The sequence below is a fragment of the Roseibium sp. genome (assembly GCF_965233565.1).
GTDB lineage: Bacteria > Pseudomonadota > Alphaproteobacteria > Rhizobiales > Stappiaceae > Roseibium.
Genome location: NZ_OZ247494.1, coordinates 1,877,975 through 1,935,246 on the forward strand (window position 1 = coordinate 1,877,975; position 57,272 = coordinate 1,935,246).

Consider the following 57,272-nt stretch of genomic DNA (forward strand, 5'->3'; position numbering starts at 1 on the left):
TTATTCGTTGAAATTCATGGAGCAGTTCGCTTCGCTACCGGACCAGGAACCTGTGTCTACTCCAGTCATCCTGGGTGAGGACAACATTCCAGAGGGGTTTACGCCGCCGGACCTCTTGTAGCGGTTTGGTGCAAGCTCAGTTGGCGACGAACTTTGAATAGTAGTCGGCTTCGTCCGCGTTGTAGTCGGTGACTCTGACCGCAACGAAAATCAGTTTCTCACCCATTCGATACTCTAGCCAAATCTTGCCGCATCAACACTTCCGGCCCTGAGCTGACACCTATGCTCAGCGCAAAGAACGTTAGCAGAGCTCATTTGCAAGCAACCAAACAAGGGGGGAGAGGGTTCGCAAGAAACATTTGCTTTGATCCAATAGTATCCAATGGCGATCACAAACATTATTCGTTTGCGCTCATGCCTGACTGACAAGCTCTTTCCTATCGGCTACCGTGACCGACAGTCGGACAACAATCCAAAGGTCTCGTTATGAAAGCACGCATCTTGCGTTTGGTGTTGGTTGCCGCCTTGTCAGCAGCGGGCAGTGCGGCCGCCGGACAAACCTTTAACGACACCGGCGACATCCTGGCACGTTCCGCTGAGATCGAGGATATCGAATTCAAGATCATGGTTCAGCGGGCCACTCAGGCTGCGATTTGGGGCATGCCCGCAGCCGGAATGGTCGATTTCCTGAAAGGCATTCGCCGGGATCTGGGCGGCGATTACAACGATATCGTCTATCTAAACAAGCCGTTCGATTCAAAGCACGGCTTTCTGACAGCCAACGATGTGACCGCTTACGCGTGGTCTTCAATGACGTCTGAGCCCGGACCGCTTGTGATCGAAGTTCCGGCCGCCACCGATAAAGTCAGCTATTTCGGCACCATCGTAAACGCTTGGGATGTGCCGATTGTTGATGTCGGACCGGATGGGCACGACAAGGGCAAGGGCGGAAAATATCTGATGCTCCCGCCCGGCTACGACGGCGAAATGACAGCCGAAGACCTGGCAGACGCGGGCTACATGCCCTTCAAAACAGATACTTATGAATACGGTTTTTCTTTCCGCCCCCGGCTATACAAGGACGCAACGGATGCTGATGCTGCGGCCTATGCCCAAACAATCAAGGTCTATTACCTTTCAGAGGCAGATAACCCTCCGCCCAACACCTATCACGAAGCATCAGAAGTTCCCTACGACTCGCTGCCCTACTACAACCATACCTACTTTCAAGATCTGAACGACTATGTTCAGAACAACCCGATCCGTCCTCAGGACAAGATCATGGTCAATTTTCTGAAGGATCTCGGAATAGAAAAAGGGCAGCCGTTTGAGCCCGACGAGCGTCAGGTTAAGGCGATGAACGAGGGCTTGGTCCTGGCCTATGCTGCCATGCAACGCTATTTCGTAGAGCCGGGGCTGGCGACCGTGCCGCTTTGGGTCGACGACAGCGGCAAAATGAAAACGCAGTGGCTTGTATGGGATTTCGCCGAGGGGCAGCCAGAAGCCGGATTTCCTTATGAAACTGAAACAGAAGTCCTGATCGATGACCGAGCGGGAGGTAGCTATTTCTGGATCACTTATCTGCCGAAACTTCTGGGCGGTGGAACCTTCTATCTGACCGGCCTTCGCGACAGCGATGGTGACATGTATGACCACAATCAGACCTACAAGCTGAATGTACCAGCTGATACACCGGCAAAGGATTTCTGGTCAGTCATCGTCTATTCGATGGAAACCAAGAGCTTTATCCGCAATGTGGAGCGGGTCGGCCTTTCATCCCGCGATGCCGGGGCAATGAAAGCCAACGAAGACGGTTCCTATGACATCTATTTCGGACCAAGGGCTCCCGATGGGCTGGAGAGCAACTGGATCCCGACTACGGAAAGCTATTTTCTGCTGTTCCGGCTTTATGGCCCGAATGATGGCTGGCTGAAAAGCGGCTGGGTACTGGGTGATCTTGAGAAACTTGATTAACTGAGGATAGCCATGATGGTGTGGAAATCGATCTGGGCCAGCACTTTTCTGTTCCTTTCCCTTCCTACCGCAGCGCAGGAGTTTGCCGCTGATGTCCCCGAGAGCGTAACCACGCCGGATGTGGTTGAGACCTATTCGCTCGGGACGCTGGAATTCTTTGACGGCATGCCCAGTCCGGAAACGGTCCAGAAAGCTTACGACAACCTCGACCTCATTCGTGCCACGACCGTCTTTCTCGACGGAATTCCAATAGCGGCCATGGAGGGGATGTTTCGCGGACTTCTGTCAACAGGGGTCAATACGAACGAGATCCTTGTTACAGAGGATCTTTTCGATGCCCGCGGCATCTGGCTGACGCCAAATACCACGACCATCTACGTTACCAGCGTGGTTGACACGACGGCGGGACCCATTGTGCTCGAAATCCCACCGGGATTCCTGGCACTGATGGACAACGCTGCCTTTCTCTATGTCACCGATTTTGGTGCATTGGGCCCGGACAAAGGCGAAGGCGGTAAGTACCTCTTGCTGCCGCCGGAATATGACGGCGAGGTTCCAGAGGGATACTTCGTGGTAAAATCCCCTACCTACTACAACTGGTTTCTCGGGCGCCTGACACCCGACCCAGCCGAAGGCCCCGCGCCGGTGGTCGCTGCACTGAAGGAGAAGATGAATATCTATCCCCTTAGCGAAGCTGGCAATCCTCCGGCCGAGACGTTCTTCAATCTGAGCGGGGTGAAGCACAACACCGTCCATGCAAACAACATCGAGTTTTACAACGAGATGAACGGAGCGGTGCAGCGGGAACCTGAAGGTGTTTTTGGACCCGAGATGACCGGTGCCTTGGCTGCGATCGGCATCAAAAAAGGCGCCCCCTTCGCGCCCGGCGAACGCATGACGCGGATCCTTACCGAGGCAGCGGCCATCGCGAACGCAACAGCCCGCTCGATCACTTATGCCGGGCGGGATCCGGGTATTTACTTTTATGAGGACCGCCAATGGAACTCGCCCTTCCAGAGGCAAAGTCATGTGTTTCTCGAAGACGGTGCACGAGTGCTGGATGACCGGACCTATTTCCACTACATGGCGACCGGCATCACACCGGCAATGACGGCGCCGCCGGTTGGGTCGGGGTCGGTCTATGCGATGACCGCACGGGACATCAACGGCGATTACCTCGACGGTTCGAAGACCTATAGCGTAACGCTGCCAGGCCCCGTTCCAGCGGCGAACTTCTGGTCCTTCATGATGTACAGCGGCCAGACCCGTTCGATCTTGGAGACAGACATGAGATCCGGCGGCATCGATTCCAACCGCGAGGGAATCAAGGCGAATGATGACGGTGGCTATACGATCTATGTTGGCCCCGAAGCGCCGAAAGGGCTTGAGAGCAACTGGGTCCAGACCATACCTGGTAAGAGCTTCAACATGATGCTCCGTCTTTACGGCCCCCTCGACCCATGGTTCGATAAATCCTGGAAGCCTGGCGATTTCGTACTTGTTGAATGAGTGGATGTTGGTCCGGGAGACACGCAAACTGCATTCACGGACGCAGATTGGGGGGATCAATGAAAAATGTGAGCGTGGCTGCGTAAATTTCAAAACACGCCCCAAATCCGGACGTTCGTTCAAACCGCAGCGAACGACCGTTTCACGCCCCTTTTTGAATTTTCGTTCGCCGTGCAACGAACGGCGGCCTCAGAACAAGGTAGAGCGCCTTCGAACGCCCAATTTGCGGACGCAAAGTACAAGATTTCCGTTCATTCCACCGCAAAGCCGGGGAAGTCGCAGTTTCATGGTTGGTTCAGTTTTCTGAATCATGTCCGAACCCTGAAAGGTCCCTTGAAGGGGAGCGTCACAACCCAAGTGATCGAGGCGCTCGGCGTCATCAAGGCCGTTGGACTGCGCATCAGGGCCTGGCTGGGTCTCGCTTCAGGCATCGGCCTCGCCGGCTCCACCCATGGATCAAACTCAGCGAACGAGAAAAAAGCGCCCGGGATCCCCGGGCGTTTTTTTGTTTACAGAGAATATCGGCCCGTCATTCCGGAGGGTCTGCAGCGTCGTTGCAGTTGTCCGGAAAGACGCGAAGAGAGCGATCGAAAAGCAGCCCATCCCAAACCTTCCGGTTGCTGCTACAGCTGTCGTGCCGCGCTAACGATCTCAAAGTTTTATTCATCAAATTCAACAGCTTCGCCTCTTCCCACCGGCGCACCCTCATAAAAGTCCTCCTTTGGCCAGAACTCAAAAACACATGGCCAGCTGTCAAAAGATCGGCGCTCCGTTTGCGCCCATATTCGCCCTGTCAACAACGACGGGCTGCCCTTTTGGGGGGCGGCAATCACACCAAAGGAGCCGTGAAATGAAAGCCAAAGCACTCACCCTGGCCGCCGTGGCCTTTTCCATCGCCTATGTCGGCGACGTCGACATGTCCGCTTTTCAGGCAGGTGGCTCGAGCCCCTTCCAGATCAGCTCGGCCGAAGCCCAGACCGCCTCTCAGAACGCGGCTAGGCGCACATCCCGCCGGACCTCGCGCCGTGTGAACCGACGCCATGAAGCGGCGGAAAACGCATACGAGAACAGCTCGGACACCCAGTAAGCAGCCCTCTCAAAATCAACCAACACTGAAACAACCGGCCGCCGGATGATCTTGCAAGACGCGGCCACATTTTGAACGGAGAAACCTCATGACCCTCAAAGCCCTCACCCTCGCAGCCGCCGCCTTCTCCATTGGCTATGTCGGCGACATCAACCCGCAGGCCCTGCAGTCCGGCAGCCCGCTTTCTTTCAAGGTCAGTGACGCCAGTGCACAGACGGCTTCCCAGAACGCCGCGCGCCGCACGGCCCGCCGGACGTCGCGCCGCGTCAACCGCCGTCACAACATCTCGGGCTGCACCCCCTACAACGCCTATTACAATTGCGGCGGCGTCTACTATCAGGCGGTCACGGAAAACGGCACGACGGTCTATGTTGTCGTCAATCCCTAAAGGCGAAACATTCAAATCCCAACTGATCTGCAGGAACCGCAAGGCGTAGTTCCTGCAGCAGTTCGTTTAAGGCCTCGATCAATTCCGGGAAACCGTAACCGTTTCAAACAAATGCCTCGCCGCCGCCCGCACCGCCGGCACCGTGCCCTTGAGAATTGAAATCCTGTCAAAGACGTCCGGTCTTTCCGCCAGGTCCTGCCGCAACGCCTTGCCGAAGGTCTGGCGCAGCTCGGTGCCGAAGTTGAACTTGCAGATACGCGTTTCCGTGGCCAGCCGAATACGGTCGGCCTCCGGGATCCCGCTGCCGCCATGAAGCACCAGCGGTTTCCTCGTCACCGTCTCGATGGCGCTGAGCGCCTCAAAGTCGATCCCGTCTGTCGGTTCGGTCTGCAGGTGCACGTTGCCGACGGAGATCGCAATGGCATCGGCCCCGCTCTCCCGGTCAAACAGGGCAACCTCTTCCGGATCGGTGAAGCGCGACGCGGCCCCGGCGGCATAGCCGACATAGCCAACCTCCCCTTCAACCGAAACGCCTGCCGGATGGGCAACCTCGACAAGGCCCGATGTCAGGGCGACATTTTCAGAAATCGGCAGTTTGGAGCCATCGAACATCAGCGAGGTAAAGCCGTGATCGATCCCTTCCAGGCATTCCTCGACGGTGTATCCGTGATCGAGATGAACGACGACCGGCACCGAAGCCTGGTCGGCCAGATGCCGCAGCATCCTGCCGATCACAGGAACCGGCGTATGGGCCCTGCAGCCCGGGCCCGCCTGGAGAATGACCGGGCAGCCGACCTCTTCGGCAGCCTCCACATAGGCCAAGGCGTCTTCCCAGCCGAGCACGACAAGCCCGGCCAGCGCGTGCCCTTCCTCGGACGCTGTCCTGAGCAGCTCCGTCAGATTGACCGCTGTCATTTGAACTTGGCGATCATGTCTTTGATGCCAGGAATGGTCTCGATCTGCCAGGCGTGATCAGGCTGGAAATACTGGACCAGCGATCGCTGCGACAGGCCGCCCAGGATCGTGAAATAATACATTTCATAGCCCGGAGCGACGACACAGGGGTGATAGCCCTTGTCCAGGACGATCGTCGACCCGTCGACAATGTGGTAGGCGTCGCCCACCTTGCCGTCTTCCCGCTGCACGAGCTGCATACCGAACCCCTTGTTGGGGCGGAAGCGGAAATTGTAGGTCTCGTCGTGGCGGGATTCTTCGGGGATCCGGTCGGTGTCGTGCTTGTGCGGCGGGAACCCGGACCAGCCGCCCTGCCCCACCGTGAACAGTTCCGACACCAGGAGCCGGCCGACCTTGTCGTGATATTTCGTCCCGAGAATGTGCTTGATCTTGCGATGGGTCTTGGTGTCGTCGGAGCCATATTGCACGAGATCGATCGCTTCCGCGCGCACATCGAAGGGCTCCAGAACCTTGTCGTATTTCGCACCGGCAATGAAGACTTCGGCCGCATCGCTCACGCAGACAAGCTGTGCCTTTGCCCCGGACGGCACATAGGCACCCTCCGGCTCCCCATCCCAGACATCGACACCGCGCAAGCCGAGCGCCGGAAATTCAACGCCTTCGACGGAAACGTCAACGCTGCCGGTGGCCGGCACGATGGCGGTCTCGTAACCGGGAACGGCATATTCGAAGGCCTGTCCCCTGGTCAGCTTGACGATGTTGAAATAGTTCAGCGGAACGCGCGCATCCTCCACATCGATGATGGCCTTGTTCGCATTTTCAAACGGTGGAATATGCATGGCGGTCTCCTCAAGATTGCGGGGCGCTGTGAGCGTTCAAAAAGGTTTCAAGATCTGATGGCGTCGGCATGGCCGGTGCGCAGCCGAAGGTCGACACCACCATCGCGGCAGCCGCCGACCCGCGCCGCACCGCTTCGCGCATGGAATGTCCCGCCGCGAGCGATGCAAGCAGCAACGCCATGAAAGCGTCGCCCGCCCCCATCGGCTTGATCGCAGTCACCGGAAAAATGCCCGTCTCGAAGGTTTCCGTCTCGGAAAACACCACCGAGCCCTTCTCGCCCATCTTGTAAACGATGGTCATGTCCTCACGGCCGAGCTGTTCCGCCAGAACGCGGCCCGCCTCATGGGTGCCATCGGCAACCACGGCAAATTCGTCGTCATTGCCGACAACGAGATCAGCGGCTTCGATGGCGGCCCGATAGGTTTCGGCGGCCTCGAGACTGCTGGGCCAGGAATAGGGCCGGTAATCAAGATCAAGGACAACATAGCCGCCGGCCGCCCGGGCATGCTCCATCGCTCTCAGCGTTGCCTGACGAGACGGATGAGCGGCGAGCGCCGTTCCGGTAACGACCAGCGCGTCGAAATCTTCGAAGTCGACTTCGGCGACCTGTGCCTCATCCATCAGAAGGTCGGACGCGTTGTTCCGGTAAAGCGTGTTCTGCGTGTCCTCAATGCGGGTCTCCGTAATTGCCAGAGACGTGCGCGACCCGTCGACAAGTAACTTCACGTGACTTGTATCAACGCCATAGGCCTCCAGCTCACGCCGCACGAAACGGCCGACGCTGTCGTCCGAGACACAGGTCAGCATGCTGACGGCAAGGCCCTGCCGCGCAAGCCCGGCGGCAATGTTGCCCGAAGAGCCGCCAAGTGCCGTTGCGAAGTGGCTCGCGGTTTCCGCGGTCGCACCGGGTGGATGCGCATAAAGATCCATCCCGGCACGTCCGAGAACCAGAAAGCGGGACCGCGATGTCAGGCCGGCCGGCATGTCAGACGCCTTTTCGCTGGGCAGAACGCCCGGCTTCCCAGTCCTCATGCGCCTGCTTGACGCGTGGACTGTTGGAGACCTCCGGCGTGCCGACTTCCCACCAGGAATGACCCTCCTGTGTCCAGCCTTCGAAGGCATCGACCTTCATCGAAATCACATAGGTCCGGTCCGACTGTTTTGCCCGGCCAAACGCCTCTTTCAGGCCCTCGATCGAATAGACAGTCTCCGCATTGGCTCCCATGGACCGGGCGTGCGCCTCGAAGTCCACGGCAAATGGCTCGACCGCCAGGCGGCAATCGGCAATCAGGTTGTTGTAGGACTCGTTGCCCGTGTTGTTCTGCAGCTTGTTGATGACGGCAAAACCGCCATTGTCGCAGACCACGATGATCATCTTCGCGCCTGACAGGACCGAAGAATAGATGTCGGAGTTCATCAGGAGATAGGATCCGTCGCCGACAAAGACGATCGTGTCCTTGTCCGCGTGATCTTCCTGGTGGCCAAGCCGTGCGCCCCAGCCCCCCGAGATCTCATACCCCATGCAGGAAAAGCCGAATTCAACGTCCACCGAGCCAAGCGACTTTGTCCGCCAGTTCGCCGTGACCTCCGCAGGCAGGCCGCCGGCCGCCGCAACCACTCTGTCGTCCGGATCGCAGACCTCGTTCACGGCCCCGATCACCTGGGCATAGGACATCGGCCTGTTGCTGCCGTCGCCTGCTGTCGGCGAAATATTGTCATCGACATAGGCATTCCAGGCAGCGCGTTCCGAGGCGGCTTTCTCGCGCCAGGACGCGGTGGCCGTCAGACCATCAAGCGCATCGGAAAGGAGCGGCAGGGACAGTTTGGCGTCTCCCACCACCGGCTGCGCCATGTGCTTGCCCGCGTCATGGCGACCGACATTCAGCGCAACGATGCGGGCTTCGGGTGCAAAGACGGTCCAGGATCCGGTGGTAAAGTCCTGAAGCCGTGTACCGACCGCCAGAACGACATCTGCTTCGCCCGCCAGGGCATTGGCCGAATTGGAGCCGGTCACGCCAATCGGACCGCAATTGAGCTCATCGGAAAAAACCAGATTGGCCCGTCCGGCGATGGTTTCCACGACCGGGATCTGGTGTTTGTGGGCAAAGGCGTTCAGCTCCTCGGTCGCCAGCGAGTATTGCACCCCGCCGCCGGCAATGATCAGCGGCCGCTCCGCCCCTTTCAGCATTTGAGCGGCTGCGGCCAGTTCCCGTTCGTCCGGTGTTTGGCGGCGCAGGTGATGGACCTTCGGTTCGAAGAAGGCTTCCGGATAGTCATACGCCCAACCCTGAACGTCCTGCGGCAGGCCAAGGAAAACAGGCCCGCAATCGGCCGGGTCGATCAGCGTGCTGATCGCTGCCGGTAGAGACTGCAGCAGCTGCGCCGGATGCGTGATCCGGTCCCAGTAGCGCGAAACGCTCTTGAAGGCGTCATTTACGGAGAGTCCCGGATTGCCCGGGTGCTCCACCTGTTGCAACACCGGATCCGGCAGACGGGTGACAAAGGCATCACCGGCCAGCATCAGGAGCGGCAAACGGTTGGTATGAGCAATGCCGGCCGAAGTCAGCATGTTGGTCGTTCCAGGCCCGGCAGACGAGGTTGCGAACATGAAGCGGCGACGCAACTGCTGCTTGGCGTAGCCGACGGCGGCCATCGCCATGGACTGCTCGTTCTGACCGCGCCAGAGCGGCAGAGCGTCGCGGTTTTCGTAAAGTGCCTCGCCGAGACAGGTCACGTTGCCATGACCGAAGATGCCGAACCCACCGGCGCACAAGCGCACCCGTTCGCCCTTCACGTCGACATATTGTGCAGCCAGATAGCGGACAAGCGCCTGAGCCATCGTCAGGCGAAGCGTCTTTGCGGCCATGAGCCTCTATTCCTCCCGGAAAACAAATTTATATGGCTTCTGGAGCCCTTGACTGGGCAAGCTAATGGGTGTTTATGCTTTTTGCAAGCGGTTGCAAAAAATGGATCAAAACGGGATGGAAACACGCAAACTTGGCGTCGGCATTGTCGGCGGTGGCTACATGGGCAAGGCCCATGCTGTCGCCATGCAGGCTGTCGGCGCGGTCTTCGATACGAAGCTGCGCCCCTCCCTGGAGATGGTCTGCACGACCACGCCGGAAGGCGCCATTCGAAAGGCCGCGGAACTGGGCTTCAAGTCCTCCACGGCCAACTGGCGGGACCTCGTTCGCAATCCGGATGTGGAAGCCATTGTGATTGCCTCACCGCAAAAGACGCATCTGGACATTGCCACCGCCGCCTTTGAGCTCGGCAAGCCGGTCTTTTGCGAAAAACCGCTTGGCCGCGACCTCACCGACAGCCGGGCCATGACCCGTGCCGCAGAGGCTGCGGGCTGCATCAACATGGTCGGTTTCAACTACATCCGGACACCGGCCTCACAGCTCGCCCGGGAGATCATCGAGGCCGGTGAGATCGGCGAGATCAGCTATATTCGCGGCGAACACACGGAAGATTTCTTTGCAGATCCGTTGATTCCCGCGACCTGGCGCACACAGGGCCGCGCCAACGGCACGATGGGGGATCTCTCACCGCATATCATCAATGCCTCCCAGGCTCTGGCCGGCCCGATGGAGCGGGTGCTTGCGGAAATTGAAACGGTGGTGAAAGAACGCCCGGATGCCAACGGACAGATGCAGACCGTCACCAATGACGATCACGCCCAGATCATGTGCCGCTTCCAGTCCGGCGCGCTCGGCTCGTTCTATGTCAGCCGCACCGCGTTTGGCCGCAAGATGGGCTATGCCTACGAGATATTCGGCACCAAGGGCGCCATCCGCTTCGACCAGGAAGACCAGAACGCGCTCTGGCTCTACGAAGGCGGACAACCCGTGGCGCGCGAGGGGTTCAAGAAAATCCTGACCGGCCCGCACCATCCGGACTACGTCAATTTCTGCCTCGGACCTGGCCATGGCACCGGCTACCAGGACCAGATCATCATCGAAGCCAAAGATTTCCTGACGGCGATCGAGACGGGCGAAAATCTCTGGCCGACCTTTGCGGACGGCCTTTATGTCAACCAGGTCGTCGAAGCGGCCTGGCAATCCAACGACAGCAAGAGCTGGATCGACCTGCAAAACGTCTAGACGGCCCACCGTCCGGACCTTCTCTGGAAAACGAACATGACCATCAAGATTGGCAACGCGCCCTGCTCCTGGGGCGTCGAATTTGCGGACGACCCGCGCAACCCCGCCTGGCAGACCGTGCTCGACCAATGCCGGGACGCAGGCTATCGCGGCATCGAACTGGGCCCGGTCGGCTTCATGCCGGAAGACCCTTCTGAGCTAGGCGATGCCCTGGCTGCACGCAGCCTGGAACTGATCGGCGGCGTTGTCTTCCGCCCGTTTCACGATCCGGCCAAGTGGGACGACGTCAAGGACGGTGCCGTGCGCACCTGCGCCGCGCTCAAGGCCCATGGCGCGGAACACCTGGTGCTGATCGATTCCATCTCGCCGAGGCGCGCCCCCACCGCCGGACGTCCGGAGGAAGCGGAAAAGATGAGCGAGGCGGAATGGACCGTCTTCCGGGACCGGATCCGCGACATTGCGAAGATGGCACGGGACGACTATGGCCTGAAAGCTGCCATCCATCCTCATGCCGCCGGTTTCATGGATTTTGAGGACGAGGTCGAGCGGTTGCTGGCCGAGGTCGACGAGAGCATCCTCAAGATCTGCCTCGACACCGGCCACAGCCTTTACGCGGGTTTTGACCCGGTCGCCTTCATGGACCGGCATATGGAGCGGATTTCCTACATGCATTTCAAGGATATCGACCCGCAAGTCCGCGCCAGTGTCGTTGCCAACCGCACCGATTTCTACGAGGCCTGCGGCGACGGCATCTTCTGCAATCTCGGCAGGGGCGCCGTGGATTTTCCGGCCGTGAAAGCCCGGCTTGAGACCGCAGGTTTTTCCGGCTGGTGTACGGTGGAACAGGATTGCGATCCGGAAATGGCGCAGTCCCCGCTCGACGACGCCAGGGAAAACCGTTCCTATCTGCACTCCATCGGCTTTGAGGCATCAGCATGAGCAAATTGAACTGGGGCATGATCGGTGGCGGGCGCGGCTCGCAGATCGGCCCGACCCATCGCATCAGCGCCGGCCTGGACGGCCACTTCCGCCTTGCCGCCGGTGCTCTCGACGCCGACGCGGAACGGGGCAAGGACTATGCGATCGAACTGGGCATTGCCCCGGATCGCGCCTATGGCAACTGGCAGGACATGCTGGCAGGTGAACGTGATCGCGACGACAGGCTGGATCTGGTGACAGTCGCGACCCCCAACGCCACGCATTATGAAATCACCCGTGCTTTTCTGGAGGCCGGCTTTGACGTCCTGTGTGAAAAACCGCTGACCATGACGGCCGCCGAGGCGGAAGAGATCGTTGTGATCATGCGCGATACCGGCAAGGTCTGTGCAGTCAATTACGGCTACAGCGGCTACCCGCTGGTCCGCCAGATGCGCGCCATGATCACCGGCGGCGAGCTTGGCAAGATCAGGCTGATCAAGGCGGAGTTCGCCCACGGGTTTCATGCCGATGCCGAAGAAGCCGACAACCCGCGCGTTCGCTGGCGCTACGACCCGGCACAGGCCGGTGCGTCAGCGGTGTTCGCAGATGCCGGCATCCATGCCTTCCACATGGCCTGTTTTGTGTCCGGGCAGGCACCTGCAGCGCTGTCCGCGCATTTCGCCTCTCTCGTGGGTGACCGGCAGCTGGAAGACGATGCGATGATCAACATCCGCCTGTCGGACGGCGCCCTGTGCCGTCTGTGGACAAGCGCGATTGCCGTTGGACGCATGCACGGCCTGACCTTGCAGGTCTTTGGCGAGAAGGGCGGCCTCTCCTGGCAGCAGCAGCATCCGGAGCAGCTGCTCTGGACACCGCTGAACGGCCGCACGCAGACGCTGGAACGCGGCGACGGCGACCTGTCGCCCGCCGCGGCCCGCGCCTCCCGCATACCGATCGGTCACGCCGAAGGCATGCCGGTGGCCTTTGCCAATATCTATCATGATCTTGCCGATGTTCTGAGGGCGCGCAAGGCGGGCACGGCTCCGGATCCTCTCGCACTCGACTTCCCGACTGCGGAAGATGGTCTCTGGTCGATGCGTGCAATTGAGGCAGCGGCCAGTTCGGCCAAATCGGACGGTCGCTGGACCACCCTCTAGCACCCAATACTCAAGTCAAAATTCTTCAATCGGTGGCCGGGCGCAAGGATCCGCGCTCGACCACCGAACAGGGAAACAGCCGGATTTCAGGGCTGCGGGACGGGTTCTCCACCATGCCCACCACCAGCTCGACCGCGCTCATGATGATGTCCCGGATCGGCTGCCTTATGGTCGTCAGGGCATAGGCGTCCCATCCCGCCATCGCGATATCGTTGAAGCCGAGAAAGCCGATATCCTCCGGGATGCGTTTACCGTCGGCACGTGCGGCATCCATTGCCCCCATGCAGATCAGATCATCGCCGCAGAAGATTGCCTCGACATCGTCCTCTGCCAGTACGGTTGCCATGGCCTCCCGTCCGGCCCGGTAGGTGTAATTCTCTGCGTAGCGAATGGACGTGACATCAAGACCGAGTTGGGACGACCGGCGCTCAAATCCGGTGACCCTGTCCTGGGTCGATGTCGCGGTTTCCGGACCGCCCAGCAGTGCCACCTTGCGGTATCCGCGCCCATAAAAGGTCTCGGCGGCCATGGCGCCGCAATTCTCGTTGTCGATCCCGACCACGTGCACCTGCGCATTGGCCTGATACTTGCCGAACGTATGGATCACGGGGATACCTGCTGTCTGGAAGGCGCCGGCAAAGCTGGTCGGCAAGGTCGAAGTCGCTACAATCACGCCATCGACATTGTACTGCCGCAGCAATTCGACAAATTCCTTGGGCGACGTCTCGTCCGACAGGTTGACCAGAAGCGGCCGCAGCCCCCGCTCCTGCAGCTCACTGGTGAAGAGATCGAACACATCCAGAAAGGCCGGGTTCTGGAAATTGTTGGCGACTAGTCCGATCAGCTTGGTGCGATTGGTGGCCAGGCTGCGGGCGATCAGCGACGGCCGGTATCCAAGCGCCTTGGCAGCCTTCTCCACCTTCTCCCGGGTGCGCGCGGAGACGCTTGCCCCATCTGTGAAGGTTCTCGACACGGCCGACCGGGACACACCCGCAAGCTCCGCAACTTCCTTTAATGTGACAGCCAAGTTTTCTTTCCAGCCACTGACATCCTTTCGCCCGAAACTACACGAACGTCTTTTGACGTCAAATTTTTTGCAACCGGTTGCAATTAACGCGACGTTGTGTTTGTCTGGAGGAAGGCACGGCTCACCGGCAGGATACGCCGGAACAGGTGCCAGGTTATTTGGGAGGAATTCATGAAGAAGACACTTATCGCGATGGCGGCAGCAGCCGTTGCGTTCACCGGCCTGACGGCTCCTGCGCTTGCGGACGGCGAGCGTTTCGTCCTTGTCAGCCACGCGCCCGACAGCGACAGCTGGTGGAACACAATCAAGAACGGACTGGCGCTTGCCGGCGAACAGGTTGGCGCCGAAGTCGAGTATCGCAACCCGCCGACAGGCGACATTGCCGACATGGCCCGCATCATCGAGCAGACCGCCGCCTCCAATCCGGACGGCATCATCACCACACTGGCCGATCCGGACGTCCTCTCCGGCCCGATCCAGAACGCGGTTGCCAAGGGCATTCCTGTGATCATCATCAATTCCGGCACCCCGGAACAGGCCGCCGATGTCGGCGCGCTGATGTATGTGGGTCAGCCGGAATATGACGCAGGTCTTGCCGCCGGTCAGCGCGCCAAGCGCGACGGCGTCGGCTCCTTCCTGTGTGTGAACCACGTCGTCTCCAACCCTGTGGTTGGCGAGCGCTGCCGCGGATTTGCCGACGGTCTCGGCGTTGAACTCGGCGACAGCATGATCGACAGCGGCCAGGATCCGGCCGAAATCAAGAACAAGGTGAAAGCCTATCTGGCCGCCAATCCGGACACCGAAGCCGTCCTGACACTCGGCCCGACTTCCGCAGACCCGACCATCGGCGCACTGCAGGAAATCGGCAAGGCCGGCGACATCTATTTCGGCACCTTTGACCTCGGAACCGAGATCGTGAAAGGCATCAAGGACGGCACCATCCAGTGGGGCATCGACCAGCAGCCGTTCCTGCAGGCCTACCTGCCGGTGATCGTTCTGGCCAACTACCAGCGCTTCGGTGTGCTGCCGGGCAACAACATCAACTCCGGACCGGGCTTCATCACCAAGGACGCCCTGGCCAAGGTTGAGGAATACGCGGGCGAATACCGCTAATCCCGAACCAATCGGTCTTATCTCCCCTCGAACCTTGGAGAGGCGGCTCGCTGCCTCTCCTTTTTTGAAACGACCCGCGCTCCTTTGGGCAGATGCCCGCGGTCGAGCGCCCCTATCCGGAACACACCAAGCGGCCGGGCCGCAGCAGTCAAGGCGGCCGGCTGACCGGACCGCAGGAGGAACCTCATGTCTGAGACACAGACGCCATCAGCGCCAGATCCGGCCGCGCCCGAAAAGGACGAACGCGTCCGCGAGATGTCGGCGCTCCGCAAGGCGTTGATCCGACCCGAACTCGGTGCCATCTGCGGCACCATCCTGGTCTTCATGTTCTTCGTCGCCATTGCCCGCGACAGCGGCATGTTCGCCCCCGAAGGCATCATCAACTGGGGCACCGTCGCCGCCCAGTTCGCCATCATCGCCGTCGGCGCCTGTCTCCTCATGATAGCCGGCGAGTTCGACCTCTCCGTCGGTTCCATGATCGGCTTTTCCGGCATCGTCATTGCCCTCATCTCCGTGCAATGGGGATACCCCGTCTGGTTCGCCATCGTCGTCGCCTTCCTCCTGGCGCTCACCATCGGCGCCCTCAACGGCTATCTCGTCATCAAGACCGGCCTGCCCTCCTTCATCGTCACCCTCGCCTTTCTCTACATCCTGCGCGGCCTGACCATCTTCACCGCCATCGCCACCACCCGCAAAACCATCATCGGCGGCGTCAAGGATGCTGCCGAGGGCGATCCCATCGCCTGGCTCTTCGGCGGCAAGGTCTTCAACGGCCTCTTTGTCTGGCTCGCCGATCTGGGCGTCGTCGGCAAGTTCGTGGCCGGTCCCAAGGCCGGTCAGCCCGTGGTCGAGGGCATTCCCATGCTCATGATCTGGGCCATCATCCTGATCGTCTTCGGCCACTTCCTCCTGACCCGCACCCGCTTCGGCAACTGGATCTTCGCCTCCGGCGGCGATGCCCAGGCCGCCCGCTATGTCGGCGTTCCGGTCAACCGGGTGAAGGTTCTGATGTTCATGTTCTCTGCCTTCTGCGCCACCGTCTTCGCCACCTGCCAGGTGATGGAATTCGGATCGGCGGCTGCCGACCGCGGTCTTCTGAAGGAGTTTGAGGCGATCATCTCCGTGGTCATTGGCGGGGCGCTTCTGACCGGAGGCTACGGCTCGGTCATCGGGGCCGCCCTCGGCGCTCTCGTCTTCGGCGTCGTCCAGCAGGGCCTGTTCTTTGCCGGGGTGGAAAGCTCGCTCTTCCGCGTCTTCCTCGGTGTGATCCTGCTGCTCGCCGTGATCCTCAACACCTACATTCGCCGCATGATCACGGGAGAACGCTGAGATGCCTGATACCAACACTCCTGCATTGATCGAACTCGTCGATATCGAGAAGCACTTCGGTCCGGTGATCGCGCTCAACGGCGTCACCGTGTCCGTCAAGCCGGGCGAATGCCACTGCCTTCTGGGCGACAACGGCGCCGGCAAGTCCACCTTCATCAAGACCATGTCCGGCGTTCACAAGCCGACGAAAGGCAAGATCCTGATCGAGGGCAAGGAGGTCAACTTCTCCAGCCCGCGCGATGCCATGAATGCCGGCATTGCCACCGTCTATCAGGATCTGGCCATGATCCCGCTGATGTCGGTGACGCGGAACTTCTGGATGGGGCGCGAGCCGCAGAAGAGCTTCGGCCCGTTCAAGTTCTTCGACTTTGCCAGGGCCAACGAGGTCACCATGAGCGAGATGGCCAGGATGGGCATTCATCTGCGCTCGCCCGACCAGGCGGTCGGCACGCTGTCGGGCGGCGAGCGCCAGACGGTGGCCATCTCCCGCGCGGTCTATTTCGGGGCCAAGGTGCTGATCCTCGACGAGCCGACCTCTGCCCTTGGCGTCCGCCAGACCTCAAACGTCCTGGCGACCGTCGACAAGGTGCGCAAGAAGGGCATCGGCGTGGTCTTCATCACCCACAATGTCCGCCATGCCATGGCTGTCGGCGACCGTTTCACCGTGCTAAACCGCGGCAAGACCCTCGGCACCGCCACCCGCGGCGAGATCAAGGCAGAGGAACTCCAGGACCTCATGGCCGGCGGACAGGAACTCGCAGAACTCGAAGGCTCCCTCGGCGGGACAATCTGACGGGACAGTCTGATCCGGGCCCAAAGGCCCCGCGCTGGTCAAGAGATCAAGCGCGGGGCAATCAGCGCATTCACGTCAATCACGTCCATTCCCGCACGCCCGGCTGCTTCCAGTCCCTGGCGGCTGTCCTCGAAAACGAGACAGGTCCCTGCGGGTGTCTTCAGACGGGCCGCGGCCTCCAGAAACAGATCCGGCGCGGGTTTGGCGTGGGCTACATCCTCGATCGTCACCACACAGTCAAACAGAGGCAACAGGCCCGCCGCTTCCAGCGAGGGCACAACGATTGCCTTCGGACCACCTGAGGCAACAGCCATCGGTTTCTGCCCGGCATGCGCCCGTGCAACGGCGGCAACGTCGACAATTTCCTGCACCTCTTCGATCTGCGCTAGAACGGCCTGCCGCATGGCCCGAACAACAGCGGCCCGATCCAGCCTGACGTCGAACTCCGCTTCGAATTCATCCAGCAGAACATGTTCCGACATGCCGGCGCGGTGGTGATACCAGTCCGGGTCCATCTCCTGACCGACTGTGCGAAACGCCATCTGCCATCCCGCCGCATAGAGCTCGGGGGTGCGCAGCAGAGTTCCATCGCAGTCAAAGATGAGGGCGCGGGCAGCGCCAACGCGGGTGTCCAGGTCGTGCACGTGGCAGTCTTTCAGTTGGATGGCGGCAAATGCGCGCGATTGCGAAAAGGCCTCAAGATTTTTTGCTCAGGGATCCAGTCCGAGGCTCGTCTGACGCCTGATGAGCTCGACCTCGTAGCGTTTCGTGTCCGGCGGCCGCTTGCCGTCGACTATCCAGGCCAGCATCGCCTCCGCCGCATGGGTGCCGAAACGTTTGGAATCGCACCGGACAGAACTCAGACGCGGATAGACGAGAGAACTTTCCTCAATGTCATCAAAGCCGACGATCCTGATATCCTCGCCAACCCGCACGCCGGCCTCCGCCAGACCGGACATCAGACCGAGCGCCACAAGGTCGCTGAAGCAGACGACGGCTTCGAGATCCGGATGCTCCTGTTTTATCCGGAAAGCAATATCCCGGCCGAAGGCGCGCGACGGGCGGCCATGAAAGATCTGGACCGGCCGGGTATTCGCCGCCATCACCGCCCGGTAGCCCGACATGCGCTCGTTGGTGATGGCACGATCCTGGAGGCCACCGACAAAGGCGATCTTGCGGCAGCCCTGGTCAAGCAGGTGTTTGGTCGCCAGCTCTCCGCCCGATGCATAGTTGTGAGAGGCAAACGGGAAGAGGTCGGTCCGGTCATCCAGCTGCCGCAGGACCTGCATCGTTGGAATGCCTGCACGCGCGATCCGGTCGAAGGCCCCGGCATCCTCTCCATAAGCCGGTGAAATCACGAAAGCCGAGACCCCGTGTTCGATCATGGAGTCGATCACCTGGGACTGGATCTCCGGGTCTTCATCGGTGTTGGCAATGACCGTGGAATAGCCCTTGCGCGCAAATTCCATCTGGGCGCTGGCGGCAAACTCGGTGAAGAACGGGTTGCGCAGATCGTTGATGATGAGCCCGATCAGGCCGGAGGCCGCCCCGCGCAGGCCTGCCGCGGAGCGGTTATAGACATAGTCGAGCGCTTCCATCGCTTCGGTGACCTGGTCACGGGTCTGCTGCTTGACCAGCGAGGAATTCTGCAGGACCAGCGACACGGTGGATTTCGACACCCCCGCCTTTTTGGCCACATCCAGTATGGTCGGTCGTTTGCCCATTCCCTCTTCCCGCAGTGCCTAGTCCACTCCGTGGAGCTTCAGCAGCAGCTTCATCCGTTCAACCGCGATCTCCGGCTTTGACAACACCCGGGCCTGATCCGCAAGCCGAAAAACCTCCGCATAATGCGTGATCTCGCGCGCCGACTGGAACCCGGCCGGCATGATGAAGTGGCTTTGCGCGCCGTTCAGCCAGGCCAGGAAGGCAATGCCTGCCTTGTAGAACTGTGTCGGTGCCTTGAAGATCTCGCGGCTGAGCGGAACCGTCGGTGCGAACAGGCCATGGTAGGTCTCAAGGTCGTCTTTTGCCAGGGCTTCAAGGGCCTGGCTGGCGGCAGGGGCAATCGCCGCAAAGGCGCCCAGCAGCGCATGGGAATAGTGTTCGCCGTCGCCTGCAATCAGGTCGGCATAGTTGAAATCGTCGCCGGTATAGAGCCGGACACCCTCCGGCAGCCGGGCCCGGAATTGCTCCTCGTAGGACTGGTTGAGCAGCGAGATCTTGATGCCGTCGACCTTGTCCTTGTGGGCCATGATGATGTCGAGCACCGCGTCGGACGCCGTCGCGAAATCCGGCGCGCCCCAATAGCCTGTCAGTGCCGGATCGAACATGTCGCCCAGCCAGTGCAGCACCACCGGAGCCGCGGCCTGTTCCAGGAGCTCGCCATAGACGAAGGCGTAGTCATCAACGCCCGCGCTGATCGCCGGAAAGGCACGCGATGCCATCAGGATCACCTGCCCGCCGGCCGCCTCGACCGCTTCCATCTGTTCGGTATAGGCCGCAAGAATGTCGGCCGTTGTCTTCAGCTCGGACAGCGGCTTCTGATCGGTTCCCGCTCCGCAGGCAACCCGGGGCTTGAGCGGGTGGGCCCTGGCGTCCCGCATGGTCCGCTCGATAAGCTCCTTTGCCGTCGGCCAGTCGACCCCCATGCCCCGCTGTGCGGTGTCCATGGCTTCGGCAAGACCCAGACCCTGATCGAAGAGCCAGTTGCGGAATTTCAGCGTGTTGTCCCAGTCGACGGCCGGCGAACCGATCCACGGGTCGCGTTCGGCCAGCGGATCGGAGACCACATGCGCCGCCGCAAAGGCCGTGCGTGTCAAAGGCACTTTCGGTGCACGCGGGATCAATGGCTCGCCGGTCAGCTGATAGGGCACCAGCTTTTTGTCATAGGTCGGAAGGGTCAGCATCGGATGCTCCAGAATTGACGATCGGCCCTGTCAGGCAGCCTGGCCAGGAAGGCTGGTCAGGCAACAACGGGGATATCGAGGACAAGAATGCCGTCGAGACCACCGATGGCGTTGTCGACGAGCTTGCCGCCAAGCGCCTTGTGGTCCGGATGGGTCTGGTAACGCTCCAGGGCGTCCCAGTCTTCGAAGTCGACGACGAAGCCGTGCATGTAGCCGCGTTCGATCTTTTCCGGGCTTTCGCTTCGCCCGGAGGTAATGTCCCGGATCCCGGAGACCTGCTTTTCGATATCCCGCAGCTCTGCAAAGAGACCCGAGATTGTGTCCTCGGACACGTCCGGCTTGAATTTGATGAGAACGATGTGACGGATCATGGTCAGGCCTTCAGGTCTTCGCGGATCATGTCGGAGGCTTTTTCGCCGATCATGATTGCCGCGGCATTGGTGTTGGAGGAAATCACGTTCGGCATGATGGACGCGTCGACGACACGCAGGTTGTCGATGCCGTTGAACTTCAGACGCGGATCGACGACGGCACCGTCATCGACCCCCATGCGGCACGTGCCGGCCGGATGGTGAGAGGTCTTGGAGTGTTCGCAGATGAAGTTGAAATAGTCCTCATCTGTCTTCAGGTCCGGGCCCGGCAGGCGCTCGGCCTTGATGAAGGGTTTCAGCGGCGCCTGCGCCATGATCTCCTGCGTCAGCTTGAGCCCCCGGATCGACATCTCCCGGTCCCTCGGATCTTCAAGGTAGTTCGGATTGATCAGAGGTTCGGCCGACGGATCGCTGCTCCGGAGCCGCACCGTGCCGCGCGAGCGCGGACGCAGGTAGCAGGAATTGAGGGTCACGCCGCCATCGGGCATCGCGGCAACACCGGACTCAATCCCGGTTCCAAGCCCCAGATGAAACTGAAGATCCGGCGAGCGGGCTTCGGGATCCGCATACCAGAAGCCACCGGTCTCAAAGAGACTGGAAGAAACCGGTCCCCGGCGCGTGAAGAGATACTGAAGACCGGCCACCACCGACATGTGCGGCTTGGCATAACGGTCATAGGTGTGAGGGCCGCTGACCTCGCAGATGCAGTAGAGATCAAGGTGATCCTGCAGGTTCGCACCGACATTCGGCTGGTCGAGCACAATGTCGATGCCGAGCGCGCTCAAGTCGTCTGCCGGGCCGATGCCCGAGAGCTGCAGCAGTCTTGGCGACCCGATCGCGCCGGAAGACAGGATCACTTCCGATGTTGCCGTCAGCTTCTGACCGTCAACCAGCTCCACCCCGGTCGCCTTGCCATTCTCGACCAGGATCCGGCGCACGTTTGCACCCGTCTGGACCGTCAGGTTCGGGCGGTTCCGGTTCGGCGCCAGGTAAGCCATGGCCGCGGACGAACGGCGGGCATTGCGCTGGGTCAGCTGGTAATAGGCGACACCATCCTGTTTCTCGCCGGTCACGTCCTCATTTTTGGGAATCCCGAGCGCGGCCGCCGCCTCGAAATAGGCGTCGCAGATCGGCAGCGGCGCACAGGGTTTGGAAACGCCAAGCGGACCGCCCTGACCGTGATAGCGGTTGTCGTAGGTGTCGTTGTCCTCGGCCTTGCGATAATAGGGCAGCACGTCCTCGTAGCCCCAGCCCTCGCAGCCGAGTTGACGCCATTCGTCATAGTCGAGCGCGTTGCCACGGGTATAGATCTGGGCATTGATCGCCGACCCGCCGCCAATCACCTTGGCCTGGGTATAGCGGAAGACCCTGTCCTTCATGTGCTTTTGCGGCACCGTGTGCCAGCCCCAGGAACCGATGCCCTTGGTCATTTTCGCAAAGCCGGCCGGCAGGTGATAAAACGGATGCCAGTCTCGTCCGCCCGCTTCCAGCAGAAGCACGCTGATGTCCGGGTTCTCGGTCAGCCGCGCCGCCACGACGGAGCCTGCACTGCCGCCACCGATGATGATGAAGTCAAAACCAGTATCCATAGTCTTCTCTCAAAGGCGTGGGATCGAAAGCCCGCCATCGACCTTGATGGTCGTGCCCGTGGCAAAGGCCATTTGCCCGTCGGCAAGCGGAACCACCGCGCGGCCGATATCTTCCGGCTGCCCCCAACGGGCCGCCGGCACCAGGCCGTCTTCAATGCGCGCGGTGTACTTGTCTTTCACACCCGAGGTCATCGGCGTTTCGATGATGCCCGGACGGATCTCGAACACCCCGATGCCGTGAGGCGCCAGCCGCACGGCAAAAAGCTCCGCCATCATCGCGGCCCCGGCCTTGGACAGGCAGTATTCCGCGCGTTCGACCGATACCATGGTGGCGCTGACAGAGGTGATGAAGATCAGCGAGCGGTAGCTGTCTGCTTCACGGCCGGTCATGCGCCGGGCAACGTCCTGCGCCAGGAAAAAGGCTCCACGCAGATTGATGCCCATGACAAAATCGAAACTGTCCGCCTGGAGATCAAGGAGGTCGCCCCGGATCTTGGCCGGCACGCCCGCATTCGAAACAAGGGTCGAGATGGGCCCCAGCTCCTGCTCGACCCGGTCCAGAACGGCGCCGTGTCCTTCAATGTCCTGAAGGTCATGCCGGTAATACGCCGCCCCGCCACCAAGCCGTTCCAGGGCCGCGATGACATCCGGATCATCTTCGGCGACCTGCGCCATCAGCGCGATCTTGTAGCCGGCTGCCAGAAGCGCTTCGCAAATGCCGAGACCGATACCTCTTTGACCGCCCGTGACGAGCGCGACCTTCGTCATGCTGCCAGATCCTTCTTGATCGTTTCCGCAGTGCGCAGCGCCAGCGCCGCAACCGTCAGCGCCGGATTGACTGCGGCCGAGGTCGGCAGGGCGCCGGCGTCGCAGACAAACAGGTTCGGATTGTCCCAGGACCGGCAATCGGGCCCGAGAACAGACGTTGCCGGGTCGTTTCCAAGCCGTACGGTTCCGCACTGATGCGACGGCACACGCCCATCGAAAAGCCGCGACAGCACCACCGGGAAGCCAGCGTCCTTCAGCGTTTCCCTGGTCTTTTCAACCAGTTTCCGGTGTGCGGTCATGTTGGAGCGTTGCCAGATCAACTGGATCTTGCCGTCCTTCAAGACGACCCGGCTTTCGGGGTCGGGAAGGTCCTCGGAAATCAGATAAAGATCCAGCGCGTGACCGGAAATCCAGCGGGCGGCGAATTTCGGCAGATGCGGCACCTGGATCTTCAGGATGTCCGGCGTAACCCTCCCCAGAAGCTGGACATTGCCAAGCGGTTTGCCGTCTTCGCCATCGTCCAGATACCAGTCATTCAGGCCGAAGGTCTTCTGGTAGACGGCGGTGTTCCTGAACCGCGGGTCGATGGCAATCATCGCCGTCGCGTTGTGGTTCATGAAACAGCGGCCGACATACCCGGAGAGGTTGGCCACACCGGAGCGCAGCAACAGCGCCGCCGATTGCACCGCGCCGGCACAAAGCGCGACCACGCCGGGTGTCAGGCAATGGTCTTCGCCGTCCTTCCTGTAGTGAACCTCATGGATGCGGCTGGACTTGTAGCCGGTACGCAGCTCTGTCACCTCCGCCCCGGTGATCAGACTGACATTGTCGTGGGCCAGTGCCGTTCTCAAAGGGCAGGTTTCTGCGTCCATCTTGCCGCAGCGGGTGTCCGGATAGCCGTCCCAGCCAGTCTGTCCTGCATCGAGCCAGCGGTCGATGTCGACACCGAGCGGCAGGCTGAAGGGCTTCGTGCCCACCCGCTCCAGGCGCCGTCTGGCAACCCGGATCGCTTCTTCATCGGGCACCGGCGGAAACGGATAGGGCTGCCCATGCGGTGGCTCGGTGGCATCGGACTGCGCATCGCCGCGCACCTGGAACAGCTGCTCGGCCGCATCATACCAGGGCGACAACTCCTCATAGGGAAACGGCCAGGCGGGTGACATCCCGTCAAAATGCTCCAGCTCGCTGAAATCCTCGGCCCGATAGCGCAGCAGGACGGCGCCGTAGAGTTTCGAATTGCCGCCGACATTATAGTAGTTGCCGGGTTCGAAGGCCTCGCCGTCTTCATCCAGCCAGGTCTCGTTGGAGCGGAAGGCGCTGTTGGTGTAGATGCGCCAGGGATCGCGCGCCGGGGCATCGTCCGGGATCTGGTGACCCCGTTCCAGGATGACGATGCGGGCACCGGACGAGGCCAGCCCCGCTGCCAGCGACGCGCCGCCCATACCGCTCCCGATGATCACGATGTCCGGCGCGTCGTTCATGATGTCAGGCGACCCGGTTTTCCGTTTCCGGATCGAAGGCAACGGCCTTTTCCATGTTGAACGCGAACGGGAAGACATCCCCCGCACTCACGGCGACATCCGCACGGAACCGCCCGGTGACATCCTTGCCACCGATCTGGGTAACGACAAACGTGTCGGACCCTGCCGGCTCCGTCACTTCGACCGGCGCCTCAACCATATGGACGGCCTTGGAATTGCGGTCCGCGCCATCCTTGTCGGTGATCGCTTCCGGGCGAATGCCCAGAATGATGTCCCGGCCAATGCTGGACCCGAGCGTGTCATTGGCAAAGGGCACTGCTGCCTTGTTGCCATTGGCAAGGTTGATTTCCGCGGCCGGCTTGCCGTCGACCGCTGTGACCTTCGCCGGGAAGAGGTTCATGGACGGCGAACCCATGAAACCGGCGACGAACATGTTCGCCGGATTGTCGTAGATTTCCTTCGGCGTGCCGAGCTGCTGCACATAGCCGCCGAACATCACTGCAATGCGGGTCGACAGGGTCAGCGCCTCGATCTGGTCGTGGGTCACGTAGACGATGGTCGTGCCGAGCTTCTGGTGGAGCTTCTTGATTTCCGTGCGCATGTCGACGCGCAGCTTGGCATCCAGGTTGGAAAGCGGTTCGTCGAACAGGAAGACATCCGGCTCGCGCACCAGTGCGCGGCCCATGGCAACACGTTGCCGCTGGCCGCCCGACAGCTGGCCCGGTTTGCGGTCGAGCAGATGGCTGATCTGCAGAAGATCGGACACTTGCGCGATGCGCTTTTCGCGCTCCGGCTTGGCAATGCCGTGCATTTCCATGCCGAAGGAGATGTTCCCGGCGACCGTCATGTTGGGGTAGAGCGCGTAGGACTGGAACACCATCGCGATGTTCCTGTCGGCCGGCTTGACCCCGTTCATGCTGCGGTCGCGGATCGCGATCTCGCCGGAGGTGATGTCCTCCAGACCGGCGATCATGTTCAAGAGCGTGGACTTGCCGCAGCCGGACGGACCGACCAGAACGAGGAACTCGCCTTCTTCGATGGAGATGTTGGTCTCGTGCAGGACCTGAAGGGACCCATAGGACTTGGTCGCCTGTTTGATGTCGAGAAAGCCCATGGTCTTATCCTTTAACTGAGCCGGCCATCAGGCCACGGACGAAGTATCGGCCCGCCACGATATAGACGAGCAAGGTGGGCAGCGCGGCCATGATCGCGCCGGCAAAATGGACGTTGTATTCCTTCACGCCGGTGGAGGACTGCACCAGGTTGTTGAGCGCAACGGTCATCGGCTGACTGTTGAAGTCCGAGAAGGACGCACCGAACAGGAAGTCGTTCCAGATGTTGGTGAACTGCCAGATGATGCAGACCACGGCAATCGGACCGGAAGACGGCAGCAGGATGCGATAGAAGATGCGGAAGAAACCGGCACCATCGATCTGAGCCGCCCGCACCAGTTCCGTCGGGAACGCTGCATAGTAGTTGCGGAAATAGAGCGTCGAGAAGCCGATCCCGTAGACGAAGTGAACGAAGATCAGCCCCGGCACCGACCCGGCCAGCCCCATCAGGCCGAGCATGCGCGCCATCGGGATCAGAACCATCTGGAACGGAATGAAACAGCCGAACAGCAGGAGACCGAACAGGACGGTCGATCCGCGGAAGGCCCACTTGGTCAGGACATAGCCGTTCAGCGCACCGACCAGGGTCGACAGGGCCACGGCAGGCACCACCATGAGGATCGAGTTGAGGAAATAGGGGCGCAGACCCGTTGCCTCGACGCCGACCTGGGCCGTCGACCAGGCGCTCAGCCAGGGTGCGAGTGTCCAGTCCCGCGGCAGTGCCATCATGCCCCCGGCCGTGATCTCCGAAAGGGGTTTCAGGGAGTTCACCACCATGACGTAGAGCGGCAGCAGGTAATAGATGCAGAACAGGGCCAGGAGCGTATAGAGAATGACGCGGCCTGCGCTGAAGGAGCGGGTGTTGGAGGATGCGGTCGCCATCACTTTTTCTCCCTCAGCTCTGACCAGAGATAGGGCACGATGATCGCGGCGATCGTCATCAGCATGATCACGGCGGAAGAGGCACCGATGCCCATCTGGTTCCGGGTGAAGGTGTAGGAATACATGAAGGTCGCGGGCAGTTCGGTGGCCGTACCCGGGCCACCGCCGGTCAGGGCGATCACAAGGTCATAGGACTTGATCGCCATGTGGGCGAGCACCACGAAGGCCGACATGAAGGCGGGTCGCAGCTGCGGAATGACGATCCGGCGGTAGAGCGCGAAGGTCGAGGCGCCGTCAATCTGGGCGGCCTTCATCATCTCGCTGTCAATCCCGCGCAGGCCTGCCAGGAACATGGCCATCACGAAACCGGAGGTTTGCCAGACCGCGGCGATCACGATCGTGTAGATCGCCATTTCGCGATCCTTGATCCAGTTGAATTCGAAACTGGTCCAGCCCCAGCCCTGGACCACCGCCTCAATGCCGATGCCCGGATCGAGGAACCATTTCCAGGCAACCCCGGTCACGATGAAGCTGAGCGCCATCGGATAGAGATAGATCGTCCGGATGAAGCCCTCGGCGCGGATCCGCTGGTCGAGCAGGATGGCGAGCAGCAGCCCGAGCACGCAGCAGATCACGATATAAAGGACACCGAAGACGATCAGGTTTGAAACGGCGGTATCCCACGCCCTGATCTTGAACAGGTTCTCGTAGTTTTGCCAGCCGACCCATCCGAAGCTGGGCAGAATGCGGCTGTCGGTGAAAGACAGGTAAAGCGTGAAGAAGATGAAGCCGTAGACGAAGATCGCAACGATCGCGACGGTCGGGCTCAGCACCAGTTTGGGCAATGCGTCACGCAGTCTGTCAACAGCGGAACCACGAGGGTTTGCCGTTTCAGAAATAGACATGGTCAGTCCCCACCCCCAGGGTGAGAGCGGTGACGGATCACCGCTCTCGTTGGGAGGTTCTTACTTGTTGATCTGGACGGCGGTCACCAGCTCGTCGACAGCGGTCGCGCTGTCATACTCACCGTTGAAGTGAGCGGTGATGACGTCGTACATGGCGTTCTTCACGGCCGCCGGGTTGGCGTGACCATGTGCCATGGAGCCGTAGAGGTTGCCGCTGTCGGCAGCCTTTTTCAGATCAGCCATGCCCTTCTTGCCGCAGGCATCGAACGCTTCGTCGGAAACGTCCGTCCGTGCCGGCACCGAACCCTTGACCACGTTGAACGCGGACTGGAAGCTCGGCGACAGGATTGCGGTTGCCAGAGCAGCCTGCTCCTTGCCGACTTCAGAGCCTTGCGCAAACATCGCGAACTGGTCGGCGTTGAAGGTCACCTGGTCCTGCGTGCCCGGGAAACGGAAGCACAGGAAGTCCTGATCCGGAACCTTGTCGGCATTCAGGAATTCACCCTTTGCCCAGTCACCCATCATCTGGAAGGCAGCGTCGCCGTTGATCACCATGGCGGTCGCCAGGTTCCAGTCGCGGCCGGAGAAGTTGTCATCCACATAGGAGCGGATCACGGCCATCCGGTCAAAGGCTTCCTTCATGGTATCGGAACCAAGAGCTTCCTCATCGAGATCAATGAAGGCCTTCTTGTAGAATTCCGGACCACCGGTCGACATGGCCACAGCGTCGAACACGGTCGCGTCCTGCCAAGCCTGACCACCATGGGCGATTGCAGTCTTGCCGGACGCTTTCACTTTTTCCAGGGCTGCAACGAACTCGTCCCAAGTGGTCGGAACCGCAATGCCGAGTTCGTCGAGTACAGCCTTGTTGGCCCAGACCCAGTTGGTGGAGTGCACGTTCACCGGAGCGGACACCCACTTGCCGTCATGCTTTGCGAATTGCTGAAGGGCAGCCGGCACGACGTCGTCCCAGCCTTCCAGGCCAGCCTGGATGTTCAGATCGGCGAGAGCGCCTTCACCGGCCCAGTCGAGAATGTCGAAACCAAGCATCTGCACGGCGGTGGGCGGGTTGCCCGAGGTGACGCGTGCGCGCAGCACGGTCATGGCCTGGGTGCCGCCGCCACCGGCAACCGGCATATCCTGCCAGCCGATGCCCTGGCTCTGCAGGTCATCCTTCAGAACGTTCAGTGCGGCAGCTTCACCGCCGGACGTCCACCAGTGCAGAACCTCAACGTCTTCTGCCTGTACGCTGGTGCTCGCCGCCAACAGGGCAGCTGCAGCCGTCATCATCGATAGTTTACGCATGGTCTTCCTCCCTTAGCGCATTTCAAGATGTCACGGGTGCCGGACACTGGCATCCCGATCTTAACGCAACGTCTATTGTAACGTTGCAAACTGGATCAGTGTCAATGAAATTCAGCATGGGTTTCGGAAAAAGTTTTGTTGTTCTTTTACATATGATTATGGGATCAGCTCCAATTTTGCAGCGCAGCACGTTTTCAAGTTGTAACGTTTTAAATTCCCGGATTAGACTTGAATCGCAATCTGGGCTAAAAAGCTGTTGTTGAAGTGAACGGGCATGACGCGAAAAACCTTGGATTCCGAAGACACTATCGCCGCCGAACCGGCATCGCGTCCCACCTTGCGCACGGTTGCAGCCGAAGCCGGTGTTGCGGTCACCACGGTCTCGCGCGCCCTTGCCGACGATCCCAGAATTGCCGAAGCCACCCGCAAACGCATTGCCGCCGTTGCCGACAGATTGGGCTATGTTCCCAACCGCGCCGCCCAGCGCCTGCGCACCGGCCGCACCAAGGTGATCAGCCTGCTGCTCAACACCCGCCACGAATTCCTGAGTTTCACCTCCGAATTTCTCGGCGGCATGAGCGAAGGCCTTGCCGGCACCGGCTATGCCATCAATATCACCGCCGACCGGCTCTCCTCCGATCGGCTGGAGGTCATTCGCAACATCCGCCGGCACTCTCTGGCCGATGCCATCGTCTTCACCCGGACCGAGTGTTTCGACGAACGTGTCCGCTATCTCCTGGAGCACGACTTTCCGTTCGCCACCCATGGCCGGACGGATTTCACCACGCCGCACCCCTTCGTCGATTTCGACAATGAGGCCTTCGTGCGCATGGCCATCGAACGGCTCGCCCAGAAGGGCCGGCGCCACATCTGCATCGTCATGCCCAACGAGCGGTACACCTTCGGCCAGCACCTGCGCTTCGGCGCCCGTCAGGCCGCGATCACGCACGGTGTCCAGCTCACGGTCCCCGATGACATCGATCTCGATACCGAACCCGACGAGATCGCCGCCAAGCTGCGTGCCCTCCATGCGTCGGCCAACGCGCCCGACGGCTATGTCTGCGTCGGCGAGGTCATGGCGCTGATCACGCTGGCCTATCTCGGCGACATGGGCCTGACGCCCGGCAACGAGGTCGACGTGGTCGCCAAGCGCGCCTCGCCGATCTCCAATCATTTCCGCCCGAGAATCGAGACCATCGACGAGGATCTTCGCGCCACCGGACGGGCGATCGCAAAGGTCCTTCTCGACAGGATCGACGGTGCCCCGATGGAGAAGATGCAGGTTCTTCTCCAGCCCGAGGGTCCGTTCTCGATTTCGGGTTAGGGTTCTCATTACGACACCCAGGGCTGCCGCGTCCGGCCAATCCGCATGGTCACGGTCTTGGCTTCCAGGAACTCGTCGAGACCGTATTTGCCGAGCTCTCGGCCCTGCCCGCTTTCCTTCACGCCGCCGAAAGGCAGCTCGGCAAAGCCGTCCATCCAGGTATTGGTCCAGACCGTTCCCGCCTGCGCCTTGCGCGCGAACTCCAGGCAGGTATGGACATTTTCGCTCCAGACACCTGCCGACAGGCCATAATCGGCATCGTTGACCAGCGCGATGGCCTCCTCGAGCGTCTTGAAGGTCAACACCGACAGGACCGGCCCGAAGACCTCTTCTCGGGCGATCGGCATGTGGCTCTCGACATTGGCGATCACGGTCGGCTGGTAGAACTGTCCGGTCAGGCCGGGAACCGACAACGGCTCCCCGCCCAACCGGACACTGGCTCCGGTCTTGCTCGCGTCCCGAACATATGTATCGATCTTGTTTTGATGTTCAGGTGTGATGATCGCGCCGACTTTGGTCGATGGGTCCAGCGGATCGCCGAAGGGCACCTTCCTGGACAGGTCAACCGTCCGTTTCAGAAACTCTTCGGCGATGTCCTCGTGCACGATGATCCGGGAGCCGGAATTGCAGCATTCGCCAGCATTGAAATAGACGCCGAACGCGACAGCATCGACGGCGCTTTCGAGATCCGCATCCGGGAAGATGACCTGCGGGTTCTTGCCGCCAAGTTCCAGCGACACTTTCTTCAGCGTATCCCCGGCGGCCTTGACGATGGCCTTGCCGACGGCTGTCGAGCCGGTGAACGTCACCATGTCGACCCGCTTGTCGGTGGTCATCGCGGCCCCGACCGGGTCGCCATAACCCAGAACAATATTGGCAACGCCTGCCGGCAGGCCGGCCTCCAGCAGCAATTCGCCGAGGATCACCGTGGTTGCCGGCGTCATCTCCGAGGGCTTGATGACCGCCGTGCAGCCAGCGGCAAGCGCGAAGGGCAGTTTCTGGGAGACGATCAGGAACGGGAAGTTCCACGGCGTGATGATCGAAACAACACCGATCGGCTCTTTCAACACCAGGCCGAGAAAGTCGCTGCCAAGCGAATTGTGGCTCTCACCATGCATGGTGCGGGCCAGCGAGGCAGCGTATCGCCAGATATCCGCAGCCCCTTCGATTTCGGCCAGCGCCTGGCTGATCGGCTTGCCGGATTCCAGCGTTTCAAGAAGAGCGATGCGTTCCCGGTCGCGGTCGATCAGATCGGCCACCTTCAAAAGCAGCGTCGCCCGGTCCTTGCCGCTGGTCTGCGACCAGTTCCCCTTGTCGAAGGCGCGGCGTGCGGCGGAGACAGCGGCATCGACATCGCCGGCGCCGCCCCTGGCAGCGACCGTGACGAGGCTGCCATGGGACGGAGACACACGTTCAAAGGCGGCCCCATCCGCACTCTGGCACCAGTCGCCGTCAATCAGGTGACGGGCGACAAAAGGCTCGGCCGGGAGCTTGGCTTCGCTGATGGATACGACGTTCAATTCACTCATGACTGGGTTCCGGAGAAATTCGGTTTGCGCTTGTCCTTGAAGGCGGAAACGCCTTCGTTGCGATCATCTGTCGGGCTGATCATGCCGGAGCCCAGCGCCTCGATCATGGCGCTGCGGTCCTCGTCGACGGCCGCATGGATCATGTATTTGGCGACCTCGACGGCGCGGCCGGACTTGGTGGTCAGCTTCTCCGCCATCTCGAAGGCAGTAGCTTTCGGGTCGTCGGCGATGTCCGCGAGAAAGCCGGCGGCCTGCGCTCGCTCGGCCGAAATCCGGCGCCCGAACAGGGCCATTTCCTTGACCATCGGCTCACCGATCAGGCGGATGAGGCGCTGCGTGCCGGACCAGCCCGGAACGATGCCGACCGAGGCTTCCGGCAGGGCAAGCGTCGCGCCTGGCGCCAAGACCCGGATATCGGCCGTCGCCGCAAATTCAAGACCACCGCCAAAGGCATGTGCGCCGATGGCCGCCACGGTCGGCTTGGACAGACGCGCCAGGCGGTCGAACACGCGGTGGCCTTCCCGCACCCAGTGACGGGCAAAGTCAAACGGGCCGAGTTCCGCCCATTCCAGAATATCAGCCCCCGCACAGAACGCCTTGCTTTCGGCTGCCGTGATCACCACCGCGCAGATCGACGCGTCGCGCTCCAGTTCGTCGCAATGGGCCTCGAGCGCTCTCAGCATGTCCAGCGTGAACGCATTGAGCTTGGCCGGGTTGTCCAGCTTCAGCTCGGCAATTTCGCCATGGCGATAAAGATGCAGCGCACTCAAAGGCTCAGCTCCATCCTGCCGCTGGTCAACAGCGACTTCGGCATTTCCGTCAGCGTGTTGGCGAGATGGACCCGTCCTTTGGAGGCATCAACGATGTCGCGGGCGGGATCGATGCCCGGCATGATTTCGGTGGCGACCAAACCGGAGTCGGTCAGCTGGATGACACAGCGCTCGGTGACATAAAGGACGTCCTGGCCGAGTTCCCGCGCCCGGCGGCCGGAGAAGGTCACATGCTCGACCTCGTCGACCATCTTGGTGAACTTGCCCGGTTTCTTGACCGTCAGAGCCTCGTCGGTCAGCTCGAGCTCGGCACCGGCTTCAAAGAGACCCGAAAAGACGATCTTGCGCGCATTGGCCGTGATATCGACGAATCCGCCGCAACCGGCCGTCAGATAGGGTTTCTTGCCCAGCTTGGAAACATTGACGTTGCCGTCGAGATCGATCTCCAGGAAGGACAGGAAGGAGACATCAAAGCCGCCGCCCTGAAAATAGGTGAATTGCTGCGGTGACGGCATATAGGCGTCGGCATTGGAGGCACAGCCGAAGGCAAATCCGGTAAGCGGCATGCCGCCCGTCGCGCCTTGCTCGATCGCCCAGGTCACGGCCTGTTCCTGACCGGCTTCCAACAGCACACGCGGCACCATCGCGGAAATGCCGAAGCCGAGATTGGCGGTTTGACCGGCACTCAGCTCCATGGCTGCACGACGTGCAACAATCTTCTCCACGCCGTGCTCGGCCAGGGAGAAGCTGGACCATGGCCGCATGATCTCGCCGGAGATCGCCGGATCGTAGTCGGTCTCGGTTGTCTGGCGCTGGTCCGGATCAACGACAATCAGATCCACCAGGTGGCAGGGCACACGCACATCATGGGGCCGCAGCGAACCTGCTGCCGTCACCCGCTTGACCTGTGCGATGACAAGGCCGCCGTGATTGCGCACAGCGATCGCCTGCTCCAACCCGCCCAGATAGGCACCTTCATGCTCGTAGGTCAGGTTGCCGTTCTCATCGGCGGTCGTCGCCCGGATGATGGCAACATCCGGAACGATGTTCGGAAAGTGCAGCCAGGTCTCGCCGCCAAGCTCAAGCCGGTTGACGATGGGCCGCCCGGCGGCAACGTCGTTCATCGCGCAGCCCTGGCGGATCGGATCGACAAACGTGTCGAGACCGACCTTTGTCATGACACCTGGACGGCGCGCTGCCACATCCCGGTGCATGTCGAAAAGAATGCCGGAGGGAACGTTATAGGCGGCAACCCGGTTCTCTACGAGCATCTGCCAGATACCCGGCATCGGCAGGGAAGACGGACCGGACGGATAAGACCCGGCGATGATCGTCGACAAGAGGCCGTCCTTGGCAATGTGGTCGATGCCCTTGATGCCGTACATGTCGCCGGCCGCAATCGGGTGCAGCGTGGTAAGGTTCCTCGGATGCCCTTCCCTGTCGAACCTCTCGCCGATGGCCTGAAGGATCCGGTCGGGGCACCCGAGGCCGGAGGAAGAGGAAACGGTAACCGTCGCGCCGTCCTGAATGCGGACGGCAGCGTCGTCCATGGAAACGATTTTGGACGCCATGGCTCAAAACCCTCCGTAGTCGACGTCGACGGCCTTGCCTGAGCGGGCGGCTTCGCGCACGGCAAGCGCAACGGCCAGCGACTTTACGCCGTCCGCTCCGTCGGCAGACGGACGGCCGCTGCCGGCGACGGCGCCCGCAAAAAGACCAAGTGCGCGGTGATAGAGATTGTGGCTGTCGTAAGCGACGTCGGTCTCGCCATTGGTATCCACCAGCTTGACCGTCCCGACCGGCTCCTGCGTCATGACGTTGCGCGCGAAGATCGAGCCATCGGTTCCATGAAATTCGATCCCGGTCCCCGCAAAGCCGTGCGTGAAGCTTTCATGGGTCTGCACCATCGCACCGGACGGCATCGACCAGACCGACATCACACTGTCCTCGACACCTTCGCCCATGCCGGACGTCCCGGCCTTGGCGACCACGTCAATCGGGTCTTCGGCGAGGTGAAAACGGATCGTGTCGGCATCGTGAACGGTGATATCCGGAATGACGCCGCCGCCTGCCGACGCGTCGTTGATGCGCCAGCCACGCAGGTGTTCGGGCAAATTGACCGCGTGAAAGACCCGCGCGCTCATCACCTTGCCGATGCGGCCGGAGCCGATCAGCTCGCGAATGGCGAGATGCGATCCGGCATTGCGCAGGTGGTGATTGGTCGCGAAAACGACGCCTTTGTCCTCCGCGGCCCGCACCATCTCGACCGCCTCGGCCAGCGTCATGCCCAGAGGTTTTTCGCAGAGCACATGCTTGCCGGCGGCAATCGCCGCCAGGGCCTGAGGATGGTGTTTTTCGTTGGTCGTGGAGATATAGACCGCGCCGATGCTGTCATCGGCGAGCAATGCGTCCAGATCCGTGTAGCTGTCGGGAATGTTGTTATCCCGCGCAAAGGCTTCGCCGCGGGCCGCATCCGAACTCAGGACGGACTGGATCTCCAGACCCGGCTGCACGCGGATTGCGTCGATCACATAGCTGGATGCAATCCGGCTCGCGCCAATCAGTCCCCAACGCATTCAATCCTCCCGAGAGATCAATTTTTTTGGAACGTTCCAATTTTCAGGCATATTTATTGGAACGTTCCAAAATGTCAAGATGGATCGGGTCAAAAAACGACGTGACGTTTTTCTAGAAAAATAGCCTTGAAAGCGCCGAGGCGACAAAACCGAGACCAGCCAACAGGATAACCACTTCAATAACCAGGCTGTGGCGCGATGGCCCAAGACGCGCAACCAGCAGACTGGCCAGCCAGGACGCTGGCAATGTCACGAGCCCCATCAAGAGCCCCGCCACGATCATCGGCAGATCGAGCAGGCCCAGGAACCAGAATGTCACTACCCGTGACAGCGCGTTGATGATCCCGATCGCCGCATCCGTGCCCATCAGATAGACACCATGCAGACCGAATGTATTGAGCGCGGCAATCACGAACATGCCCGATCCGACGGCGGTGCCGCTGATGGCCCCGAAGACGAAGCCGATGACGGCGATGGTCTGCCAGGTCGGCTTGAAATCCAGACGCTTCAGCAGCCGCCGCAAGGGGATCGCGGCAAGCAGGACCAGGCCGAAAATGGCCAGAAGAACAGTTTCCGGAACCCATTTCAGGAAGGCCGCCCCGACCGCCAGGCCAGGCAGGGAGGCGAGAATAAACTGCGCGACCAGCCGCCAGCGGATTGCTCTGCGATAGAAGTAGAGCCTGCCAATATTGGCACACAGTGCGTAGACCGCGATCAGCGGCACCACCGCTTTCGGCCCGACGATTGGCGTCAGCACGATTGCCAAGAGAAAGGACCCGCCAAATCCGGCGACACCGCTCACAAAGGCGGAGGCAAAGGCGGCTCCCACGATCAACGCCAGATCCGCCGGATCCACCAGCGCCGCCAGACCGGCCGCCATTTCCATCACGGCTCAGATCTCACGCGCCAGGTCCTTCAACGTTGTCGCCGCCGACCGTTTCAGGACCTGTCGACAGGTCTTGCGCAGCGCTTCCCCGGCCGGCGACAGGCTGCGCCCCCGATAGGTGACGATACCAAGACTGCGGCTGACATCCGGGTTGCCGATCGGTTTGGCGACGAGGTTCAGGTCGGTGCGCTTGAGGCGCACCAGCGTCGGCACGGCAGAGACCCCCAGATTCTGGCCGACAAAGGCGAGCAACGCGTTGAAATGCCCGACTTCGATGTCTCCCGAGAGGTAGCGGATATTGTCACCGAGCGAGCGCTCCAGGAGATTGGTGGTACCGCTGCCCGCCCGCATCCGGATGAAGTTATGGGGGCCTAGATCCTCCCAGGTCAGATCCGATTGCCGTGCCAGCGGATGGTCGCGGTGACAGATCAGGACGAACCTGTCCTCAAAGAGCGGCTCAAAGGCAAGCTCCGGATGCCCTTCCCCGAATTGCGCCAGGGCCAGCTCGGACTTGCGTTGCAAAACCCGTTCAAGAGCGGCCGGGCTGGAGCTTTCCGTCAGGCGCACACGCACTCGCGGGTTCTCCGCCTTGAACTCGGCAATGATCTTCGGCAGCAGTGTGTCGGCCACGGTCATGTTGCTCGACATGGCAACCGTGCCGGTGCGGATCTGAACCAGATCCCGGATGTCGGTCAGCGACTGCTTGAACTCGTCGACAATCCGGATTGCCTCGGGAAGAAATTCTTCCCCGACCAGCGACACCGAGACACGGCGGGTGGTTCTGTCGAGCAGGCGTGCGCCCAGATCCTCTTCCAGCTTCTTGATCCGGCGTGACAGCGCCGACTGCGTGATGTTGAGCTCTTCGGCCGCCCGCGCAAAGCTGCCGAACTCGGCCACGGCGATAAAGGCCTGGATGTCGTCAAGCTTTGTTCGCATGCCAAAACGATATTTGCATGAAACTCATTAATCAATGACTTCTTTGAGTTTGCCTCAGTTATCGATTGGTGTCAGCCTTAGCCATGGAGGAAATTCCGCCAGGGCAGAAGAGGATTGGAACCCGGCGGTCGCTTTAGGAGGAAAAGCAACATGAAGACGTTCACCAAACGCGTGGTTCTGGGCATGATGGCCGCCACGATGCTGACCCCGGCAGTCGCTCTGGCCGATGATTTCAGCCTGGAAGGCAAGACGGTCACCTGGATCGTGGGCTTCAAGGAAGGCGGCGGCACCGACCGCCTGACACGACTGCTGCAATCGAAACTCAGCGAACATCTGCCGGGCAACCCGGACGTGATCGTTCTGAACAAGCCGGGCGGCGGCTCCGTCACAGCCGCCAACGATTTCCAAGCCAATGCACCGGCCGACGGCACCACGCTGATCATGGCCTCCACCTCAACCTTCCTGCCGGTTCTGCTGGGGGCATCCGTTGCCAAATATGATCCGAATGAATGGGAGGCTGTCGCCGGGTTTGCGCGCGGCGCCACCATGTTCGGCATTGCCGACCAGATCGGTGCGAAGGGCAACGGATCTGACGCCAGGACCGACTACGAAGGCATGGAAAAGGCCAGCATACGCTTCGGCCTGGAAACGCCGATTTCTGCCGAAATGCTCGATCTCGTCGCCATGAACCTGCTCGGCATCGACGCCCGCGTGATCTTCGGCCTGAGCTCCAAGGATGCAGAAGCCGCCTTCCAGCGCGGCGAAATGAACATGAACACCGACAACACCCGGTCCTATCTCAAGGATTTTGGTGACGATCCCAAAGTCGTGCCGGTCTGGACCTATGGCGTAATCGATGAAAGCGGCAAGCTGCTCCGTGACCCGGATCTGCCGGACGTTCCAACTTTCCCGGAATTCTATGAAGCGGCCAAGGGCGACGCCCCGAGCGGCCTTGGCTATACGCTGCAGCAGAACCTGATGAACGCGAAGGTGATGATATCCAAGGCGGTCATGCTGCCGAAGGGCACGCCGGACAATGTGCAGCAGATCTATATCGACGCCCTGAAAGCCGTTGTGGCTGACCCGGCCGTGGCAGAAAAGCTGCCGCGTGAAATCGGATCCATGCCGGTCAATTTCGGTGAGGCTACACAGCGGGCAATCGAGCTGGGTACAGCTATGGACCCGGCCGTTCGGGACTGGGCGAACGAGTTCCTGCAGGCCAACTACGACGCTTCGCTCGACTGATAGCGCAGAAAACTGTGCCGGCGCTGCCTTGGCGCCGGCGCTCCTTGTGGTCCTGGTTCACCCGATGCCATTCCAGAAAACAAAGAAAACCTCGTCCGCAGTCACGGATCAACGTCTGGTGCTCCCATGTTAGATGCCGCCGTCTCAGCCCTTGCCCAACTGACATCGCCTGAAACTTTTCTGGCGTTGATCGCCGGCGTAGTTATCGGTCTTGTCGTTGGCGTTCTACCGGGCCTTGGCGGCACAGCGGGTCTCGCACTGCTGCTGCCCTTTGTCTTCGGAATGGAGCCCAACACTGCACTCGCGATGATGATTGGCCTAACCGCGGTGACAACAACCTCAGACACGTTTCCCTCTGTCCTGATGGGCATTCCAGGGACGTCGGGATCACAAGCCACCGTGCTCGACGGCTTTCCGATGTCCAAGCGCGGCGAAGGCACACGCGCCCTTTCCGCTGCATTCGTCTCATCCATGTTCGGCGGCATCTTCGGCGCCTTTGTACTCTCCTTCGCTGTCTTCTTTGCCAAACCGATCATATTGAAAATCGGCTTCGGCGAGCAATTCATGCTGGTCGTTCTGGCCTTGTCCATGGTTGGCATCCTGACCGGCTCGAACATCTGGAAAGGGCTTGCCGCCTGTTCAATCGGCCTGATGCTGGGCGCACTTGGCGCAGCGCCCCTGTCAGGCGTCCAGCGCGCCACGCTCGGCACCGACTATCTGCTCGACCCGCTGCCGCTTGTCGTTGTCGGTCTTGCGATGTTCGCGACCCCGGAGATCATCGATCTCCTGCGGCGCCAGTCGACGATTTCCGAAAGCGGCAAACTCGGCACGGGCTGGCTTCAAGGGTTCCGCGACTGGCTCAGCAACTGGTGGCTGTCGCTGCGCTGCGCGGTGATCGGCTGCATCATCGGTGCGCTCCCCGGTCTCGGTGGCAGCGTCGTTGACTGGATCGCCTATGGTCATGCCTTGCAGACAACCAAGAACCGCGAGAATTACGGCAAGGGCGATGTACGTGGTGTGATCGCACCGGAATCGGCCAACAATGCCAAGGAAGGCGGCGCCCTGATGCCGACGATCCTGCTCGGCATTCCCGGGTCGGGCAGCATGGCCATCCTGCTCGGTGGCCTTGTGCTGATCGGTGTCGAACCCGGCACCGAACTCATCACCGACCAGATGGACCTGGTCTACCTGATCATCTGGTCGATCGCGGCCGCAAACATCGTCGGAGCCGGCATCTGTTTCCTGCTGTCGCCGCAGATCGCTCGGCTGACCACCATCCGCTATGCCCTGCTGGCGCCCTTCATGTTCGGCATCATCTTCTTTGCCGCCTTCCAGGCAACACGGAGCTGGGGGGATCTCGTTGCGCTGTTTCTGCTGAGCGTGCTCGCCGTCTACATGAAACGCTTCGGCTGGTCCCGCCCTGCCCTTCTGATCGGCTTCGTGCTGTCCGTGCGCGTCGAAACCTCGGTCTACCAGACGGTTGCACTCTACGGCATTTCCTTCCTGGAACGCCCCATCGTCATTGTCCTGCTGGTTCTGACCATCCTGTCGGTCGTCGCCGCCGTCTTCTTCAAACAGGCACCTTCAGGACCGCTGACCCAGGACGGTCCTTTCACCAACAAGAAAACCGGTCCGCAATGGCTGTTCCTGGCTTTCCTCACCGGTGCCGCCATCTTCATTCTCCAGGACGGCATGGGCTTCAACCAGCTCACCGGGCTGTTCCCGATGGTCGCCTCCGTCAGTGCGCTGGTTTTCATTGCTCCCCTCGCGGTCTCCATGCTGCTGAAACGTGCACCGTCGACGCTCTTCTTCGATGCCGAACGTGGCGCCGACAAGGACAGACCCTCTGCCGAATTCTTCATTGGGCTGCTCGCCGCCATGCTCGTCTTCGCAGCCCTTGTCGGGTTCGTGCTTGGCATCGCCACCTTCATCTTCCTGTTCCTGTGGAAGCGTGCGGAGATTGCCTGGTGGAAAGCGCTCGGCGGCGCCCTCGGCTTCGTGATCTTCCTCGGCATCCTGTCCGACCAGCTGACGCTCCGCTACCCGACCGGGCTGCTGCAGACGTGGATCACCCTGCCCTGGCCGTTGCAGTAAGAGGACACAATCATGCTTGCCATCGACAACGGCCCCATTGAAAAACAGCTGGCCGCCTATATCGCGGACGCAGCAGACGCAGAGGTTCCTGAAGAGGTCCTGATCCGCGCGCGCTGCCATCTCCTGGATACGCTCGCGGCCATCCTCTCCGGACGCTACCTGCCTGCCGGCTCCTTTGGCTACCGCTACGCTGAAGCGTCCGGTCAATCGGGAAACGCCTCCCTGCTTGGCTCAGGGAAATCTGCCGGACCGGAGCTGGCGGCCTTTGCCAATGCGATGGCAGCCCATGCGGACGAGACCGACGACAGCCACATCAAGGGACGTTTTCACCCCGGGTGTGCAGTCCTTCCGGCCGCGCTTGCCGCAGCTGAGCATGCCCAAACATCCGGCGCTGCACTCCTGAAGGCCATTGCACTCGGTTATGACATCGGCGCGCGCTCCACCATGGCGCTCGGCTTCAGGAGCCCGAAAACCACCGTCTTTTCAACACACTCCTTCGGGGCGCTGTTTGGGGCGTCAGCGGCTGCAGGGAGCCTTCTCGGCCTCAACGGAAAGGAAGCAGAAGCGCTTCTGTCGCTGACGGTTCAGCAAGCCTCGGGTCTCTCTTACTGGAACCGCGATCCGGACCATGTCGAAAAGTCTTTCGACTTCGGTGCCAAAGCAGCCCGCAACGGTGTCTTCGCCGCGCTTCTCGCAAAAGCCGGCATGACTGTGCCGGACCGGGCGCTGACCGGTCTCAATGGGTATCTTGAGGCCTACGCGGAACAGGCTGATGCAAGCCTTCTCTCGGAGGGCCTGGGAGAAAGGTTCGAAATCCTGCAGGCCACCATCAAGAAGTGGTCGGTCGGATCTCCGATCCAGTCTGTTCTCGACGCCATCGAAGCCCTTTTCCAGGGCAAACCCGCAGATCCCCGCAGCATTCAAAAAATAGTCGTGCAGCTCCCGTCGAACCGCATCCATGTCGTAGACGATCGTCACATGCCTGCGATCTGCGCCCAGCATCTTGTCGCGATCGCACTCCTGGACGGGCGGGTCACCTTCGCCAGTTCCCACGACGACGCCCGTATGCGGGACACCGCCATACAATTGCTGCGCAAAAAAATCGAATTGCTTTCCAACGACGCACTGACCGAAGCCCGGCCAGAGCGACAGGCCATCGTCACCGTCGAAATGCAAAATGGTGAAAAACGACGGCACCACACCAAGGTCGTTCGCGGCACGCCGGACGATCCCATGTCCCCTGCAGAAGTTGCCGCAAAGGCAACCGACATTCTTGCGCCATTGCTTCCCGATCAAGGCAGTCGGCTGATCTCACTCTGCCTTGAGCAGGACTTTGAGATCAGCGACCTGGTCGCAGCCTGTCGTCTCAAGGAATTCGCGTGATGAATGCCCCCCATAGACCATCCCACGGGAGCTTCCCATGAACGTTCAGAACACAACCGGCGTCACACGGCAGATTGCCCGTTTCGTGACAACAACCGGCTATGAGGATCTCCCACCGGACGCCATCGAAATTGCCAAGCGCTGCTTTGTCGACGGCACTGCCGTGATGCTGGCGGGATCGAGCGAGCCCTGCGCTGAAATCATCCGCACCTACGTGCAGCAGGTCATCGGAGCCACGGACGCCCGAACCATTGGCAAAGGATCAATGCGCGCGCCGGCCCACCTCGCGGCCCTCGCAAACGGGGTCGCCGGACATGCTCTGGATTGGGACGACACTGCACTTTCCCTTGAAAAGGACCGGTCCGTCCTGATCCATCCAACCATGCAACCCCTGTGCGCCAGCTATGCCCTAGCTGATCTGCTCGGCCGAAGCGGCAAGGACGTCCTGACAGCTTTTGTGCTCGGGTTTGAGGTTCAGGTGAAAATTGCAGAGGCCATTCATCCGGACCATTTCGCCGGCGGGCGCGGCTTCCATTCAAGCGGCACGATCGGCGTTTTTGGATCAACTGTTGCAGCCACCAAGTTGCTCAGGCTGACAGAACAGCAGACCATTCACGCGCTAGCTATTGCCGCAACTATGGCGGCGGGACTCGGGGTCAATCACGGCACGATGTCCAAACCGCTCAACATGGGCCGCGCGTCGGAAACCGGGGTGACGGCGGCACGGCTTGCCGAGCTGGGTTTCGACGGACCAGGCCACTCCCTGGAAGGTGGCCGTGGGTTTTTCGAAGCCTTTGGCGGTGGATTTGCTGCCGAACGCCTAACTGGAAGGCTTGGCGCCCCGCTCTCAATCCTGTCGCCTGGGACCTGTATCAAACCCTACCCGTCAGGCGTCGTCGGGCATCCGGGCATGGATGCCCTGAGAAAACTCGTTACCGAACAGGATATTCAAGGCGACGAAATCGACAGCATTCTGGTTAAAACCGGGCCGAACGTCATTGCACCCGGCCCCTTGCGTATTCTGCACGCAACAACGGCGCTTGAAGCAAAATTCTGTGTGCCGTTCCAGATGGCGGCCATCGCTCTCCGGCGAAAAGCTGGCCTGGAGGAGTTCGCCGATGACTTTGTTCAGTCCGAAGCTTGTCAGGTGCTGCAACGCCGGGTGACTGCAGAAATCGATCCGGACATTGCTGCACTTGGCAAGGACAAGGTTGTTTTCGAGGTCGAGGTTCGAACCAGGGACGGCCGCACATTTGCGCAAAAATCAGAAGAACACTATCGGGGCGGTCCCCGAAATCCGCTTTCCTGGGACGAGCTGAGCGCCAAATTTCATGACTGTGCGGCAGCGCTCGTCAGTGAAGAGGATCAGTCCAGTTTTCTGAATTCCGTCAGAAATCTGCAGAACCTGTCCGACGCTTCAGTGTTGCTGGACACGGTGACAGGTTGAAAAAGCCGGTCTTAACCTGCCTGCCAGACCTCGGGATTGATCATGTGGATCGGCGCGCCGTCCGCATAGGCATTCACCTGGTCGAAAATGTCCGAAAACTGAAGGTCGAACTCGTCTTCGGTGACATAACCGACATGGGGCGTCGGCAGGACGTTGGGATGGGTCAGAAGCGGATTGGCGGTGTCGGTCAAGGGCTCGGTATCGAAGACATCAACGGCTGCAAAGATCCGGCCCTTCGCGATTTCCGTTTCCAGAACGCCCGGCGCAATCAATCCCGATCTCGACGTGTTGACCAAAAGGGCGCGCGCCTGCATGGCGGCAAGATCCTCCGCCGTGATAATGCCGCGCGTGTCCGGTTTCAGCCGCACATGCAGGCTGACGATATCCGACGTGGCAAAGAACGCGTCCCGGCTCGACGCAACATTCGCCCCGTCAGCTTTCGCCCGCTCCCGGCCGCTATCCGAAGCCCACCACTGGATCTTCATGCCAATGGCCGCGGCATAGGTTGCCACCGCCTTGGCGATGCGGCCATAGCCATAGAGCCCGAGCGTGCGTCCGCGCATCGTGCGGCCGACACCCATCTGCCACTCTCCACGGCGGATCGAGGCAACCTGCTCGGGGATCTGGCGATAACTGGCCAGCATCAGCGCGAGCGTCATTTCAGCCGCCGCATAAGACGGTGTGCCGGCATGCATGTTTGAACACAGAAGCACATCATTGCGGCTGCAGGCCTCCACATCGATATGCGGATAGACGCTGCGCTGCGAGATCAGTTTCAGATTTGGAACCCGTTCAAGCAGATCCGCCGTGATCTTCGTCCGTTCCCGGAAAAGCACCAGCGCTTCGGCCTCCTGGAGCCGGACGGCAAGGGCTGCCGGATCGGCCACATGATCGGTCCAGACCGTTACATCATGCGCAGCAAGCTTTTCAAAGCAGGGCAGACTGCGAAGCGTGTCGAACCAGTCGTCGAGAATATGAACTTTCATCGGCTTTCCACACCACTTCCTTCTGTCAATGTGCGCGGGGTCGGCACGAAGATCTCCCGGTTGAGAACATCCAGTGCGCGGGTCAGTTGCGTCCGCTTCGACAGAAGGGAATTATACTCCACGTCGCACCCGGCCACGGGTGTCGGATAGGAACGGATCTCGTCCGTGATCTGCTGGCGGGCGATCTGAAGAGCCAGAATGGCTGCTTCAATATGTGCATCATATTCCGTCCCCATTCCGTTCTCCTCGTTTTCCTTCAAAAACCGCGTATCAGTTCCGGGTCCAGACTGTCCCCGGAATGAAGACTTCTCCGGTCGCAAGCTTGCGCGCAGTGCGCTGCAGGCCCGCCGATTTCACCAGAAACGTATCCCCGTCGATGTCATAGTCGATCACGACTTCCATTTTGCCCATCGGGTGTTCCAGCTGAAGCAAGACCGGAGCTGTTGCCGGACCGTCAAGCAGCCCCTCCCCGATCGTTCCGGGAGCGAGAAGGCACGAGGCCAGGCACTGAGATCCCGTGACAGCAAGCGTCGGATGACACTTCCAGGGCATGAAATAGCGCACCAGGGCCGATCCACCATCTTGTGCCGGGGCCAGTAGCCCAAATTTCGGGATTACCGATTTGCTGACATCGCCAAGCCCCATGCGCTCGCCCGCGATGAGACGGATCGCTTCCATCTTCGCAAAGAGGTCTTTGTTGGCGTCCAGCTCGGCGGCGCTTTCAGTTCCCGTTATGCCGAAATCGGCCGCACGTCCGATCACCATCGGCATTGCAACATCCATGCACGTGACGGCGACATCGTTGATGATTTCCTGTTTCTGGCCGGTCGGGAAAAGGGCCCCGGTCACGCTGCCTTCCACCTTCATGAACCGCAGCTCGATCGGTGCGGCCGTGCCCGGCACGCCATCAATGGCCGCCTCGCCGTCATATTGAACCGCACCGCCGGGCGTCTGCACAAGTTCAGACACCAGCGAGCCCGTATTGACTGCGCGGATCTTCACCTCGGTCACATCACCGGTCGGTTCGACAAGACCCATTTCGATGGCCGCCGGACCGACGCCGACCAGGATGTTTCCGCAAGAGGGTTTGTAGTCGACCAGTTTCTCCTCCACACCGACCTGGGCAAAGAAATAGTCCACATCGGCCCAGTCGTCGTCCGACCTGGACAGCATCGCAACCTTGGTGGTCACCGCGGTGCCACCACCGATCCCGTCAATGTTGAACGGGTGGCCTGCCCCGACAATCGATGTCAGCACATTGGAAAGGTCGTCGAGATTTTCCGGCAAATCCTTGCGACGCAGATAGGGCCCGCGCGACGACCCGCCGCGCATGAAAATGAAGGGGGTTGATGTCTGGATCATGCATCCGTCTCCCAAAGTAAATCGATGACACTGTCTGTGAAGGCTTTTGTGCCGAGAGGACCGCCGATATCGGCGGTGCGCGTTGCCGGTCGTGACAGCGCTTCTGTCAGCGCTGTCTGGATCGACAGGGCGACCGACGGGCAGTCAAGCTGCGCCATCAGCATGGCCGCGGAGCCGATCAGCGAGGTCGGATTGGCCTTGTCCTGGCCTGCGATGTCCGGGGCGGAGCCGTGCTGGGCCTGAGCCGCGGCGTGGTGCGGTCCAAGATTGAGAGAGGCGGCAAGGCCAAGCCCCCCGGCAAGTTCCGTCGCAAGATCCGACAGGATGTCGCCGAACATGTTTGTGGTGACGATGACATCGAATCTGGAGGGATCCCGGACCAGCAAGGCTGTTGCCGCATCGACAAGGACCTCGTCATAAGCGATGTCCGGGTGGTCAGCAGCGATCTCGCGAATGACCTCCAGAAAGAGGCCGTCGGTTGTGCGCAGCACATTGGCCTTGTGGACCGCTGTCACCCGCTTGCGGCCTTCACGCTCAGCATAGGCGAAGGCGGCCCGCCCGATGCGTTCGCTTGCATGCCGCGTCACCAGACGCATGGCCATGGCAACGCCCGGCACTGGCATGAATTCACCCGGACCTGAATGAAGATTTCGATCCGCGTAAAAGCCTTCAAGGTTCTCCCGGAAGATCACCAGGTCGACCGGCGCACCCGTCGGCGTCGGCAAACCGGCAACGCTTGTCGCCGGTCGAATATTGGCAAAAAGATCCAGCTCCTTGCGCAACACGCCGGAGGGATTGAGCCCGCCCGCTTTGCGCGGAGGATAGGCGTTGTGCGAGACAGGTCCGAGGACAACGCCGTCCGCGGCCCTTGCTGCCTCGATCACGCTCTCGGGGATCGTGGACTGCTGCGCCTCAAGCGCGGCAAAACCGATCTCCCGGTCTTCAAACTGCAGGTCCAGGCCATGGCATGCGGCCGCAGCGGCGACCACCATTTGGGTGGCCGCCATGATTTCCGGACCGATGCCGTCACCGGCAAGACAGAGAAGCTTCAGTGCCATGACCTGCTCCTCAGGTCAGCGGCCAGGGCAGCTTGACGAAGGACTGCAGAAGGCCCGGCGGAAAGTCGCGGTTGAGAAGCCAGGCCATGCCGCACATGAAGGCGATGCCGCAGGCGCCGTATAGACCGGCATATCCCCAACTGCGCCCTGCCCGGAAGTGGATGAATGCCACCAGGAACACGGCCAGCGCCAGGATGAAGCCGACCAGCGAGGTCAGGATCAGCAAGCCGGCGAACCAGGCCAGCGTCCGCCAAAGGCCGTGCCGGTTGTCCTCGGAGTTGCCTGCTTCGCTGTCGCAGAAAAGCGGGTCCTGTTCGGAGCTGCCGCGCATCCGGAACAGGAGGATCAGGCAGCCGATGATCGAGACGAGGCCGACAAATTGCGGGAAGACGCGGTCCGCCGATGCATAGTCCGGGATCAGCGACGCGTTGGTGAAGGCAAAGGCCAGGTAGCCCAGAATGGCGAGCAGGAAGATCAGCGGCGCCCGCTTGGTGCCATGCGGCACCTCACCTTCCGCGCGGATATTCTTGGACTGGCGCAGACCGACCACCACCGAGATCACCGTGATGATGATCAGGACGATGACAATCGGCGAGAAGATGTATTCCAGTCCCTCTTCGAAGCCCTTGCGGAACCGGGATTGCGCAATCTGAACGGCCTGGTTGGTATAGGTCTCTGCCGGATTGGACAGGACGAAGCCGATCAGGAAGGCCGGACGGGACCAGTCGAACCGGCGCATCAGGATGCCGAGCAGGCCAATGGCAAACAGCGCCACCAGATCCATCAGGTTCTGGCCCGACTGGAACGCCGCAAAGGAGATGATCATGAACAGGAACGGGGCCAGCAGCGCGAACGGAATGGTCGTCAGACGCGCAATGCCGCCGGAGCCCAGGATACAGATGATCGTGCCGACGACATTGGCCAGCGCCAGCAGCCAGACGATGGCATAGGTCACATCGAGATTGTTCTTCAGCATCGACGGACCGACTTCGATCGAGCCTGACCCGAGCAACGCAACCGCCCCGATGAAGACGGCCATCGATCCGGAGCCCGGAATCCCGAAGAGCAGCGTCGGTACCAGTCCGCCGCCTTCCTTGGCGTTGTTGGAACTTTCCGGCCCGATCACGCCGCGAATGTCGCCATTGCCGAATTTTGATTTGTCCTTGGACGTCTGAACCGTGTGGCCATAGGCGATCCAGTCGACGACGGAGCCACCAAGACCCGGGATGACACCAACCGTCACGCCGATCAGCGAGCAGCGGATGCTGAGCCAGATATTGGAGAACCAGTCGCGCACACCGTGCAGCCAGCCGCCGCCGAGCATGGAGCGTTCGGCAATGGCGCGGTCCTGGCGCAGCAGCGCAACGATTTCGGGAATTGCAAAAATGCCGAGACCGACAATGACCAGCTTCAGCCCGTCGGTGAGATAGGGCATGTCGTAGGTGGCCATGCGCAAGGCGCCGGCGCTGTCGCCTTCGCCGATCGTGCCCACCATCAGGCCAAGGCCCGCGGCAACGATCCCCTTGATCGCAACCTGGCCCGCCAGAATGCCCACCATGGAAAGGCCGAACAGCGTGATCATCAGGAGTTCCGGCGTTCGGAATTCCAGCACGATCGGCCGGGCAACCAGGATGAAGACGGTCAGGAAAGCGGCGCCCACAAGGCCGCCAAAGAGAGACGAGGCAAACGCTGCGGAGAGCGCGCGTGCCGCTTCCCCCTTCTTGGCCAGCGGAAAGCCGTCCAGAACGGTTGCCTGCGAGGCCGACGAGCCTGGAATGCCCATCAGAACGGACGCGAATGTGTCGGAGGTCGGCACCACGGCGACCATGCCGATCATCAGGGCGAGACCCAGAACCGGGTCCATGCCGAACATGAAGGGCAGCAGCAGGGACAGTCCGGCAATGCCGCCAAGGCCGGGAAACACGCCGATGCAGAGCCCCATGACCACGCCGAGCACGAGGTAGCCGAGGACCGCGGGCTGGAAGATCATCTCTGACGCCTGGGCGAGCGCAGGCAGAGCGGTACCGAGAATGTCCACTGGATCGTCTCTGATTTGATTGTCTGAAAGAAGGGGCCCGCCCGGTCAGACCCGGGCGGGCGGAGCTGGTTCTGCCGTTATTTCAGGGAGACGCCGTAGCGTTCCTGCAGCCAGCCGACCACGAAGTCCTTGGCCGCTGCCGGCACCTGAGTGGCGTTCTGCAGGGCACCATCAGCCTTTGCGCCTGTCATCTGCGGATATTTTCCGAGACGGCCGGCTGAGATCTCGGCAAAGTCGTCGCGTGCCTTGACCTTCTCAAAGGCCTGGGAATAGGTGAGGATCGCCTCGGGCGTTGCGCCCTTCGGCAGGAACACCATCTTCTGCGCCGGAAAACCGGAGATGAAGAAGGCCTTCCAGGCATCCCACTTTTCGCCAGACGTTTCACATCCGTCCGTTGCTTCACAGACTTCCTTGAAGGTCGGCATGTCCGGGAATGTCGGATCGCGAACGATGTCGCCGTCCGGGTTCAACGCGCCCCAGCTCATCATCGGCACGGCCGTGCCGGCTTCGACAAGCGGTGTCACGCCCTTGAGGTAGGACGAGGACGTCTGATAGTCGATATTGGCTTCACCGCGCTCGAACATCAGCCGGCCGTCACCGCGGCCCTTGATGCCGAAGACCGGCTCCACATTGAGACCGAGCATCTCCCAGGCCAGCAGCGGCACCAGGTCGAGACGTGTTGCGCCCTGCGAGCCATAGATGAAATCGGTGTCACGCAAAGCACTCGCGTCATTGCCGTTCATCTTGGACGCCAGATCCGGCGGCAGATAGGCAACGCCGCCCGTGCCGGAGGCCAGAACCACGTTCCAGTCGCCATATTCATAGCGGACACGCGGGTCGCCAAGCAGATACGGGAACTGGGTCGAACCGGACGAGCCGAAAATCAGGGTGCCTTCGCTGTCTGCAAAGTCCTGGTTCTGGAACCAGTTGGCGCCCTTGGTTGAACCGGCCCCCGGCATGAACTTCACAACCACGGTCGGCTGGCCCGGCAGGGCCTCGCTCAGGAGCGGCGCATAGAAGTTCGCCCATTTGGCGGACCCACCGGTTTCGGAGAAGGGAATGACCCACTCGACGGTTTTGCCGGACAGGTCGATACCTTCGGCCAGGGCCTGGGCCGGAACCAGCGCTCCGGCAGTGCACATCACACCAAGCGCGAGCTGGCGCGCAAGCTTCTTAAGAATCATGTTTTCCTCCCAATGGCGCAGTCAATTTCGTTTGACTGCCGCACAGTCAGTCCGCGGAAAAGCGGCTTGATGCATTCAGATTTCCCTGCGAAGCTTGCAATAAGCTTTCATCGAAAAGAAAAAGAATATGCGGATCGCGCTCGTCGAAGATAATGTCAGTCTGGCCAAGGGCATAGCTTACCAGCTCAGGGATGCCGGTCACTCGGTTGATGTTCTACACACTGGCGACGAGGCGGATCTCTTCCTGAAACAGGAACCCGGCGACCTCGTTATTCTCGATATCAACCTTCCCGGAAAGAGCGGGCTTGATCTCCTGAGCGATCTGAGAGAGCGCGATGACCCCCGTCCGGTGATCCTCCTGACCGCGCGATCCGAAACGCAGGACCGTGTCAAAGGGCTCGACGCAGGCGCCGACGACTATCTCGTCAAGCCCTTCGAGATGGATGAACTGGCCGCTCGCATCCGCGCCCTCGGGCGGCGCAAGGCCACGGCGCCAAAACAGTTTGTGGATCTCGGCCCTCTGAAATTCGACCCCGGCACCATGCAGCTCTTCGAAGACGGGACCGCCCTGGAAATTCCGCGCCGCGAACTTGCTCTGCTCGCAGCCCTTTTCCAGGCCAATGGCCGGACGGTGTCGAAGGCCAGCCTGCTCGACCAGCTTTACGGTGCTGGCAGCGAGACCGACGAGAAGGTGATCGAAGTCTATGTGTCTCGGCTGCGCAAACGCCTCGGCCCTTACGACATTCACATTCAGGTGCATCGCGGCATCGGCTATTCGCTGCAAGGGTCTATCGCATGAAGAGATCCTATTCTCTTCGCCTGCGCCTGACCGTCATCATCCTTCTACCGCTGCTGTTCGTTGCCGGCATCGCGGGCCTGTGGCAGCTCAACAACGCAAGGGTCACCGCCAGCGACGTCTTCGACCGCAGTCTTCAATCCGCAGCGCTTGCGGTCGCCAATGACGTCGCCCTGTCGGGTGGGGATGCTTTGGTTCCGGCAACAAGACAGATCCTGGCCGATACGTCCGGCGGACGGGTCTACTACCATGTCTATGCACCGGACGGCGTCATTGTGGCCGGTTATGCAACCCCGCCGGCCGGCATTCCGAGAACGGCGGGCGACGACCTCAACCCGGTCTATTTCAACGGCGAATATCTGGGCCGCGAGGTGCGCGGGTACCGGATGCGCACACGCATGCAGGTCGACGGTTTCAGCGGTGTGTTCACGACAACGGTTTGGCAGGACGTACAGATCCGGTCCGCCTTCGTCCAGGCCCTGATGTTGCGCTCCTTCGTGGCGATTTCGTCGATCATCCTTTCGCTCGCCCTGATCGTGTGGTTCGGGATCCGTATCGGCCTGTGGCCGCTGAGTGACCTTCAGCAGGCCATCGACCTGCGCTCCGGCGACGTTCTGAAACCGATCCGCCGCCCCGTCCCTGTGGAGGTGGAAGGCATCGTGCGCACGCTCAACCGCTTGCTCGGGCAGGTTTCGGATGCCATGGAAACGCAGGGTGAATTCATTTCCAACGCTGCGCATCAGCTCCGCAACCCGCTTGCCGGCGTGCTGGCGCTTGCCGAATCCGTCCGCTCAGCCAAGACGGAAACAGCCATGCGTCAGCGTGCGGATGATCTCGTCAAGGCCGCGAAGGAAACCAGCCAGCTGGCCCAGAAGCTTCTGTCCTATGAGCGCGCAAAATCCATCAATCCGGCATCGGCCAAGGAAACCTTCGCCCTGAACGACCTGCTCGCCGATCTTGCCGCCGAATGTCAACGCAAGGCACGGCGCGGCATCAGCATCGACTTTCTGCCCGCACGGGCGGACATTGAGCTTTCCGCCGACAGGACCATGGTTCGCGAAGCGGTTTCAAACCTGATCGACAATGCGCTTCGCCATGGTGGTGACACGCTCGGCACAATCAGGGTTGAAAGTGGTGTTGCGCAGGACCAGGCCACCATCACGGTCACCGATGACGGACTGGGTCTGACCGAAGACGAAATCCAGACAGCCTTGCAACGTTTCGGCCAGGTCGGGGAAAACAACGATGGCAGCGGTCTCGGCCTGCCAATCGTCGAACGTGTTGCCCATCGTCATGGCGGCGGTCTGTCACTGACGCCGGCGTCGCCCGGCCTTCAGGTTCAGCTGACGCTGCCCCTGGCGCGTCAGCCGGTCTGAACGGCCGTCCCGCCCACTTAAACGCCTTTTCTCTGCGCATCCCGCACAAGGGCTGCAAGACGATAAAACCCGTGGGCCATCTTGGAATAGGGTGTCAGCAGGAAAAAGCTGAGCACCGACCCGAGATGGATTGCCAGCATCGCCGGCATGGCGGCCGTCGATCCGAGAGCATAAAGCAACAGGCCACTGAGCGCGACCAGGAACAGAAGCAGGACGAAGCCCATCTCGCCGCCCCAGGCAGACACCGCGCCCAGATTTTTGTCGGCCTTCAGTTTCAGTCCTGCCAGCCACACGGTGCCCAGAACCATCAGGATACCGCCAGGGATGCCCAGCAATTTCGGCAGCGAGAACAGGCCGTAAGGCGCCTGCAGATCGAAAACATAGTGCATCACCGTGCCGGCGGAGGTCGACGCGAAGCAGAGCAGGAAGCCATACATGACGGCCTGATGGGCCAGCCGGCGCGCCTGGCTGAACCGGTCCTCATCCTCGAAATTGCAGCCATCGCCATGACCTCCGGCGAGGTTCCGCATCTTGGCGGCCGATCCGAACGCATCGACGATTTGTGTCCAGGTGATCTTGCTGCCCCCCGTTGCCCTCCAATAGCGCGTCAGGCTGACGCCAAGGCTGACCAGCGGGAACAGGAAGGCCGGCAGAAAAATTGCAACCATGGCGGAATGCGAGAGCACCGCATAAAAGCCATCCCCTCCTGCCGAACCAAGCGCACGAAAAGCCAGAAACAGGAGCGCAAACCCGACAATCGTTGCCAGGGCAATCATCACTCCGTTTTTTTGAAACAGGGTGGCAATGCCCCCCGGCCAGGCGAAGCTTTCCCAGCTGTCCTGCCGCACCTCGGCAAGGGCTTTTGGCAGGTTCAGGTCAAATTCATGCGGTGCCGTGTATTGGCACGCGTAGTAGCAGCCCCGACAGTTGTGGCAGAGATTGGCCAGTTGGGTCAGGTTGGCATCGGTGAAAAACCGTTCCTCGTGCAGCGCCGGAAAGACGGAGCAATAACCTTCGCAATAGCGGCAGGCGTTGCAGATTTCAGCCTGGCGGCGCGCTTCCTGTAGCAGTTCAGCTTGCATAATGTGCCGCCTCCCTGCCGGCAATCCGTCCGAAGACCGTTCCGATTGTCATGCCGAAACCGGCAAGATAGCCCTGCCCGAGGATCGAACCGGCCATGGTTTCTCCGGCAGCCCAGAGATTGCGGATCAGGCCGGCCTCGGTGCTGCACTGGGCGTTTTCGTCGACTTTCAGGCCGAGATAGGTAAAGGTCACACCGGTCTTCAGGCTATAGCCGTAATAGGGCGGCTCGGTGATCGGCCTGGCCCAGTTGGTCTTGGGCGGTGTCAGCCCCGTTGTCGCCACCCCGTCCAGTTCGGTCGGGTGGAAATTGGACGTGTCACCGCAGGCGGTATTGAACTCTTCGACGGTCTTGCGCAGAGCTTCGGCCGGCAGTCCCATCTGGTCCGCCAGGTCTTCCAGCGTCTCCGCCTTGATCGGCGGAAACACGGAGGGCATGAACAGGTTCAGAGACTTGGCGTCGATGATGACATAGCCGACCTGGTCGGGCTGGTTCGCCACCAGGCGTCCCCAGATCGCATAGCGCTTCGGCCAGACATCCTCGCCTTCATCGTAAAAGCGCTCGGCATTCTTGTTGACGACGATGGAGAACGGCACGCAGTCGAGACGCGTGACGATGCCACCATCGAATTTCGGCGCCCGTCCGTCGATCGCGACGGCGTGGCACTGTGTCGGATCACCGACCGATTGAACGCCCTGGTCCAACAGGTCCGCCAGAACGACGCCGCGATTATAGGGGGTGCCACGGATCAGAAAGTTCTGGGCCGGCGGGCCCCAGGCCCGGGTCAGCCAGTCGGTGTCCGCCTGAAAGCCGCCGGAAGCGACCACCACGGCCTTGGGCTCAAGACGCTTTTTCTGCCCTTCATGCTCATAGTCGATATGTTTAATCCGGTCGCCGTCCAGTTCCAGATGCGTGACATGCGCTTCGTAGACGACCTCGACGCCCAAGCCTTCGGCGGTTCGGTAATAGGCATTGACCAGCGACTTGCCTCCTCCCATGAAGAAGGCATTGGTGCGGGCCAGCGAGAGCGTGCCGGACAGGGAAGGCTGAAAACGCACCCCGTGGTCCTGCATCCAGGGCAGACATTCCTCGGACGTGCGGATGGCAAGCCGCGCCAGGTGTTCGTCGGTCTTGCCGCCAGTGACTTTCAGAAGGTCTTCGAAATATTCCTCTTCCGAATAGTCCTCCACAAGCGGGCCCAACGGGCCACCATGCATGCAGCGAAAATTGCGGGTGTGGCGGGAATTGCCACCCCGATAGGCCTTGGGCGCTGTTTCCAGGATGACGACGCGTGCGCCCTTTTCCGCGGCCGTGATGGCGGCGCAAAGCGCTGCGTTGCCACCGCCGATGACGGCAATGTCAGGTGATGTGGTCATGGTGCGCTTCCTCTCCAGGGAGGATCTACACCCTGCCGGATTGATTTGACCAATGCTACATTTTTAGCAATTAATGCAAGATGCGCATCAAATTCGATTTTCAGGACCTTGAGATCTTCCTGGCCGTGATGGACACCGCGTCGTTTCATGCTGCCGCGGGCCGCCTCAACATGTCCCAGCCGGCCGTCACCCGCAGGATCCAGAAGCTGGAAGACACACTCGGGTCCGACCTGTTCGAACGCTCGACCAGAAGCGTCAAACCGACCCTCGCCGCCAAAAGACTGCAGGCCCGCGCCGAAGCCATGCTCGACAGCGCGGAAGAAACGACACTGGCCATGCGCGACGAGAGCGTTGCCTTTGCCTATCAGCAGAGCGCTGTTGTCACGCTTGCCATGATCCCCAGCGCCGTAACGCCCCTGCTGATCCCGGCACTCCATACCCTTCGATCAAGGGGAGAGCTCGTGCGCTTGCGCCTTCTGGACCGGGCCGCCAACGAAGTGGCCGAGGCGGTCTCGCAGGGAGACGCCGACTTTGGTGTCTGTTCACTCGGGTCACTCGAACCCAACACCGATTTCGCCCCCCTCTTTGATGACGAAATCGCACTCGCGGTCTCAGGAGATCATTCACTTGCCGACCGCAAAACAGTGCACTGGTCCGATCTTCTGAACGAACCCTTGATCCTGCCGGCCCGCGGAACCGGCAATCGCCTGTTGATCGATGACGCCATGGCCCGCAGCCGCCTTTCCGCGCAGTGGACCTTTGAAGTCGGGCGGACGACAACGGCGATGGAACTGGTCGGCGCATCCGCCGGCGTGGCTTTGCTGCCGCGCTCCGCGCAGCATTCCGAGCTTGGAAAACAACTCGTCTTCAAGACATTGAAAGACCCGGAAGTGACCCGGCCGATTGGCTTGCTTGCCAGACAGGGCGCAGCCGACAGCGCCGCTGCCAGCATCTTGAAAGCCGAACTCCGCAACCGCGCCCGGCTCCTGAGCGGGGCAGAGTAAAGGCTCCGGCCGCCCCCTTTGATACAATTGATACAAACGATAAGGTCAAACTGAAATACCGGACAGCTACCGAAGTGGTTCGGGGTGTCTTCACACCCCGGGTGGCAGGAAGAGTGGGACATGTTTCAGCAGGGCGACAGCGATACAGCTCTTGCCGGCGGCGACCGGATCCAGCAGCACTTGCTGGAAGAAGCGGTCGAGGCGCTGGAGGAAGGCTTTGTCCTTTATGACCGGGACAAGCGGCTGGTCTTCGCCAACAGCTGCTATGCGGACATGCTCGGACCGCACAGAGACCTGCTGGTTCCGGGAACCCCGATGCAGGAGATCATCGGCAGCGCCATCGGCAGCGGTCATATTGACATCGTGCGCGGTCCGGACGGTGGCTTGCCCGGCATCTTCCAGGCGCTTGCCTCTGCCGGCAAACTGAAAATCGAAATCAGCGTTGCCGATGGCAGCCAGCGGGAAATCACGCTTGCGCTGCTGAAGGACGGCGGCATCGTTGCCACCGTTCGCGACATCACCGAACAGCGCACCGCCGAAGCCCGCGCCCGCGATCTGCTTCATGGCGCCATTGAAGCTGTCGATTTCGGCATTGCGCTGGTTGACGATGATGACCGGCTGGTGCTGGCCAACACGAAGTTTCGCGAGATCGGCGACCCCAACAACGATCTTCTGGTCCCGGGCCGCACCATGCGGGACATCCATGCGGACGCCATCGCAACCGGTCAGTTTCCGCTTCCTCCCTGGACCCCCAGCACCGAGATCCTGGATGAACTCGACCGGATGATCCGGCAGGCGGCCAAAGGGTTTTCCGTGCCGAACAACCAGGGCCGGGAAATTGTCGGCAATGTCTATGAGACTGCACTGCAGGGCCGGTTGCTGACCATCGAGGATGTCACCGATCAATTGCGCGCCGAGCGTCTGTTCACGGACGCGGTCGCCCGGTTGCCGGTCGGCGTTGCCATTGAGGCCGCCGACGGTCAGTTCACCCATTGCAACGATGCCTTTGCCGCCCCCTTTGGCCTGACCGCGGATGAAATCCTGAAACTCACGGACCAGGAACGGATTGATCTGCTGGCCCCGAAGATTGCCGAAATTGCCGGACGCGACGCCGGAGACCGGGCCGCGGCGATGTTTGCCGAGGCCGTCAAACAACAGCGCGAAACCCTGGCCCCGATGGAGGTTCGCTTCCGAGACGGCCGGCATTATGTCGTTGAACGCGCCATAACCCAGGACAATGGCCGGGTCGTCGTTGTTACGGACATCACCGCGCTGAAGGAAGCCGAGACCCGCAGCCTCCAGACGCTGAACGATGCCATCCAGTCGCTCGACGAGGGGCTTGTGCTGTTCGACCGAGACCTCAATTTCGTCCTCGGCAATCGCCTCTGGCACGAGATGTATTTCAGCGAACTCCCAGCCCCTCAACCCGGCGAAAACCTCGTGCCGATGATGGACCGGCTCATCGATGCCGGTGTACTCCGCCTTCCCGAAGGCGTTGAAAAACACGCCTATATGGACGATCTCGGCCGCAAGGTGAGGATCTATCACAAAAAGGAAACGCTGCACCTGGAAGGCGGCCGCATTCTGCTCGCCTCCGCCCACAAGACCGAACTGGACGGCTATCTGGTGTCCTTCACCGACATCACCGAGCAGCGTCGGGCCGAGGAAGAACAACGCGAGGCAGATCTGCTTCTGCGCAAGATCGTCGAGGCCTGTCCGGCCAACTTCCTGGTCTCGCGCATCGAGGACGGCAAGATCATCTATTGCCCGCCCGCCTCCCGGGAACGCTTCGGCGAGATCGACTCGACCCTCAGTTTCTTCCTCACGCCGGAAGACCGGGTCCGCTATCTGGAGGCGTTGCTGCCGACCGGCACGCTTGACGACTACCGGGTTCAGTTCCGCCGGGCGGATGGCTCGATCATGCAGGGCATCACCGCGGCCCGCGTCACCGACTACAAGGGCGAGAATGTCATCGTCTCCTCGACGCGCGACATTTCCGACCTTCTGGCAATGCAGGAGGAACTGCAGAAACAGCGGGACATTGCCCATCAGAGCGAAAAATTGTCGGCCCTGGGCGAACTTCTGGCAGGCGTCGCCCACGAGCTCAACAACCCGCTTTCGATCGTCACCGGCTATGCCCAGATGCTGAAAGGCAAGTTCGACGACCCCGTGCTCGCCAAACGGGTCGACCGGATTGCCGAGGCGGCGGACCGGAGCGCGAAGATCGTCAAGACCTTCCTGGCCATGGCCCGTCAACGTCCTGCCAGCATCGAACCCTGTTCGCTGAACGAGATCGCCTCTGTTGCGCTTGATGTTGCGGGTTACGGTTTGCGGTCCAACGGCGCG

The 57,272-nt window shown here is 61.0% G+C and carries 50 protein-coding genes (2 of these 50 running past the window's edge); 20 read left to right on the forward strand and 30 right to left on the reverse strand.

Annotated elements, in window-relative coordinates; all coding sequences use genetic code 11:
- From ACO6TG_RS08745 to ACO6TG_RS08765, 5 genes are all read left to right on the forward strand, one after another.
- A protein-coding gene (locus tag ACO6TG_RS08745) for an amidase (protein ID WP_422377817.1) crosses the window boundary here: on the forward strand, positions 1–121 show its end. The gene continues 1,544 nt to the left of window position 1, outside the view; only the last 121 of its 1,665 coding nucleotides appear in the window; the start codon falls outside the window, past its left edge; the stop codon is at positions 119–121.
- 365 nt (positions 122–486) lie between these two features.
- A complete protein-coding gene (locus ACO6TG_RS08750; RefSeq protein WP_422377818.1) occupies positions 487–1,974 on the forward strand; it encodes a DUF1214 domain-containing protein in 1,488 nt (495 codons plus the stop codon).
- 12 nt (positions 1,975–1,986) lie between these two features.
- The gene (locus tag ACO6TG_RS08755; RefSeq protein ID WP_422377819.1) at positions 1,987–3,483 is read left to right on the forward strand and encodes a DUF1254 domain-containing protein; all 1,497 of its coding nucleotides are present in this window, start codon (positions 1,987–1,989) and stop codon (positions 3,481–3,483) included.
- 850 nt (positions 3,484–4,333) lie between these two features.
- The gene (locus tag ACO6TG_RS08760; RefSeq protein WP_422377820.1) at positions 4,334–4,570 is read left to right on the forward strand and encodes a hypothetical protein; all 237 of its coding nucleotides are present in this window, start codon (positions 4,334–4,336) and stop codon (positions 4,568–4,570) included.
- An 88-nt stretch (positions 4,571–4,658) separates the two neighbouring features.
- On the forward strand, positions 4,659–4,958 hold the full coding sequence (locus tag ACO6TG_RS08765; RefSeq protein WP_422377821.1) for a hypothetical protein: 300 nt from the start codon (positions 4,659–4,661) through the stop codon (positions 4,956–4,958).
- Positions 4,959–5,036: 78 nt separating this feature from the next.
- Here the strand turns inward: ACO6TG_RS08765 and ACO6TG_RS08770 are convergent, their stop codons facing one another.
- The 4 genes from ACO6TG_RS08770 to iolD are packed head-to-tail and all read right to left on the reverse strand — an operon-like array spanning position 5,037 to position 9,579.
- Positions 5,037–5,873: a class II fructose-bisphosphate aldolase gene (locus ACO6TG_RS08770; protein ID WP_422377822.1), complete on the reverse strand. Its 837-nt coding sequence runs from the start codon at positions 5,871–5,873 to the stop codon at positions 5,037–5,039.
- Positions 5,870–6,712, reverse strand: a complete 843-nt coding sequence (locus ACO6TG_RS08775; protein WP_422377823.1) for a 5-deoxy-glucuronate isomerase — start codon at positions 6,710–6,712, stop codon at positions 5,870–5,872. The genes ACO6TG_RS08770 and ACO6TG_RS08775 overlap by 4 nt, the downstream gene beginning before the upstream one ends.
- Before the next feature lie 10 nt (positions 6,713–6,722).
- Positions 6,723–7,745, reverse strand: coding sequence for a 5-dehydro-2-deoxygluconokinase (gene iolC, locus ACO6TG_RS08780; protein WP_422377824.1), 1,023 nt, complete (start codon positions 7,743–7,745; stop codon positions 6,723–6,725).
- Positions 7,699–9,579, reverse strand: a complete 1,881-nt coding sequence (iolD, locus tag ACO6TG_RS08785; RefSeq protein ID WP_422377825.1) for a 3D-(3,5/4)-trihydroxycyclohexane-1,2-dione acylhydrolase (decyclizing) — start codon at positions 9,577–9,579, stop codon at positions 7,699–7,701. The genes iolC and iolD overlap by 47 nt, the downstream gene beginning before the upstream one ends.
- Before the next feature lie 115 nt (positions 9,580–9,694).
- On the opposite strand from iolD, the gene ACO6TG_RS08790 reads away from it, so the two are divergent.
- The 3 genes from ACO6TG_RS08790 to ACO6TG_RS08800 are packed head-to-tail and all read left to right on the forward strand — an operon-like array spanning position 9,695 to position 12,894.
- Positions 9,695–10,819: a Gfo/Idh/MocA family protein gene (locus tag ACO6TG_RS08790; protein WP_422377826.1), complete on the forward strand. Its 1,125-nt coding sequence runs from the start codon at positions 9,695–9,697 to the stop codon at positions 10,817–10,819.
- Between the two features lie 36 nt (positions 10,820–10,855).
- Positions 10,856–11,758, forward strand: a complete 903-nt coding sequence (locus ACO6TG_RS08795; protein WP_422377827.1) for a TIM barrel protein — start codon at positions 10,856–10,858, stop codon at positions 11,756–11,758.
- The gene (locus ACO6TG_RS08800; RefSeq protein ID WP_422377828.1) at positions 11,755–12,894 is read left to right on the forward strand and encodes a Gfo/Idh/MocA family protein; all 1,140 of its coding nucleotides are present in this window, start codon (positions 11,755–11,757) and stop codon (positions 12,892–12,894) included. The genes ACO6TG_RS08795 and ACO6TG_RS08800 overlap by 4 nt, the downstream gene beginning before the upstream one ends.
- 25 nt (positions 12,895–12,919) lie before the next feature.
- Here the strand turns inward: ACO6TG_RS08800 and ACO6TG_RS08805 are convergent, their stop codons facing one another.
- Positions 12,920–13,921, reverse strand: a complete 1,002-nt coding sequence (locus tag ACO6TG_RS08805) for a LacI family DNA-binding transcriptional regulator (protein WP_422377829.1) — start codon at positions 13,919–13,921, stop codon at positions 12,920–12,922.
- Between the two features lie 171 nt (positions 13,922–14,092).
- On the opposite strand from ACO6TG_RS08805, the gene ACO6TG_RS08810 reads away from it, so the two are divergent.
- From ACO6TG_RS08810 to ACO6TG_RS08820, 3 genes are all read left to right on the forward strand, one after another.
- A complete protein-coding gene (locus ACO6TG_RS08810) occupies positions 14,093–15,034 on the forward strand; it encodes a sugar ABC transporter substrate-binding protein (protein WP_094074730.1) in 942 nt (313 codons plus the stop codon).
- A 186-nt stretch (positions 15,035–15,220) separates the two neighbouring features.
- A complete protein-coding gene (locus tag ACO6TG_RS08815) occupies positions 15,221–16,363 on the forward strand; it encodes an ABC transporter permease (protein WP_422377830.1) in 1,143 nt (380 codons plus the stop codon).
- Position 16,364: 1 nt separating this feature from the next.
- Positions 16,365–17,156 (forward strand): ATP-binding cassette domain-containing protein, encoded by a 792-nt coding sequence (locus ACO6TG_RS08820; RefSeq protein WP_422377831.1) that lies wholly within the window; start codon positions 16,365–16,367, stop codon positions 17,154–17,156.
- Positions 17,157–17,194: 38 nt separating this feature from the next.
- Here ACO6TG_RS08820 and ACO6TG_RS08825 read toward each other — a convergent pair whose 3' ends face one another.
- From ACO6TG_RS08825 to ACO6TG_RS08875, 11 genes are all read right to left on the reverse strand, one after another.
- Positions 17,195–17,800, reverse strand: coding sequence for an HAD family hydrolase (locus tag ACO6TG_RS08825; RefSeq protein WP_422377832.1), 606 nt, complete (start codon positions 17,798–17,800; stop codon positions 17,195–17,197).
- A 66-nt stretch (positions 17,801–17,866) separates the two neighbouring features.
- Positions 17,867–18,880, reverse strand: coding sequence for a LacI family DNA-binding transcriptional regulator (locus tag ACO6TG_RS08830; RefSeq protein ID WP_422377833.1), 1,014 nt, complete (start codon positions 18,878–18,880; stop codon positions 17,867–17,869).
- A gap of 18 nt (positions 18,881–18,898) precedes the next feature.
- The gene (locus ACO6TG_RS08835) at positions 18,899–20,062 is read right to left on the reverse strand and encodes a dihydrodipicolinate synthase family protein (RefSeq protein ID WP_422377834.1); all 1,164 of its coding nucleotides are present in this window, start codon (positions 20,060–20,062) and stop codon (positions 18,899–18,901) included.
- Between the two features lie 56 nt (positions 20,063–20,118).
- Entirely contained in the window at positions 20,119–20,433 is a 315-nt protein-coding gene (locus ACO6TG_RS08840; RefSeq protein ID WP_422377835.1) for a Dabb family protein, read from the reverse strand.
- A gap of 2 nt (positions 20,434–20,435) precedes the next feature.
- Positions 20,436–22,022: a GMC family oxidoreductase gene (locus ACO6TG_RS08845; protein ID WP_422377836.1), complete on the reverse strand. Its 1,587-nt coding sequence runs from the start codon at positions 22,020–22,022 to the stop codon at positions 20,436–20,438.
- 9 nt (positions 22,023–22,031) lie between these two features.
- On the reverse strand, positions 22,032–22,790 hold the full coding sequence (locus ACO6TG_RS08850; RefSeq protein ID WP_422377837.1) for a 3-ketoacyl-ACP reductase: 759 nt from the start codon (positions 22,788–22,790) through the stop codon (positions 22,032–22,034).
- Positions 22,787–24,271: a GMC oxidoreductase gene (locus ACO6TG_RS08855; protein WP_422377838.1), complete on the reverse strand. Its 1,485-nt coding sequence runs from the start codon at positions 24,269–24,271 to the stop codon at positions 22,787–22,789. The genes ACO6TG_RS08850 and ACO6TG_RS08855 overlap by 4 nt, the downstream gene beginning before the upstream one ends.
- A gap of 4 nt (positions 24,272–24,275) precedes the next feature.
- The gene (locus ACO6TG_RS08860; protein ID WP_094072071.1) at positions 24,276–25,385 is read right to left on the reverse strand and encodes an ABC transporter ATP-binding protein; all 1,110 of its coding nucleotides are present in this window, start codon (positions 25,383–25,385) and stop codon (positions 24,276–24,278) included.
- 4 nt (positions 25,386–25,389) lie between these two features.
- On the reverse strand, positions 25,390–26,265 hold the full coding sequence (locus ACO6TG_RS08865; protein ID WP_422377839.1) for a carbohydrate ABC transporter permease: 876 nt from the start codon (positions 26,263–26,265) through the stop codon (positions 25,390–25,392).
- Positions 26,265–27,170, reverse strand: a complete 906-nt coding sequence (locus ACO6TG_RS08870) for a carbohydrate ABC transporter permease (RefSeq protein WP_198338422.1) — start codon at positions 27,168–27,170, stop codon at positions 26,265–26,267. Before ACO6TG_RS08870 ends, ACO6TG_RS08865 begins: the two co-directional genes overlap by 1 nt.
- A 60-nt stretch (positions 27,171–27,230) precedes the next feature.
- On the reverse strand, positions 27,231–28,475 hold the full coding sequence (locus ACO6TG_RS08875; protein WP_094072073.1) for an ABC transporter substrate-binding protein: 1,245 nt from the start codon (positions 28,473–28,475) through the stop codon (positions 27,231–27,233).
- Positions 28,476–28,749: 274 nt separating this feature from the next.
- Here ACO6TG_RS08875 and ACO6TG_RS08880 point away from each other — a divergent pair, with 274 nt between their 5' ends.
- Positions 28,750–29,799 (forward strand): substrate-binding domain-containing protein, encoded by a 1,050-nt coding sequence (locus tag ACO6TG_RS08880; RefSeq protein ID WP_422377840.1) that lies wholly within the window; start codon positions 28,750–28,752, stop codon positions 29,797–29,799.
- Positions 29,800–29,807: 8 nt separating this feature from the next.
- Here ACO6TG_RS08880 and ACO6TG_RS08885 read toward each other — a convergent pair whose 3' ends face one another.
- From ACO6TG_RS08885 to ACO6TG_RS08910, 6 genes are all read right to left on the reverse strand, one after another.
- Positions 29,808–31,328, reverse strand: a complete 1,521-nt coding sequence (locus ACO6TG_RS08885) for an aldehyde dehydrogenase family protein (protein WP_422377841.1) — start codon at positions 31,326–31,328, stop codon at positions 29,808–29,810.
- A complete protein-coding gene (locus ACO6TG_RS08890; RefSeq protein WP_422377842.1) occupies positions 31,325–32,098 on the reverse strand; it encodes an enoyl-CoA hydratase/isomerase family protein in 774 nt (257 codons plus the stop codon). The genes ACO6TG_RS08885 and ACO6TG_RS08890 overlap by 4 nt, the downstream gene beginning before the upstream one ends.
- Positions 32,095–33,669, reverse strand: coding sequence for an acyl CoA:acetate/3-ketoacid CoA transferase (locus ACO6TG_RS08895; protein WP_422377843.1), 1,575 nt, complete (start codon positions 33,667–33,669; stop codon positions 32,095–32,097). The genes ACO6TG_RS08890 and ACO6TG_RS08895 overlap by 4 nt, the downstream gene beginning before the upstream one ends.
- A gap of 3 nt (positions 33,670–33,672) precedes the next feature.
- On the reverse strand, positions 33,673–34,674 hold the full coding sequence (locus tag ACO6TG_RS08900; protein ID WP_422377844.1) for a Gfo/Idh/MocA family protein: 1,002 nt from the start codon (positions 34,672–34,674) through the stop codon (positions 33,673–33,675).
- A gap of 112 nt (positions 34,675–34,786) precedes the next feature.
- Positions 34,787–35,560: a sulfite exporter TauE/SafE family protein gene (locus tag ACO6TG_RS08905; RefSeq protein WP_422378858.1), complete on the reverse strand. Its 774-nt coding sequence runs from the start codon at positions 35,558–35,560 to the stop codon at positions 34,787–34,789.
- A gap of 6 nt (positions 35,561–35,566) precedes the next feature.
- Complete coding sequence (locus tag ACO6TG_RS08910; protein WP_422377845.1) at positions 35,567–36,496, reverse strand: LysR family transcriptional regulator; 930 nt, start codon at positions 36,494–36,496, stop codon at positions 35,567–35,569.
- A gap of 150 nt (positions 36,497–36,646) precedes the next feature.
- On the opposite strand from ACO6TG_RS08910, the gene ACO6TG_RS08915 reads away from it, so the two are divergent.
- The 4 genes from ACO6TG_RS08915 to ACO6TG_RS08930 all read left to right on the forward strand — a co-directional run bounded on the left by ACO6TG_RS08915 (position 36,647) and on the right by ACO6TG_RS08930 (position 42,665).
- A complete protein-coding gene (locus tag ACO6TG_RS08915; RefSeq protein WP_422377846.1) occupies positions 36,647–37,741 on the forward strand; it encodes a Bug family tripartite tricarboxylate transporter substrate binding protein in 1,095 nt (364 codons plus the stop codon).
- Between the two features lie 126 nt (positions 37,742–37,867).
- The gene (locus ACO6TG_RS08920; RefSeq protein ID WP_422377847.1) at positions 37,868–39,835 is read left to right on the forward strand and encodes a tripartite tricarboxylate transporter permease; all 1,968 of its coding nucleotides are present in this window, start codon (positions 37,868–37,870) and stop codon (positions 39,833–39,835) included.
- A gap of 12 nt (positions 39,836–39,847) precedes the next feature.
- A complete protein-coding gene (locus ACO6TG_RS08925; protein ID WP_422377848.1) occupies positions 39,848–41,218 on the forward strand; it encodes an MmgE/PrpD family protein in 1,371 nt (456 codons plus the stop codon).
- Between the two features lie 37 nt (positions 41,219–41,255).
- Entirely contained in the window at positions 41,256–42,665 is a 1,410-nt protein-coding gene (locus ACO6TG_RS08930; protein ID WP_422377849.1) for an MmgE/PrpD family protein, read from the forward strand.
- Between the two features lie 11 nt (positions 42,666–42,676).
- On the opposite strand, the gene ACO6TG_RS08935 is transcribed toward ACO6TG_RS08930, so the two are convergent.
- From ACO6TG_RS08935 to ACO6TG_RS08960, 6 genes are all read right to left on the reverse strand, one after another.
- Positions 42,677–43,651 carry a D-2-hydroxyacid dehydrogenase family protein gene (locus ACO6TG_RS08935; RefSeq protein WP_422377850.1) on the reverse strand — a complete coding sequence of 325 codons (975 nt, stop codon included), beginning with the start codon at positions 43,649–43,651 and terminating at the stop codon, positions 42,677–42,679.
- Positions 43,648–43,887 (reverse strand): hypothetical protein, encoded by a 240-nt coding sequence (locus ACO6TG_RS08940; protein WP_422377851.1) that lies wholly within the window; start codon positions 43,885–43,887, stop codon positions 43,648–43,650. Before ACO6TG_RS08940 ends, ACO6TG_RS08935 begins: the two co-directional genes overlap by 4 nt.
- A gap of 34 nt (positions 43,888–43,921) precedes the next feature.
- A complete protein-coding gene (locus ACO6TG_RS08945; RefSeq protein ID WP_094072081.1) occupies positions 43,922–45,013 on the reverse strand; it encodes a 4-oxalomesaconate tautomerase in 1,092 nt (363 codons plus the stop codon).
- Entirely contained in the window at positions 45,010–46,071 is a 1,062-nt protein-coding gene (locus ACO6TG_RS08950; RefSeq protein WP_422377852.1) for an isocitrate/isopropylmalate dehydrogenase family protein, read from the reverse strand. The genes ACO6TG_RS08945 and ACO6TG_RS08950 overlap by 4 nt, the downstream gene beginning before the upstream one ends.
- Positions 46,072–46,081: 10 nt before the next feature.
- Positions 46,082–48,109: a tripartite tricarboxylate transporter permease gene (locus ACO6TG_RS08955; protein ID WP_422377853.1), complete on the reverse strand. Its 2,028-nt coding sequence runs from the start codon at positions 48,107–48,109 to the stop codon at positions 46,082–46,084.
- A gap of 77 nt (positions 48,110–48,186) precedes the next feature.
- On the reverse strand, positions 48,187–49,293 hold the full coding sequence (locus ACO6TG_RS08960; protein WP_422377854.1) for a tricarboxylate transporter: 1,107 nt from the start codon (positions 49,291–49,293) through the stop codon (positions 48,187–48,189).
- Positions 49,294–49,420: 127 nt separating this feature from the next.
- Between ACO6TG_RS08960 and ACO6TG_RS08965 the strand changes: the two genes are divergently transcribed.
- Both ACO6TG_RS08965 and ACO6TG_RS08970 read left to right on the forward strand, forming a co-directional pair.
- Entirely contained in the window at positions 49,421–50,092 is a 672-nt protein-coding gene (locus ACO6TG_RS08965) for a response regulator transcription factor (RefSeq protein WP_422377855.1), read from the forward strand.
- Positions 50,089–51,465, forward strand: a complete 1,377-nt coding sequence (locus ACO6TG_RS08970) for a sensor histidine kinase (protein ID WP_422377856.1) — start codon at positions 50,089–50,091, stop codon at positions 51,463–51,465. The genes ACO6TG_RS08965 and ACO6TG_RS08970 overlap by 4 nt, the downstream gene beginning before the upstream one ends.
- Positions 51,466–51,482: 17 nt before the next feature.
- On the opposite strand, the gene tcuB is transcribed toward ACO6TG_RS08970, so the two are convergent.
- Both tcuB and tcuA read right to left on the reverse strand, forming a co-directional pair.
- Entirely contained in the window at positions 51,483–52,547 is a 1,065-nt protein-coding gene (gene tcuB / locus ACO6TG_RS08975) for a tricarballylate utilization 4Fe-4S protein TcuB (RefSeq protein WP_422377857.1), read from the reverse strand.
- Positions 52,537–53,922: an FAD-dependent tricarballylate dehydrogenase TcuA gene (gene tcuA / locus ACO6TG_RS08980; RefSeq protein WP_422377858.1), complete on the reverse strand. Its 1,386-nt coding sequence runs from the start codon at positions 53,920–53,922 to the stop codon at positions 52,537–52,539. The genes tcuB and tcuA overlap by 11 nt, the downstream gene beginning before the upstream one ends.
- An 80-nt stretch (positions 53,923–54,002) precedes the next feature.
- Here tcuA and ACO6TG_RS08985 point away from each other — a divergent pair, with 80 nt between their 5' ends.
- Positions 54,003–54,926 (forward strand): LysR family transcriptional regulator, encoded by a 924-nt coding sequence (locus ACO6TG_RS08985; protein WP_422377859.1) that lies wholly within the window; start codon positions 54,003–54,005, stop codon positions 54,924–54,926.
- Between the two features lie 120 nt (positions 54,927–55,046).
- Positions 55,047–57,272, forward strand: partial view of a PAS-domain containing protein gene (locus ACO6TG_RS08990; protein WP_422377860.1) — the 5' portion only. 813 nt of this gene lie beyond the right edge of the window; 2,226 of the gene's 3,039 nt are visible here — the first part of the coding sequence; its start codon is at positions 55,047–55,049; its stop codon lies beyond the right edge, outside the window.

What these genes read in the sequence shown, in the direction of transcription:
- ACO6TG_RS08940 (WP_422377851.1), bottom strand. Translation starts at nt 43,887, where the DNA reads ATGGGGACGGAATATGATGCACATATTGAAGCAGCCATTCTGGCTCTT.
- ACO6TG_RS08965 (WP_422377855.1), top strand. Translation starts at nt 49,421, where the DNA reads ATGCGGATCGCGCTCGTCGAAGATAATGTCAGTCTGGCCAAGGGCATA.
- ACO6TG_RS08840 (WP_422377835.1), bottom strand. Translation starts at nt 20,433, where the DNA reads ATGATCCGTCACATCGTTCTCATCAAATTCAAGCCGGACGTGTCCGAG.
- ACO6TG_RS08880 (WP_422377840.1), top strand. Translation starts at nt 28,750, where the DNA reads ATGACGCGAAAAACCTTGGATTCCGAAGACACTATCGCCGCCGAACCG.
- ACO6TG_RS08895 (WP_422377843.1), bottom strand. Translation starts at nt 33,669, where the DNA reads ATGGCGTCCAAAATCGTTTCCATGGACGACGCTGCCGTCCGCATTCAG.
- ACO6TG_RS08885 (WP_422377841.1), bottom strand. Translation starts at nt 31,328, where the DNA reads ATGAGTGAATTGAACGTCGTATCCATCAGCGAAGCCAAGCTCCCGGCC.
- ACO6TG_RS08935 (WP_422377850.1), bottom strand. Translation starts at nt 43,651, where the DNA reads ATGAAAGTTCATATTCTCGACGACTGGTTCGACACGCTTCGCAGTCTG.
- ACO6TG_RS08850 (WP_422377837.1), bottom strand. Translation starts at nt 22,790, where the DNA reads ATGACGAAGGTCGCGCTCGTCACGGGCGGTCAAAGAGGTATCGGTCTC.
- ACO6TG_RS08870 (WP_198338422.1), bottom strand. Translation starts at nt 27,170, where the DNA reads ATGTCTATTTCTGAAACGGCAAACCCTCGTGGTTCCGCTGTTGACAGA.
- ACO6TG_RS08950 (WP_422377852.1), bottom strand. Translation starts at nt 46,071, where the DNA reads ATGGCACTGAAGCTTCTCTGTCTTGCCGGTGACGGCATCGGTCCGGAA.
- ACO6TG_RS08820 (WP_422377831.1), top strand. Translation starts at nt 16,365, where the DNA reads ATGCCTGATACCAACACTCCTGCATTGATCGAACTCGTCGATATCGAG.
- ACO6TG_RS08750 (WP_422377818.1), top strand. Translation starts at nt 487, where the DNA reads ATGAAAGCACGCATCTTGCGTTTGGTGTTGGTTGCCGCCTTGTCAGCA.
- ACO6TG_RS08755 (WP_422377819.1), top strand. Translation starts at nt 1,987, where the DNA reads ATGATGGTGTGGAAATCGATCTGGGCCAGCACTTTTCTGTTCCTTTCC.
- ACO6TG_RS08900 (WP_422377844.1), bottom strand. Translation starts at nt 34,674, where the DNA reads ATGCGTTGGGGACTGATTGGCGCGAGCCGGATTGCATCCAGCTATGTG.
- ACO6TG_RS08810 (WP_094074730.1), top strand. Translation starts at nt 14,093, where the DNA reads ATGAAGAAGACACTTATCGCGATGGCGGCAGCAGCCGTTGCGTTCACC.
- ACO6TG_RS08860 (WP_094072071.1), bottom strand. Translation starts at nt 25,385, where the DNA reads ATGGGCTTTCTCGACATCAAACAGGCGACCAAGTCCTATGGGTCCCTT.
- ACO6TG_RS08845 (WP_422377836.1), bottom strand. Translation starts at nt 22,022, where the DNA reads ATGGATACTGGTTTTGACTTCATCATCATCGGTGGCGGCAGTGCAGGC.
- iolC (WP_422377824.1), bottom strand. Translation starts at nt 7,745, where the DNA reads ATGAGGACTGGGAAGCCGGGCGTTCTGCCCAGCGAAAAGGCGTCTGAC.
- ACO6TG_RS08960 (WP_422377854.1), bottom strand. Translation starts at nt 49,293, where the DNA reads ATGATTCTTAAGAAGCTTGCGCGCCAGCTCGCGCTTGGTGTGATGTGC.
- ACO6TG_RS08830 (WP_422377833.1), bottom strand. Translation starts at nt 18,880, where the DNA reads ATGGGCAAACGACCGACCATACTGGATGTGGCCAAAAAGGCGGGGGTG.
- ACO6TG_RS08790 (WP_422377826.1), top strand. Translation starts at nt 9,695, where the DNA reads ATGGAAACACGCAAACTTGGCGTCGGCATTGTCGGCGGTGGCTACATG.
- ACO6TG_RS08815 (WP_422377830.1), top strand. Translation starts at nt 15,221, where the DNA reads ATGTCTGAGACACAGACGCCATCAGCGCCAGATCCGGCCGCGCCCGAA.
- ACO6TG_RS08875 (WP_094072073.1), bottom strand. Translation starts at nt 28,475, where the DNA reads ATGCGTAAACTATCGATGATGACGGCTGCAGCTGCCCTGTTGGCGGCG.
- tcuA (WP_422377858.1), bottom strand. Translation starts at nt 53,922, where the DNA reads ATGACCACATCACCTGACATTGCCGTCATCGGCGGTGGCAACGCAGCG.
- ACO6TG_RS08920 (WP_422377847.1), top strand. Translation starts at nt 37,868, where the DNA reads ATGTTAGATGCCGCCGTCTCAGCCCTTGCCCAACTGACATCGCCTGAA.
- ACO6TG_RS08775 (WP_422377823.1), bottom strand. Translation starts at nt 6,712, where the DNA reads ATGCATATTCCACCGTTTGAAAATGCGAACAAGGCCATCATCGATGTG.
- ACO6TG_RS08760 (WP_422377820.1), top strand. Translation starts at nt 4,334, where the DNA reads ATGAAAGCCAAAGCACTCACCCTGGCCGCCGTGGCCTTTTCCATCGCC.
- ACO6TG_RS08855 (WP_422377838.1), bottom strand. Translation starts at nt 24,271, where the DNA reads ATGAACGACGCGCCGGACATCGTGATCATCGGGAGCGGTATGGGCGGC.
- ACO6TG_RS08985 (WP_422377859.1), top strand. Translation starts at nt 54,003, where the DNA reads ATGCGCATCAAATTCGATTTTCAGGACCTTGAGATCTTCCTGGCCGTG.
- ACO6TG_RS08930 (WP_422377849.1), top strand. Translation starts at nt 41,256, where the DNA reads ATGAACGTTCAGAACACAACCGGCGTCACACGGCAGATTGCCCGTTTC.
- ACO6TG_RS08915 (WP_422377846.1), top strand. Translation starts at nt 36,647, where the DNA reads ATGAAGACGTTCACCAAACGCGTGGTTCTGGGCATGATGGCCGCCACG.
- ACO6TG_RS08765 (WP_422377821.1), top strand. Translation starts at nt 4,659, where the DNA reads ATGACCCTCAAAGCCCTCACCCTCGCAGCCGCCGCCTTCTCCATTGGC.
- ACO6TG_RS08835 (WP_422377834.1), bottom strand. Translation starts at nt 20,062, where the DNA reads ATGCTGACCCTTCCGACCTATGACAAAAAGCTGGTGCCCTATCAGCTG.
- ACO6TG_RS08865 (WP_422377839.1), bottom strand. Translation starts at nt 26,265, where the DNA reads ATGGCGACCGCATCCTCCAACACCCGCTCCTTCAGCGCAGGCCGCGTC.
- ACO6TG_RS08945 (WP_094072081.1), bottom strand. Translation starts at nt 45,013, where the DNA reads ATGATCCAGACATCAACCCCCTTCATTTTCATGCGCGGCGGGTCGTCG.
- ACO6TG_RS08795 (WP_422377827.1), top strand. Translation starts at nt 10,856, where the DNA reads ATGACCATCAAGATTGGCAACGCGCCCTGCTCCTGGGGCGTCGAATTT.
- ACO6TG_RS08800 (WP_422377828.1), top strand. Translation starts at nt 11,755, where the DNA reads ATGAGCAAATTGAACTGGGGCATGATCGGTGGCGGGCGCGGCTCGCAG.
- ACO6TG_RS08910 (WP_422377845.1), bottom strand. Translation starts at nt 36,496, where the DNA reads ATGCGAACAAAGCTTGACGACATCCAGGCCTTTATCGCCGTGGCCGAG.
- ACO6TG_RS08905 (WP_422378858.1), bottom strand. Translation starts at nt 35,560, where the DNA reads ATGGAAATGGCGGCCGGTCTGGCGGCGCTGGTGGATCCGGCGGATCTG.
- ACO6TG_RS08925 (WP_422377848.1), top strand. Translation starts at nt 39,848, where the DNA reads ATGCTTGCCATCGACAACGGCCCCATTGAAAAACAGCTGGCCGCCTAT.
- tcuB (WP_422377857.1), bottom strand. Translation starts at nt 52,547, where the DNA reads ATGCAAGCTGAACTGCTACAGGAAGCGCGCCGCCAGGCTGAAATCTGC.
- iolD (WP_422377825.1), bottom strand. Translation starts at nt 9,579, where the DNA reads ATGGCCGCAAAGACGCTTCGCCTGACGATGGCTCAGGCGCTTGTCCGC.
- ACO6TG_RS08970 (WP_422377856.1), top strand. Translation starts at nt 50,089, where the DNA reads ATGAAGAGATCCTATTCTCTTCGCCTGCGCCTGACCGTCATCATCCTT.
- ACO6TG_RS08770 (WP_422377822.1), bottom strand. Translation starts at nt 5,873, where the DNA reads ATGACAGCGGTCAATCTGACGGAGCTGCTCAGGACAGCGTCCGAGGAA.